The sequence below is a fragment of the Myxococcus sp. MxC21-1 genome (assembly GCF_032612255.1).
GTDB classification, from domain to species: domain Bacteria; phylum Myxococcota; class Myxococcia; order Myxococcales; family Myxococcaceae; genus Myxococcus; species Myxococcus virescens.
Genome location: NZ_CP123278.1, coordinates 8970001 through 9024864, shown reverse-complemented (window position 1 = coordinate 9024864; position 54864 = coordinate 8970001). Strand labels below are relative to the sequence as shown.

Annotated in this window: 56 protein-coding genes and 3 pseudogenes (2 of these 59 cut by a window edge); 37 read left to right on the top strand and 22 right to left on the bottom strand. The window is 70.1% G+C overall.

Annotated elements, in window-relative coordinates; all coding sequences use genetic code 11:
* The 12 genes and pseudogenes from QEG98_RS40745 to QEG98_RS40690 form a co-directional block, all read left to right on the top strand.
* Nucleotides 1-647, top strand: the 3' portion of a protein-coding gene (locus QEG98_RS40745) for a hypothetical protein (RefSeq protein WP_090491222.1). Its footprint begins 475 nt before the window's first position; 647 of the gene's 1122 nt are visible here — the last part of the coding sequence; its start codon lies beyond the left edge, outside the window; the stop codon is at nt 645-647.
* A 122-nt stretch (nt 648-769) separates the two neighbouring features.
* Entirely contained in the window at nt 770-2626 is a 1857-nt protein-coding gene (locus tag QEG98_RS40740; protein WP_316565191.1) for a GAF domain-containing protein, read from the top strand.
* Nucleotides 2527-3006, top strand: coding sequence for a GAF domain-containing protein (locus QEG98_RS40735; RefSeq protein WP_316565190.1), 480 nt, complete (start codon nt 2527-2529; stop codon nt 3004-3006). Before QEG98_RS40740 ends, QEG98_RS40735 begins: the two co-directional genes overlap by 100 nt.
* The gene (locus tag QEG98_RS40730; RefSeq protein WP_316565189.1) at nt 2958-3683 is read left to right on the top strand and encodes a HAMP domain-containing sensor histidine kinase; all 726 of its coding nucleotides are present in this window, start codon (nt 2958-2960) and stop codon (nt 3681-3683) included. The genes QEG98_RS40735 and QEG98_RS40730 overlap by 49 nt, the downstream gene beginning before the upstream one ends.
* Nucleotides 3684-3724: 41 nt before the next feature.
* Nucleotides 3725-4735 (top strand): OmpA family protein, encoded by a 1011-nt coding sequence (locus QEG98_RS40725; protein WP_316565188.1) that lies wholly within the window; start codon nt 3725-3727, stop codon nt 4733-4735.
* Nucleotides 4736-4782: 47 nt separating this feature from the next.
* A pseudogene (locus QEG98_RS40720) lies at nt 4783-6240 on the top strand (adenylate/guanylate cyclase domain-containing protein).
* Nucleotides 6241-6293: 53 nt separating this feature from the next.
* Nucleotides 6294-6716: a type II secretion system protein GspG gene (locus QEG98_RS40715; protein WP_316565187.1), complete on the top strand. Its 423-nt coding sequence runs from the start codon at nt 6294-6296 to the stop codon at nt 6714-6716.
* Between the two features lie 168 nt (nt 6717-6884).
* Nucleotides 6885-7715 (top strand): annotated as a pseudogene (locus QEG98_RS40710) (universal stress protein); the annotation flags it as partial.
* Between the two features lies 1 nt (nt 7716).
* Nucleotides 7717-8244, top strand: a complete 528-nt coding sequence (locus QEG98_RS40705; protein WP_316568046.1) for a universal stress protein — start codon at nt 7717-7719, stop codon at nt 8242-8244.
* Nucleotides 8245-8380: 136 nt separating this feature from the next.
* Nucleotides 8381-8968 (top strand): Fis family transcriptional regulator, encoded by a 588-nt coding sequence (locus QEG98_RS40700; RefSeq protein ID WP_090491227.1) that lies wholly within the window; start codon nt 8381-8383, stop codon nt 8966-8968.
* Nucleotides 8969-9573: 605 nt separating this feature from the next.
* Nucleotides 9574-10041: a hypothetical protein gene (locus QEG98_RS40695; protein WP_316565186.1), complete on the top strand. Its 468-nt coding sequence runs from the start codon at nt 9574-9576 to the stop codon at nt 10039-10041.
* A gap of 150 nt (nt 10042-10191) precedes the next feature.
* Nucleotides 10192-10620, top strand: a complete 429-nt coding sequence (locus QEG98_RS40690) for a hypothetical protein (protein ID WP_090491230.1) — start codon at nt 10192-10194, stop codon at nt 10618-10620.
* Between the two features lie 111 nt (nt 10621-10731).
* On the opposite strand, the gene QEG98_RS40685 is transcribed toward QEG98_RS40690, so the two are convergent.
* Nucleotides 10732-11394 (bottom strand): SCO family protein, encoded by a 663-nt coding sequence (locus QEG98_RS40685; protein ID WP_316565185.1) that lies wholly within the window; start codon nt 11392-11394, stop codon nt 10732-10734.
* Between the two features lie 241 nt (nt 11395-11635).
* On the opposite strand from QEG98_RS40685, the pseudogene QEG98_RS40680 reads away from it, so the two are divergent.
* The 3 genes and pseudogenes from QEG98_RS40680 to QEG98_RS40670 all read left to right on the top strand — a co-directional run bounded on the left by QEG98_RS40680 (nt 11636) and on the right by QEG98_RS40670 (nt 14386).
* Nucleotides 11636-12727, top strand: a pseudogene (locus QEG98_RS40680) (LysM peptidoglycan-binding domain-containing protein).
* Nucleotides 12728-12923: 196 nt separating this feature from the next.
* A complete protein-coding gene (locus tag QEG98_RS40675; RefSeq protein WP_316565183.1) occupies nt 12924-13544 on the top strand; it encodes a hypothetical protein in 621 nt (206 codons plus the stop codon).
* The gene (locus tag QEG98_RS40670; RefSeq protein WP_316565182.1) at nt 13487-14386 is read left to right on the top strand and encodes a hypothetical protein; all 900 of its coding nucleotides are present in this window, start codon (nt 13487-13489) and stop codon (nt 14384-14386) included. Before QEG98_RS40675 ends, QEG98_RS40670 begins: the two co-directional genes overlap by 58 nt.
* Before the next feature lie 30 nt (nt 14387-14416).
* Here the strand turns inward: QEG98_RS40670 and QEG98_RS40665 are convergent, their stop codons facing one another.
* Nucleotides 14417-14740, bottom strand: coding sequence for a hypothetical protein (locus tag QEG98_RS40665; RefSeq protein WP_316565181.1), 324 nt, complete (start codon nt 14738-14740; stop codon nt 14417-14419).
* Nucleotides 14722-15060: a hypothetical protein gene (locus QEG98_RS40660; RefSeq protein ID WP_316565180.1), complete on the bottom strand. Its 339-nt coding sequence runs from the start codon at nt 15058-15060 to the stop codon at nt 14722-14724. Before QEG98_RS40660 ends, QEG98_RS40665 begins: the two co-directional genes overlap by 19 nt.
* Nucleotides 15061-15341: 281 nt before the next feature.
* Here QEG98_RS40660 and QEG98_RS40655 point away from each other — a divergent pair, with 281 nt between their 5' ends.
* From QEG98_RS40655 to QEG98_RS40640, 4 genes are all read left to right on the top strand, one after another.
* On the top strand, nt 15342-15767 hold the full coding sequence (locus tag QEG98_RS40655; RefSeq protein WP_316565179.1) for a nuclear transport factor 2 family protein: 426 nt from the start codon (nt 15342-15344) through the stop codon (nt 15765-15767).
* A gap of 398 nt (nt 15768-16165) precedes the next feature.
* On the top strand, nt 16166-17032 hold the full coding sequence (locus tag QEG98_RS40650) for a hypothetical protein (protein WP_090491235.1): 867 nt from the start codon (nt 16166-16168) through the stop codon (nt 17030-17032).
* 37 nt (nt 17033-17069) lie between these two features.
* Nucleotides 17070-17648: a YceI family protein gene (locus tag QEG98_RS40645; protein WP_090491236.1), complete on the top strand. Its 579-nt coding sequence runs from the start codon at nt 17070-17072 to the stop codon at nt 17646-17648.
* Nucleotides 17645-18463, top strand: a complete 819-nt coding sequence (locus tag QEG98_RS40640) for a Rieske (2Fe-2S) protein (protein WP_316565178.1) — start codon at nt 17645-17647, stop codon at nt 18461-18463. Before QEG98_RS40645 ends, QEG98_RS40640 begins: the two co-directional genes overlap by 4 nt.
* Before the next feature lie 67 nt (nt 18464-18530).
* Here QEG98_RS40640 and QEG98_RS40635 read toward each other — a convergent pair whose 3' ends face one another.
* From QEG98_RS40635 to QEG98_RS40605, 7 genes are all read right to left on the bottom strand, one after another.
* Nucleotides 18531-18944, bottom strand: a complete 414-nt coding sequence (locus QEG98_RS40635; RefSeq protein ID WP_316565177.1) for a CBS domain-containing protein — start codon at nt 18942-18944, stop codon at nt 18531-18533.
* A gap of 333 nt (nt 18945-19277) precedes the next feature.
* Entirely contained in the window at nt 19278-19727 is a 450-nt protein-coding gene (locus QEG98_RS40630; protein ID WP_316565176.1) for a hypothetical protein, read from the bottom strand.
* A gap of 110 nt (nt 19728-19837) precedes the next feature.
* Nucleotides 19838-21379 carry an ArsA family ATPase gene (locus QEG98_RS40625; RefSeq protein ID WP_316565175.1) on the bottom strand — a complete coding sequence of 514 codons (1542 nt, stop codon included), beginning with the start codon at nt 21377-21379 and terminating at the stop codon, nt 19838-19840.
* A gap of 373 nt (nt 21380-21752) precedes the next feature.
* Nucleotides 21753-21953 (bottom strand): ArsA-related P-loop ATPase, encoded by a 201-nt coding sequence (locus tag QEG98_RS40620; RefSeq protein WP_316565174.1) that lies wholly within the window; start codon nt 21951-21953, stop codon nt 21753-21755.
* 138 nt (nt 21954-22091) lie between these two features.
* On the bottom strand, nt 22092-23312 hold the full coding sequence (gene rocD / locus QEG98_RS40615; RefSeq protein WP_316565173.1) for an ornithine--oxo-acid transaminase: 1221 nt from the start codon (nt 23310-23312) through the stop codon (nt 22092-22094).
* A gap of 133 nt (nt 23313-23445) precedes the next feature.
* On the bottom strand, nt 23446-24129 hold the full coding sequence (locus QEG98_RS40610; protein WP_090491242.1) for a hypothetical protein: 684 nt from the start codon (nt 24127-24129) through the stop codon (nt 23446-23448).
* Nucleotides 24130-24207: 78 nt separating this feature from the next.
* Nucleotides 24208-24516 (bottom strand): hypothetical protein, encoded by a 309-nt coding sequence (locus QEG98_RS40605; RefSeq protein ID WP_316565172.1) that lies wholly within the window; start codon nt 24514-24516, stop codon nt 24208-24210.
* Between the two features lie 147 nt (nt 24517-24663).
* Between QEG98_RS40605 and QEG98_RS40600 the strand changes: the two genes are divergently transcribed.
* Complete coding sequence (locus tag QEG98_RS40600; RefSeq protein WP_316565171.1) at nt 24664-25614, top strand: hypothetical protein; 951 nt, start codon at nt 24664-24666, stop codon at nt 25612-25614.
* On the top strand, nt 25611-26582 hold the full coding sequence (locus QEG98_RS40595; protein WP_316565170.1) for a zinc ribbon domain-containing protein: 972 nt from the start codon (nt 25611-25613) through the stop codon (nt 26580-26582). Before QEG98_RS40600 ends, QEG98_RS40595 begins: the two co-directional genes overlap by 4 nt.
* A gap of 68 nt (nt 26583-26650) precedes the next feature.
* On the opposite strand, the gene QEG98_RS40590 is transcribed toward QEG98_RS40595, so the two are convergent.
* The 3 genes from QEG98_RS40590 to QEG98_RS40580 all read right to left on the bottom strand — a co-directional run bounded on the left by QEG98_RS40590 (nt 26651) and on the right by QEG98_RS40580 (nt 29238).
* The gene (locus tag QEG98_RS40590) at nt 26651-26944 is read right to left on the bottom strand and encodes a hypothetical protein (protein WP_316565169.1); all 294 of its coding nucleotides are present in this window, start codon (nt 26942-26944) and stop codon (nt 26651-26653) included.
* Nucleotides 26878-27978 carry a protein kinase domain-containing protein gene (locus QEG98_RS40585; RefSeq protein WP_316565168.1) on the bottom strand — a complete coding sequence of 367 codons (1101 nt, stop codon included), beginning with the start codon at nt 27976-27978 and terminating at the stop codon, nt 26878-26880. The genes QEG98_RS40590 and QEG98_RS40585 overlap by 67 nt, the downstream gene beginning before the upstream one ends.
* 90 nt (nt 27979-28068) lie before the next feature.
* Nucleotides 28069-29238 carry a serine/threonine-protein kinase gene (locus tag QEG98_RS40580; RefSeq protein ID WP_316568045.1) on the bottom strand — a complete coding sequence of 390 codons (1170 nt, stop codon included), beginning with the start codon at nt 29236-29238 and terminating at the stop codon, nt 28069-28071.
* A gap of 220 nt (nt 29239-29458) precedes the next feature.
* On the opposite strand from QEG98_RS40580, the gene QEG98_RS40575 reads away from it, so the two are divergent.
* The gene (locus tag QEG98_RS40575; protein ID WP_316565167.1) at nt 29459-29911 is read left to right on the top strand and encodes a helix-turn-helix transcriptional regulator; all 453 of its coding nucleotides are present in this window, start codon (nt 29459-29461) and stop codon (nt 29909-29911) included.
* Between the two features lie 72 nt (nt 29912-29983).
* Here QEG98_RS40575 and QEG98_RS40570 read toward each other — a convergent pair whose 3' ends face one another.
* Nucleotides 29984-31588, bottom strand: coding sequence for a PAS domain-containing sensor histidine kinase (locus QEG98_RS40570; protein ID WP_316565166.1), 1605 nt, complete (start codon nt 31586-31588; stop codon nt 29984-29986).
* A 292-nt stretch (nt 31589-31880) separates the two neighbouring features.
* Here QEG98_RS40570 and QEG98_RS40565 point away from each other — a divergent pair, with 292 nt between their 5' ends.
* The 6 genes from QEG98_RS40565 (at nt 31881) to QEG98_RS40540 (ending at nt 37080) form a co-directional block, all read left to right on the top strand.
* Nucleotides 31881-32426: a hypothetical protein gene (locus tag QEG98_RS40565; RefSeq protein WP_316565165.1), complete on the top strand. Its 546-nt coding sequence runs from the start codon at nt 31881-31883 to the stop codon at nt 32424-32426.
* A 166-nt stretch (nt 32427-32592) separates the two neighbouring features.
* On the top strand, nt 32593-34242 hold the full coding sequence (locus QEG98_RS40560; RefSeq protein WP_316565164.1) for a PQQ-binding-like beta-propeller repeat protein: 1650 nt from the start codon (nt 32593-32595) through the stop codon (nt 34240-34242).
* 153 nt (nt 34243-34395) lie between these two features.
* A complete protein-coding gene (locus QEG98_RS40555) occupies nt 34396-34773 on the top strand; it encodes a response regulator (RefSeq protein WP_316565163.1) in 378 nt (125 codons plus the stop codon).
* Entirely contained in the window at nt 34770-35336 is a 567-nt protein-coding gene (locus QEG98_RS40550) for a hypothetical protein (RefSeq protein ID WP_316565162.1), read from the top strand. The genes QEG98_RS40555 and QEG98_RS40550 overlap by 4 nt, the downstream gene beginning before the upstream one ends.
* Complete coding sequence (locus QEG98_RS40545) at nt 35336-36733, top strand: ATP-binding protein (protein ID WP_316568044.1); 1398 nt, start codon at nt 35336-35338, stop codon at nt 36731-36733. Before QEG98_RS40550 ends, QEG98_RS40545 begins: the two co-directional genes overlap by 1 nt.
* Nucleotides 36730-37080, top strand: coding sequence for a hypothetical protein (locus tag QEG98_RS40540; protein ID WP_316565161.1), 351 nt, complete (start codon nt 36730-36732; stop codon nt 37078-37080). The genes QEG98_RS40545 and QEG98_RS40540 overlap by 4 nt, the downstream gene beginning before the upstream one ends.
* A gap of 9 nt (nt 37081-37089) precedes the next feature.
* Here the strand turns inward: QEG98_RS40540 and QEG98_RS40535 are convergent, their stop codons facing one another.
* On the bottom strand, nt 37090-38727 hold the full coding sequence (locus QEG98_RS40535) for a hypothetical protein (RefSeq protein ID WP_316565160.1): 1638 nt from the start codon (nt 38725-38727) through the stop codon (nt 37090-37092).
* Between the two features lie 71 nt (nt 38728-38798).
* Nucleotides 38799-40508, bottom strand: a complete 1710-nt coding sequence (locus QEG98_RS40530) for a hypothetical protein (RefSeq protein ID WP_316565159.1) — start codon at nt 40506-40508, stop codon at nt 38799-38801.
* A 292-nt stretch (nt 40509-40800) separates the two neighbouring features.
* Here QEG98_RS40530 and truB point away from each other — a divergent pair, with 292 nt between their 5' ends.
* The gene (truB, locus tag QEG98_RS40525) at nt 40801-41709 is read left to right on the top strand and encodes a tRNA pseudouridine(55) synthase TruB (protein WP_316565158.1); all 909 of its coding nucleotides are present in this window, start codon (nt 40801-40803) and stop codon (nt 41707-41709) included.
* A 621-nt stretch (nt 41710-42330) separates the two neighbouring features.
* Here truB and tkt read toward each other — a convergent pair.
* From tkt to QEG98_RS40510, 3 genes are all read right to left on the bottom strand, one after another.
* On the bottom strand, nt 42331-44394 hold the full coding sequence (gene tkt, locus QEG98_RS40520; protein ID WP_186817878.1) for a transketolase: 2064 nt from the start codon (nt 44392-44394) through the stop codon (nt 42331-42333).
* Between the two features lie 171 nt (nt 44395-44565).
* Nucleotides 44566-45774: a vWA domain-containing protein gene (locus QEG98_RS40515; RefSeq protein WP_090491252.1), complete on the bottom strand. Its 1209-nt coding sequence runs from the start codon at nt 45772-45774 to the stop codon at nt 44566-44568.
* 12 nt (nt 45775-45786) lie between these two features.
* The gene (locus QEG98_RS40510; RefSeq protein WP_141588497.1) at nt 45787-46635 is read right to left on the bottom strand and encodes an AAA family ATPase; all 849 of its coding nucleotides are present in this window, start codon (nt 46633-46635) and stop codon (nt 45787-45789) included.
* A gap of 186 nt (nt 46636-46821) precedes the next feature.
* Here QEG98_RS40510 and QEG98_RS40505 point away from each other — a divergent pair, with 186 nt between their 5' ends.
* The 3 genes from QEG98_RS40505 (at nt 46822) to QEG98_RS40495 (ending at nt 48626) form a co-directional block, all read left to right on the top strand.
* The gene (locus QEG98_RS40505; protein WP_167371122.1) at nt 46822-46989 is read left to right on the top strand and encodes a hypothetical protein; all 168 of its coding nucleotides are present in this window, start codon (nt 46822-46824) and stop codon (nt 46987-46989) included.
* Nucleotides 46990-47651: 662 nt separating this feature from the next.
* Nucleotides 47652-47909 carry a hypothetical protein gene (locus QEG98_RS40500; protein ID WP_316565157.1) on the top strand — a complete coding sequence of 86 codons (258 nt, stop codon included), beginning with the start codon at nt 47652-47654 and terminating at the stop codon, nt 47907-47909.
* A 162-nt stretch (nt 47910-48071) separates the two neighbouring features.
* A complete protein-coding gene (locus QEG98_RS40495; protein WP_316565156.1) occupies nt 48072-48626 on the top strand; it encodes a hypothetical protein in 555 nt (184 codons plus the stop codon).
* 171 nt (nt 48627-48797) lie between these two features.
* Here the strand turns inward: QEG98_RS40495 and QEG98_RS40490 are convergent, their stop codons facing one another.
* On the bottom strand, nt 48798-49097 hold the full coding sequence (locus QEG98_RS40490) for a hypothetical protein (RefSeq protein ID WP_316565155.1): 300 nt from the start codon (nt 49095-49097) through the stop codon (nt 48798-48800).
* Nucleotides 49098-49100: 3 nt separating this feature from the next.
* Between QEG98_RS40490 and QEG98_RS40485 the strand changes: the two genes are divergently transcribed.
* The 4 genes from QEG98_RS40485 to QEG98_RS40470 all read left to right on the top strand — a co-directional run bounded on the left by QEG98_RS40485 (nt 49101) and on the right by QEG98_RS40470 (nt 53163).
* Nucleotides 49101-50213 carry a 3-oxoacyl-ACP synthase III family protein gene (locus QEG98_RS40485; RefSeq protein WP_141588495.1) on the top strand — a complete coding sequence of 371 codons (1113 nt, stop codon included), beginning with the start codon at nt 49101-49103 and terminating at the stop codon, nt 50211-50213.
* Nucleotides 50213-50809, top strand: coding sequence for a DUF2378 family protein (locus tag QEG98_RS40480; RefSeq protein WP_011557265.1), 597 nt, complete (start codon nt 50213-50215; stop codon nt 50807-50809). Before QEG98_RS40485 ends, QEG98_RS40480 begins: the two co-directional genes overlap by 1 nt.
* Before the next feature lie 74 nt (nt 50810-50883).
* On the top strand, nt 50884-51492 hold the full coding sequence (locus QEG98_RS40475) for a hypothetical protein (protein WP_316565154.1): 609 nt from the start codon (nt 50884-50886) through the stop codon (nt 51490-51492).
* Nucleotides 51493-51711: 219 nt separating this feature from the next.
* Nucleotides 51712-53163 carry a hypothetical protein gene (locus tag QEG98_RS40470; RefSeq protein ID WP_316565153.1) on the top strand — a complete coding sequence of 484 codons (1452 nt, stop codon included), beginning with the start codon at nt 51712-51714 and terminating at the stop codon, nt 53161-53163.
* 16 nt (nt 53164-53179) lie between these two features.
* Here QEG98_RS40470 and QEG98_RS40465 read toward each other — a convergent pair whose 3' ends face one another.
* Together QEG98_RS40465 and QEG98_RS40460 are read right to left on the bottom strand one after the other, a co-directional pair.
* Nucleotides 53180-53839: a hypothetical protein gene (locus QEG98_RS40465; RefSeq protein ID WP_316565152.1), complete on the bottom strand. Its 660-nt coding sequence runs from the start codon at nt 53837-53839 to the stop codon at nt 53180-53182.
* Between the two features lie 9 nt (nt 53840-53848).
* Complete coding sequence (locus tag QEG98_RS40460) at nt 53849-54331, bottom strand: nuclear transport factor 2 family protein (RefSeq protein ID WP_090491260.1); 483 nt, start codon at nt 54329-54331, stop codon at nt 53849-53851.
* Nucleotides 54332-54643: 312 nt separating this feature from the next.
* Between QEG98_RS40460 and def the strand changes: the two genes are divergently transcribed.
* Nucleotides 54644-54864, top strand: the 5' portion of a protein-coding gene (gene def, locus QEG98_RS40455; RefSeq protein ID WP_090491261.1) for a peptide deformylase. The gene runs 286 nt beyond the window's last position; 221 of the gene's 507 nt are visible here — the first part of the coding sequence; it begins with the start codon at nt 54644-54646; the stop codon falls past the right edge of the window.

Here is a 54864-nt window from a genome sequence, read left to right as displayed (position 1 = left end):
GTGGCAATCCCACCGCGGATGAGCTGGTGACGCGCGCGGACCTGGCCCGGCTGCTCCTGGGCGAAAGCGGCACGGTGCCGCTGTCTCCACGTGAGAGCGAATCCGTGCTCCAGTCGCGCTTCAGCTACACCATCCAAGACCTGGTCGTCATCGACTGGAACAGCGCCTTCGTCTACGAGCCGTCCGGCTCGCGAGACATCCCCGACCTGCTGGAAATCGCCAACGCGCAGTTGTTGGAGTTCCGCTACTACGACGAGCGGTTGGACGCGCACATCACCCGCATCCACGAGAAGGTGCAGGCCGCGCGGCATGGGTGGGCCACGTTGTTCCGCAGCCCCTACCGCAGCCTGGCCCGGCAGACGCTCTCCACGCTGGTGGACCTCAACGAGTTCATCGAGCGCGTGGAGAACAGTCTCAAAATCATCGGCGACTTCTACCTGGCCAAGGTCTACGAGAGCGCCGTGCGCCGCATGCGCATCCCGGCGTGGCAGGCCGCCGTCACCCGCAAGCAGCAGTTGCTGGCCCAGACGTATGGCCTGCTCAAGGGCGACGTGGACATCGACCGCTCCCACACGTTGGAGGCCGTCATCGTCCTGCTCATCGTGCTGGAAATCTTCTTCGCCTTCTTCCGCGTCTTCGAGCACTGAGGCACCCGAGGGGAATCCCGTACTTCAGGGCAACGCGCTGTGCGGTATCCACGCTTCGTCTGGCATGGGAGAATGAGGTTTCGAGGCAGGGAGCCATGCGTCCGTGCCGGGGGGAGTGGGGCATGAATGTGCCCGGAAAAAACGTGGGAGCCGCGGTGGACCGCATGTCGCGGGCCCTGGAGCGGCTGTCCGCAGCACCGCCGGTGGTGGCGGTGCTGGAGGAATTGCTTTGCCAGGCGTCCGCCACGCTGGGGGCTTCAGGTGCCTTCCTGTGCTGGTGGGGCGGGACGGGCGACTTGAGCACGCTCACCACGCACGGCGTGGACGCGGAGGCGGCCACCCTCTGCGCGCAGCGGCTGCTGGCCCAGGCGCCGGGGCCGGGTGAGCCGCGCCTGCCCCGGGTGGTGGAGGACGTGTCGCGAGACGCGCTGCTGGCCTCCGAGCCGGATGCCCTGCTGCGCCTGGGGGCCACGGCCTTGCTGTCCCAGCCGCTCTTCTTCGCCTCCGGCCTGGGCGCCGCCGGTGTGCTGGGCGTGCTCTTCCGCGAGGCGTGGCGGCCACGGGAGGAGGACCTGCGGCGCTTCGGCCTCTCGGTGAAGCTGGCGGCGCTGGCGCTGGAGCGCGAGCGCATGGCGGAGACGCTGCGCCAGTCCGTGCTGTCCGCGCGAGCGGAGGTGGAGGAGTCGGAGGTGCTGCGGCTGCGCCGCTTCCAGGCGGTGACGGAGGCCTTGGGTGGCGCGCTGTCCTCGGACGAGGTGGCGCGCGTGGTGCTGGAGCAGGGGCTTCCCGCGGTGGGCGCGGGCGTGGGTCTGGTGCACCTGGTGGAGCCGGACGGGACGCTGGCGTTGAAGGCCGGGCTGGGGGTGTCCAACGCGCAGCGGGACGCGCTCCGGGTGCCGCCCTGGCGAAGCGGTGGTGTGCCGGGGCACGGCGCGGGGGGACCGGTGCGGCTGGAGACGCCCGCCGCGGCGCGAGACGGGGTGTCCGTGCAGGGGGCGCCGGTGTGGCTGGAGACGCCCGCCGAGGTGCGGGACGTGGTGCCCACGTTGGGGGCACTGCGCGCGTTGGTGCTGCTGCCCTTGCAGGTGGAAGGGCATGCCTTTGGCACGTTGTGCCTCGGCTTCTCGGAGGCGCGGCGCTTCTCGGTGCTGGAGCGGGCGTCCATCACCGGCCTGGGGCACGCGTGTGGCCAGGCGCTGGAGCGCGCGCGGCTGTACGCGCGGGAGCGCACCGCGCGGCTTCAGGCGGAGGCGGCGGGACAGCGCCTGCGGCTCCTGGCGGACGCGAGCGCGCTCGTGTCGGCTTCGCTGGACTGGGAGGAGACGGTGGCGGGCGTGGCGCGGCTGGCGCTGGGGCACTTCGCGGATGGCTGCGCGGTGGATTCGTACGAGGACGGCGTGGTGCGGCGGCTGGCCGTGCTCTATGAGAATCCACAATCGGCGCCGCGCGGGTTGGAGCTCCTGCGCTTCGCTCCGCAGGAAGGCAGCCCCACGTTGCTGGCGGAGGTGCTCGCCTCGGGGCGTCCGTGGATGATGGCGCGCCCCACCGCGGAGCCCGGGGACACCCGTACGGCGGCGGCGCGGCTGTATGCGGCCGCGCGCGAGCTGGGCGTGGGTTCGCTCATCCTGACGCCGCTGGTGGCGCGGCAGCGCACGCTGGGGGTGCTCACCTTCATGCGGAGCGAGACATCCGCGCCCTTCGACATCCCGGACCTGTCCCTGGCCGAGGAGCTGGCGGGCGCGCGGCGCTGGCCATCGACAACGCGGACCTGTTCCGCAAGGCGCGCGCGGCGGAGGAGGAGAGCCGGCGCGGGGCGGCGCGGCTCCACGTCCTGGTGCAGGTCAGCCACCTCATCGCGGAGGCGGGGTTGGACCTGTCCATGGTGCTGGAGGTGCTGGTGCGCAAGGTGTCGGAGGCGCTCGGTGACGCGTGCGTGCTCCAACTGCTCTCCGAGGACACGACGCGCTTGGAGCTGGTGACGGTGCACCATCCCAACGCGGAGGCCCGCGCGGTGCTGGACGCGTCCATGCGGCGCTGCCCGGGGCGGGTGGGAGAAGGGCTGTCGGGCCGGGTGGCGGCGACGGGGAAGCCGCTCTTCGTCCCGCGCCTTCAGGCCGAGGACCTGCGCGATGAGCGCGTGCCGGAGGGCATGCCCTTCCTCCAGCACTACGGGCCCCACAGCGTCATCGTCGTCCCGCTGGGCGTGCGCGGCCGGGTGCTGGGCACGCTGGGGGTGATGCGCGAGGCGCAGGGCCGCGAGTATTCGGTGGAGGAGCGCGCGCTGCTGGAGAGCCGGCGGCGCGCGCGGCGTTGGCCATTGAAGATGCGCGGCGATACGGCGCGGCCACGCAGGCGGTGAAGGCGCGGGACGAGCTGCTGTCGGTGGCGGGGCACGAGCTGAAGTCGCCGCTGAACGCGCTCCAGCTCCAGATTCACCTGCTGGCGCGCATGGCCCGCGAGGCCATGGCCGTGAACGGGCTGGCGGAGCGCGCGGAGCGGGCGGCGAAGGCGGGCCAGCGGCTGGGGCTGCTCATCGATGACCTGCTGGATGTCTCGCGCCTCAGCTCGGGGCGGCTGGGGCTGAAGCGTGAAGAGGTGGACCTGGCGGCGCTGACGCGCGAGCTGGTGGGCCGCATGTCCGAGGAGCTGGCGCTGGCGGGCAACGAGGTGCGGCTGCTGCTGGACAGGCCGGTGTCGGGGCACTGGGACCGGCTGCGGCTGGAGCAGGTGCTGGTGAACCTGCTCACCAACGCGGCGAAGTACGGCGCGGGCCGGCCGGTGACGGTGGAGGTGGAGGCCGTGGGCCCGGTGGCGCGGCTGTCCGTGCGCGACGAGGGCATCGGCGTGTCGCCGGAGGAGCAGGAGCGCATCTTCGAGCAGTTCGAGCGCTCCGCGTCGGTGCAGCACTTCAAGGGACTGGGCCTGGGCCTGTGGATTACCAAGCGCATCGTCGAGGCCCACGGCGGCAGCATCCGTCTGGCGAGCGAGCCGGGCAAGGGCTCCACCTTCACCGTGGAGCTGCCCTTGCCGGCTTGAGCGCCTGGACAGCTCGCACTCGCTGCGCTCTGGTGACGCGGATGATGAAGACGCGCGCACTCCACCGCCTGGCCTTGCTCGCCGCCGCCGTGCTGGCCGTGGCCCCGGGCTGCCGGCACGCGCCCCTGCTCGACCCGGGCCTGGACGCGGATGGCGACGGCGTCCTCAATGGGGAGGATGCCTGCCCCACCGTGCGCGGGCTCGCGCGGCTCCAGGGCTGCCCCGCGAAGGACACGGACGGCGACGGCGTGGAGGACGCGCTGGACAAGTGCCCGCGTCACGCCGGGCCCGCGTCGAGGGACGGCTGCCCCATCCGCGACTCGGACGAGGACGGCGTGGAGGACGCGAAGGACGCCTGCCCGCGGGTGTTCGGCCCGCTGGAGCGGCAGGGCTGCCCCGTCGACGACCCGGACCGCGACGGGGTGGAGGGCGCGGCGGACAAGTGCCCGGACGAGCCCGGGCCCGCCTCGCGCGAGGGGTGCCCCATCCGTGACGCGGATGGGGATGGCGTGCCGGATGAAGAGGACGCCTGTCCCGACGAGGAGGGCCTGCCCTCGCTGCGCGGCTGCCCGGAGCGGGACGTGGATGGCGACGGCGTGGCGGACCACCGGGACAATTGCCCGCGTGAGCGGGGCGCGGTGGACAACCAGGGGTGCCCGGCGGCGCGCAAGCAGCGCGTCGTCATCCGCCTGGACCGGCTGGAGCTGTTGGAGCGCATCACCTTCGCGCCCGGCACCGCCGCCCTCCAGCCGCGCGTCCAGCCGGTGCTCGACAACGTGGCCGAAGTCCTGCTGGTGCACCCGCGGCTGGGTGTCATCGCCATCGAAGGCCACACGGACAACCGCGGGGACCCGGACTCGCAGCGGGAGGTGACGCTGGCGCGCGCGGAGGCGGTGCGGGACTACCTGGTGGAGCGAGGTGTCCCGCTGGAGCGGCTGGAGGCGTGGGGATTCGGCCCGGACAAGCCCGTCGAGTCGAATGAGACTGCCCAGGGACGCGAGGCCAACCGCCGTCTGGACCTGCGGGTGGTGGCGCCGCGCGGGCGGCCGTAGGTCCCGGACTCCCCGTGGGTGGGGGGTGTGAGGTACACTCACCCACCATGAGTGCTTCCAGCCCCCTGTTTGGTGATTTGCTGCTCAAGCTGGGGATTGTCTCGCCCGGCCAGGTGCAAGAGGCGCTCGCCCTCCAGGCCCTCACCGGGCAGCGCGTGGGGAAGCCCTCATCTCCCTGGGCTACGTCACGCGGGAGCAGATTCAGGACGCGCTGGGAGAGGCGCTCGGGCTGCACCAGGACAAGAGCCCCTGCAGCCCGCGCTGGGCGAACTGCTGGTGGGGCTCAAGTACGTGACGCTGGCGCAGCTCGACGAGGCGCTCGCGCGCCAGCGCCGCGACGGCCGCAAGCTGGGCGAAATCCTGGTGGAGCTGGGCCACTGCACCTACAAGCAAATCTACGAGGCGCTGGGGCTGCAGAACCGCATCGCCGGGCGGCAGGATTTGCCGCGCCCCTCCTCTGATGGCCGTCGCCGCGTGGTGGTGGTGGACGACAGCCCGCTGGCCTGCGCCTTCGTGCAGGAGGGCCTGGTGGCGCTGGGCTACGAAGTCCTCTGCTTCCAGGACCCGTTCGAGGCCCTGGAGAGCATGGGCCGTCTCCAGCCCGTCATCGTCCTCAGTGATTTGGAGATGCCCGGCCTGGACGGCGTGGAGCTGTGCCGCCGCCTGAAGGAAGGCCCCAGCCACGCGGTGCCCGCCATCATCCTCACCGCCAACGACGTGGAGGCCGAGCGCGTGCGCGGCCTGCGCGCCGGCGCGGATGACTACGTCAACAAGTCCGCGTCCATGGATGAGCTGGCCGCGCGCATCGAAAGCGTGGTGCGCCGCACCGGCGAAACGGAGCGCATGCGCAAGCTGTTCGCGCGCTACACGTCCGACGCGGTGGTGGAGGAAATCCTCAAGAGCGCGGACGCGGTGGTGCTCACCGGCGAGAAGCGCGAGGTGACGTTGCTGTTCGCGGACATCCGCAACTTCACCGGCCTGGCGGAGAGCCTGCCTCCAGAGCAGGTGGTGGGGGTGCTCAACCAGGTGCTCGGGCGGATGTCGGACGCGGTGCTCACTTGCGGCGGCACGCTGGACAAGTTCCTGGGTGACGGGCTGATGGCCGTCTTCGGCGCGCCGGTGGCCCGTCCGGATGACGCGCTGCGTGCGCTCCAGTCCGCGAAGATGATGATGGATGCGCTGACGGACCTGCGCATCGAGGCGGAGGCGGAGTGGGCGGCGGGCGGGCGCGAGGGCCAGCCGCTGGTGCTGGAGCTGGGCATCGGCATCAACTCGGGCGTGGTGGTGGCGGGCAACATCGGCAGCACGGTGCGCGCCGAGTACACCTGCATCGGTGACGCGGTGAACGTGGCCGCGCGGCTGTGCGCGCTGGCGGGCCCGGGGAAATCCTGGTGGGGGAGCGCACCCGCGAGCTGGTGGACGCCAACGAGACGGCCTTCGAGGACCTGCCTCCCGTGCGGCTGAAGGGCAAGCAGCAGCCCGTTCCACTGTTCCGCGCCCTGTAAGAGGTGAAGTCCACGCGCGCCTCGCGACCGGAAAGCGGCTATAGGAAGGGGTCATGAACGCCTCGTCTGACGAGCCCCCTCCGTCCCGCCGCTCCCCCGTGTTGTTCGTGGGGCTCGTCTTCGGACTCGGGTTGGTGGTCGCCGTCCTGGTGGGCGCGCTGAGCGGCTCCAAGGCCGTGCACGCCGACCGCATCCATCAGGACCTCGCCCTGCTGGAGGAGGCCCTGGGCCGCTACCGCGCGGACAAGGGCACCCTGCCGGAAGACGCGGACGTGGAGGAGCTGCTGGTGCCCGCGTACCTGCCCTCCGTGCCGTTGGACCCGTGGGGCCGGCCGTACCGCTACACGAGCAACGGCGAGGAGGTGTTCCTGTCCACCTTCGGCAAGAGCGGAGACCGGGGTGGCTCGGGCGAGGAGCAGGACCACACCAACCACGACGGGCACGCCGTGCCCAAGGTTGCGCCCGATCGCACGTGACGTGCGGGCGGGCAGGCGCTGGGGCGTGCCCAGGCCCCGCGAGCCCGCGAGTGCGGTGTGCGCCGGGCCCTGGAGCGAGCCAGCGTAGGGCGGGGGCCCGCTTCCTGGCGTCGCCATGGCCACTGTTTCCTTCACGGGGAAGGGTCTTCCCGAACCTGGAGGGCAGCCATGGCCATCGTGTGCGTCACCAACCTGTCCCCTGAGTCCCTCGCGGCTGCCCACGTGGCGGCGGCCGTGGCGGGGCGGCTGCAAGAGCCGCTGCTGCTCCTGGGCGTCGCGGAGGGCGACGCATTCCTCGACGACGGCACCGGCGCGCTGGCCCTCACCCAGCAGCGGTTGGAGGCGGAGGCCGCGCGGCTCGAAACGCTCGCGAGGGCGGTGCGCTACCGGCTGCAGGCGGGCACCTCCGCGGATGAAGTGCTCAGTGACGAGGAGTGCCGGCACGCGCGGTGGATTGTGGTGGCCGCGTCCGGCTGGCGCACCCCGGCGTGGCGGCGGGCCACGGTGCCCGAACGCCTGTCCCGCTACGGCTGCGCGCCGGTGCTGGCCGTGCGCAGCGACACCGCGCTGACCGACTGGGCGCGGGGCCGCAGGCGGCTGTTGGTGCTGGTGGGCGTGGACCCCGGCTCCTCCACGACGGGCGCCGCGGTGTCCTTCCTGCGCGAGCTGCGCCGGGTGGGGCCGTGTGACGTGCTGGCCACCTACGTGTGCTCGCCCATGGACGAACGGGAACGGCTGGGCATCCACAGCCCCGTGCACGTGGAGCTGCTGGAGCCGGCGCTGCAGGGCATGGAGGCGCTGGACCCCATCGTGGAGCGCGTGCTGCAACGCGAGGTGCGCGAGCAGGTGGGGGACCTGGTGGGCGAGGGCCGCGTGGAGGTGGTGCTGGAGCCCGGCTTCGGCCGTCCGGCGGACCACCTGATGCACGTGGCGCACACGCGCGGCGCGGACCTGATGGTGGTGGGCACGCACCAGCGCAGCGGGGTGAAGCGGCTGTGGCATGGCTCGGTGTCCGCGGGGGTGCTGCGGCACGCGGCGCAGTCCGTGGTGTGTGTGCCCCCCTGGTGCAGGCCCGGCGCGCGGACCGCCCACCGCGAAGCGTGCTGGTGCCCGTGGACTTCTCCGAGGCCTGCACCAAGGCCATCTCCCATGCGCGCACGCTGGTGGGGCCCGGGGCCGGGTGCACCTGCTGCACGTCCACCGCCGCAAGCTGGAGGACCGCGGCTTCGCGGACCACTACGGCGTGCTGCCCGAGCCCGCCAGGGACAGGGACCAGGTGCTCCAGCGGCTGTGGGAGCTGGTGCCGCGCGACGAAACCGCCCAGACGGTGCGCTGGAGCGTGGAGGGGGTGACGGGCGAGGACGTGACGCTGGCCATCTGCCAGGCCACGGAGCGCGAAGGGGTGGACCTGGTGTGCGTGGGGACGTCCCTGGAGCCCTCGCGCCTGCGGGACGCCCTGGAGGGCGAGGTGGCCCATGAGCTGGTGACGCGTTGCCGCCGGCCCGTCATGGTGGTGCCCTCCGCCTGAGGCAGGTGTTTCAGACGGGGGCTACCTGTCATCACATGAAAGGACTGTCAGGTGGTGCCGGCTCCGACGTGCCCGGTAGGGCACGTCTGCATTAGAATCTAGAAATCACGCATTTCCAGACGCAGGGGGGCCGCCGGTGACACCGCAGGGTTATCGTGAAGTGGAGCTCGTCTGTAACCGTTCCTCGCTGCTCCTCCATGGCGGTACGGAAGAGGAGCGGCGCTGCTGGGCGCAGGAAGCCGCGCGCAACTTCAACGTGGAGCTGGTGGAGGTGCGGCAGGCGGCCGAGCTGCCGCAAGCGCTCCGGCATCCCAACGGGGTGGTGTTCATCCCGGACGTGGCGAAGCTGGGGCGGGACGCGCAGTTCGTCCTGCTGCAGTGCCTGCGGACGCAAGAGGAGCGGCCGAAGCTGGTGCTGGGCGTCTCCGGCTCGGCGGACGCGGCGCTGGCGCGCGGCACGCTGCGCGAGGACCTGCACTACCGTCTGCACAAGGCCCAGGTGGACCTGCAGAAGGACGGGCTGCGGGACGTGTTGAAGCGCCGCTGGGCGCAGCAGGCCGAACAGCTCGCGCTGAAGGCCGCCGCGGCCCGCGCCGCCGAGGAAGCGGCCCGCGAGGCGGCCATGGCCCGGCGCCCGGGCACGGTGACGCGCATCGCTCCCAAGCAGAAGAAGGTGAGCGGAGGCGCTCGAGCGAAGGCCGTGTCCAGGAACGCCGCCCGCTGAAGCCGTGCCTCAGTGCCGGTGCTTCTGCCCGCGCTTCGCCTTGGTGGCGGGGCGCGGTGTCTTCGCGGTGCCGCGCCGGCGGCTGCCGCCTGGCCGGGCACGGACTTGCGGCCCACCTGATTGTTCGCCCCCGCCGCGGAGGCCGTCTTGATGGACGGTGACTTGCGGCGCGCCGGGGCCTTCGCGGGCTTGCCACTCTCGATGACGCCGCGGGCCGCCTTGGCCGTGCGCCGCGTCCCCTCCGCCGCCGCCTTCACGCGGCCGCGGGCCGGGGCGCCCCGAATCTTGGACTGGAGGTTTGCCACTCCCCGGGCCGTCACCACCGCGGTGCCCAGGAGGACCCGTGCGCCGCGCGTGCCGGCCTGGACGGCCACCTCCTTCACCCTGTCCACCAGCCCCCGCTTGGAAATCGCCATGGCGCGCCTCGTCTCCGTGACTGTCCTTCGCTGGCGCCAAAGGTAGTCACGGGCACACGGGCGTGAAGCCGTCCCCCTCCCTCTCCCGCATGCGGGTTCCGGCCATTCCAAGGTGGGCGGGAATGTGTGAAGTGGGGAAACTGGGCTAGAGTCCGGCGCACTGTCCCATTTCCTTCTCGGAGCAAGAGCATGTCCCAGGAAAACACCGGAAAGCCGAAGCGCGGCCTGAAGCGACCCATCGAGGTCGTTCGCGCGGAGCTGCTCAAGGATCCGGAGACGAAGAAGATCGCCGAGGCCGTGAGCATGAAGCTCGAGGACTACGTGGAACTGGTCCTCAAGTACGCTCAGGACAAGGACAAGGAGGCCGAGGTCGCCGTCATCTCCGACGAGGAGCTGCGCCGCAACGGCTTCAACCCCCTCTCGACCGAAGAGGCCGCCAACATCCTCATCAAGGGCATGAAGGGCGAGCTTCCCGGCTCACCCCCGGACTTCGAGGCCTCCAAGTTCACCCAGGACAAGGCCTCCACCGCCGGCAAGCCGTCCCTCACCTCGCCTCCCGTGGGCGGCGCTGCCCCCACCGGTCCGCAAGATCCTGCCGCCCGCCAGGAGCTGATGGATCAGCTCAAGAAGGGCAGCAGCGGCGGTAACCGCCCGTAATCCCTGAGACCACGGGCGGGGGCCGGTGGGGAAAATTCGACGAAAAAGGTGAGAGGAAACAATTCCCCACACGCACCGAGAATCCTCTCGAGTTTTCCTTCCGGTACAAATCTCCGCCTTCCAGGCATCTAGAATCCAAGGGGTACGATCATGGGCGCACTCAAGTCCGTTACGAACGTCATCAGCAAGGTCGCCAGCACGGTCAGCAAGATTGCCGGTGGCATTGCGAACATCGGCGGCAAGGCCATGGAGTTCCTCCAGAAGCCCCTGAGCTCGCTGGTGGACCCCATCGCCAAGTTCATCGGTGAGAAGGTCGGCAAGCTGCCCCTGGTCGGCAAGTTCCTGGGCCCCACGGCGGAGAACCTGGTGAAGCAGGGCGCCGCGTCCTTCCTGGGTGAGGGCACGCTGGGCAGCCTGGGCTTCCTGTCCAAGATCGCCCCCAAGGTGCAGGACATCACCAACATCGCGCAGGCGGTCAAGGGCGCGGCGGACAAGGTCGGCGCCTTCGCGGAGAACCCGCTGGGTCTGCAGAACTTCCAGAACATCATCGCGCAGAACCACGCCCGCTTCGTGGAGTGATGATCCGCGCCTCTGGCGCGAACTGGTAGCAAGTCCCAGGGCCGGTCTCCCGCGAAACTGCGGGGCCGGCCCTTCGGCTTTGCGGGCGACGCGGCCCCCGCGCGGCGGCGCTCAGTGCCCGGTCTGGGCCAGGCGCCGGGTGTCGCGGATGAGGCGCTCCGTGGAGTCGCTGTCCGCGCTGTCGTAGTAGCCGCGAATCTGCCCGGCGTCGTCCACGAGCACGAAGTGCGTCCCGTGGAAGATGGAGAGCAGGTCGTCCTCGGGCGCGCCGGGCTCTCGGCCCATGCTGACCTTGAAGCCCTGGACGATGGTCTCCTTCAGCTGCTCGTAGTCGCCGGTGAGGAAGCTCCAGCGGGAGAAGTCCGCGCCGTGGCGCTCGCCATACTCGGTGAGCCGCTCCGGGGTGTCGTACTTCGGATCCACGGAGAACGACACCAACTGGAGCCCGGCGCCATGGGACGCGGTGGCGTCCTGCACGCCCACCATCTTCCGCGTGAAGGCCGGGCAGACGGTGGGGCAGCGCGTGAAGATGAAGTTGGCCACGAAGGGCTTGCCCCGGAGCTGCGTGCTCCCGAAGGGCTGGCCGTCATGCCGGGTGAAGGTGAAGTCTGGCAGCGCGCCCAGCTGGGGCAGGGGCCCACCGCTCTGGCCGCGGATCAGCATGGCCCCCATGGTGGCGGTGACGCCAAGCGCGGCCACGGCGACACCCGCCCAGAAGCCCGGGCGCTGCGTGAGACGGGCCCGAGGGGCCGGAAGGACGGAGTCAGCGGACATGGCCCCGGAGGTAACGGAACCCTGGGAGTCACACAAGCGTGGCCGCTGGGGTGCGACATCCTGGCTACTTGGGGGGATGATGTCACGAGTCTGTGACGACCCACCCGTGTGTCACAATTTCGTGATTTCAGTGGTTTTGCATAAGTTTGTGCATAAATAACTGATCTTCCGGGGAAACATCCTCTCAGTCGTTACGAAAATGTGGGTACGTCGCCTCTCTGTTTCCAGGAGTCTGCCCCCCGTGACGATCTACTCCGTTCGCCGTGGCGATAGCCTCAGCGCGCTGGCCCAGCGCTTCAACACCACGGTGTCGTCGCTCGCGAAGAGCAACGGCATCTCCAACCCGGACCTCATCTACGCGGGGCAGAAGCTCCGCATCCCGGACGGCTTCGACGCGCCTCGTGCTTCGGGTGGCGGTTCGTACACCGTGAAGTCGGGCGACACGCTCAGCGGCATCGCGGGCCGGCACGGCACGTCGGTGGGCGCGCTGGCCCAGGCCAACAACATCTCCAACCCGGACCTCATCTACGCGGGCCAGCGGCTCACGATTCCGGGTGGGGGCGGTGCGTCGCCTTCCTCGGGCGGCGGTTCATACACCGTGAAGTCGGGCGACACGCTCAGCGGCATCGCGGGCCGGTACGGCACGTCGGTGGGCGCGCTGGCCCAGGCCAACAACATCTCCAACCCCAACCTCATCTACGCGGGCCAGCGGCTCACGATTCCGGGTGGTGGCGGTGCGTCGCCCACCCGGCCGGCGCCGAACCAGCCGCCGGTGGGGGCGTGGGGGCCCGAAGCCGCCGACCGGTGGATCCGCCGGTGTGACGGTGCAGCAGCTCCGGGCGGTGATGCCCAACCTGTCCCAGGCGAAGGCGGAGCAGTACCTGCCCCACCTGAACCGGGCCATGGCGGAGGCGAACATCACCACGCCCATGCGCAAGGCGGCCTTCCTGGCGCAGCTCGCGCACGAGAGCGGCCAGCTCCGCTACATGGAGGAGATTGCCTCCGGCGCCGCCTACGAGGGCCGCAGGGACCTGGGCAACACCCAGCCGGGCGACGGCGTCCGCTACAAGGGTCGTGGCCCCATCCAGCTGACGGGCCGCGCCAACTACCGCGCCGCGGGCCGGCGCTGGGCATCGACCTGGAGGGCAACCCCCAGCGCGCCAAGGACCCGGACGTCGCGTTCCGCATCGCCGGCTGGTACTGGTCGTCGCGCAACCTCAACACCTACGCGGACGCGGGCAACTTCCGCGAGGTCACCCGCCGCATCAACGGTGGCTACAACGGCATGGCGGACCGCGAGATGTACTACCGCCGCGCGCAGAACGTCTTCTGAGCCCGCGCTCCCAACGCGCGGTGCGGTGAAGCGGGGACCGTGGCCATGGTGGCCCCGGTCCCCGTCGCGTTTCGGGCGAGTCCCATTGGGGAGATGCCGCGTCCAGCCGGGGCGACCGCCGAACGCGCGTGGCCCTGGGAGGCGCCCTGGTGTGCCGGCTGCATCGGACAGGCCGTTCCCACCCGGAGCGCGTCCCATGCCTCGTATCGATTCGTCCGGCAGTTCCTCGTTGTCCACCATCGACACCCCCACGGAGGCCGGAGCGGCGCCCCCGTCTCCGTCACGCGCCGCGGAGCCCCGCGCGCAGGCATCGCCTCAGCGTAACGAGGTGCGCGCCTTCGACGGATCCGCGGCGAAGACGCCGGAGCCCTCGTCTCACGGATCCACGCCTGCTGGGGCGGGCCCCGCCCGGTCCGCGGGGGAGATGGCCGTGCTGGGAGGCTGGTCGCGCCCGGAGGGCTCGAAGGAGGCGCCCGCGGACGTGCTCGAAGGCATCCGCGCGCGCCTGACGCGGAGCCTGGAGAACTGGACCGTCGGTGCCGATGACGTGCGGGCGGTGCACACCGCGCTGGGACGTCTCCCGGCGGGCACGTACCGGGTCGCGCTGGAGCGCTTGCAGCAAGAGGGGCTGCTGGGCGCATACGTGAAGGCGCAGGACGCGGGCTCGCGGCTCGCGTTCCTGGAGCAGGCGGAGTCGAAGGGCGTGCTCCATCGGCGCAACGGGGAGTCGGGCCCGGTGGGCCCCTGGGCTATCCGGCGGTGCCGGACGTCTTCGTCAATGACCGGCGGCTGCCGGGGGCGATGCGTGACGCGGTGAACGCACACGCCATCGACGTGGGCGCGGGCTTCTACCGGGCGCACACCGAATACCTCGGCCGGTATGCGCGCGCGGTGGATGGGGCCCAGAGCCTCCATGAACTGGGAGCGCTGGGACCGCCACGCGCCGCGCACCTGCCCGAATCCCTCCTGGGCCTCGAGTGGAAGGACCCGTCGCGGCGGGACTACGAGGCGGCCTGGAAGGCGGGCATCGGCCAGCCGAAGACGCTCAACCTGACGCTGCAACACGTCAGCGCCCGGCAGCGGGAGCTCTCTGGGGAGCGCGCCGGGGGCACGGTGCAGCTTCACGGCAAGGTGGGTGTCAGCAACGAGAGCGCCCAGTGGAGCGCGAAGGCGGCGCTCGACACCCGGGGGCACGGGGAACTGAAGGGGGACGTGGGCGTCTCCGCGCGCGCGGGTCCCGTGGGTGTCGAGCTGTCACACGACAGCTCGGGCGAGACGGAGCGGAAGGTCAAGGTGAACCTGGGACTCGTGGAGCTCAGCCTGGCATCGGACGGCGAGCAGCGCGTCGCGGTGGGGGTCGGCTCGCTGTTCCAGGTGCACGCGACACTCAACGCGAGGAAAGCGGAGCTCGGGGGCGGCGTGTCAGCGAAGCTCAAGGCGGATGGGAGCCAGGCCAGCGCCGAGGCGGGCTTCTCCATGAAGGGCCTGACGGCGGAGCGAGCCCAGCAAGCCTTCGCCCCCGGGCATCGGAACGTCTTCCAGCCGCCCGCCGAGCTGGCATCCCGCACGGCCTGGGACGCGCTGCCTGAGTCCACGCGAGCGGCCTATGCGAAGGAGGGGTGGAATCGGGAGGCGTGGACCCGGGCCTTGCCGCGCTGAGGACCCGGACCTGGGCCACGAGCCCAACCCTCAGGAATCCGCCTCGGGGGGCGGCAGGGGGCGAGGCCACACCAGGTAGCAGGCGATGAAGTGGAGGTACCAGGGCGCGGCCACCCACAGCCACGGCACTTTCGACGCCATCCGTGTCAGCATGAAGACGCCGCCGAACCAGACCAGGCCCTGGATCCCCAGGCCCAGGCTTCCGAGGTACTGGAGCGGGCGCGTCTTCGTCCAGGTTCCGAGGATGGCCAGCAGCGCGGGCGCGACGACGGGCAGCAGGTAGGGCGTCAGCAACGCCCCCATATCGTCGAGCGAGCGGACGTCCGGGAGGGCCATCAGGACGAGTTGCAACACCAGGCAGAGGAGCGTGGCGGTTGTCGCCAGGGCGGGCGAGCGGAGGATGCGCGACGGGGGAGCCTCCGTCGTCGGCAGCCTCCGCTCACGCCGGGCCCGCTCCAGGGCGTCCGGGGGACCTCCAGCGCATACGGGTAGCCCAGCTCCAGCAGGGCCTCCACCGCCGCGGTGCGCACCGTGATGCCGGCGCTCCCCGTCAGGACACTGGCATCCCCTGGCAGCGTCATCAGGGACAGCAGGTAGTCCGTTCGCTCGCGCAGGGCCTCCGGGTCCTCTGCGGGACGCTGGGCAATCGCCGCGATGAGCGCGTCCACCTCCAAGGGGATGACGCCGGGCGAGCTCAGGGCGTCCCGCAGCGCGGCCAGCGAAGGGGGGCAGGCAGCGGCGCCAGGGACTCCACAGGGGAATCGCTCGTCGGCTCGGCGGGGCGGGTATGCGTGGAGGTCATGGCCGCGGAGACGTGAGTCTACCACCGGGCCCCGCGGCGAGTCCCCCGCGCGGCCGTCCGGAGGGCGAGGGGCCGGGCCCTTCGGAGGGACATGTCCTCGAGGCGTGCGCACCCTTCCCCTGGGTGACTCTTTCACGAGGAGCGAGGCAGCGCATGGCGACGGAGCGAGCGCAGCGGTTCGTGGATGCACTGGCGAAGCTGGAGAAGGAGGGGGACCTGGAGCCCCTCGTCTCCCTCTTCAGTGACGACGCACAGGTGAGCAACGTGGCCTCGCCGCAGGTCTTCTCTGGCCAGGAGGGCGCCCGACGGTTCTGGCGTGAGTACAAGGGCACCCTCCAGCGCGTGGAGTCCACCTTCCGCAACATGATTGAGGCGGGCTCTCGCGTCGCGCTCGAATGGGAGACGCAGGGCACCGCCCACAACGGCGCGGCGGTGGCCTATGAAGGCGTGTCCATCATCGAGTGGGATGGCGACCGGATCCGCCGCTTCTACGCGTACTTTGATCCGCACGCGCTCGGCCTGGAGCTGACCTCCGGCAGCGCGCCGCGCTCGGAAGTCCCCGCCACCACCCCCGCGTGAGGCGTGAGGCCGCCCCACGTTGGGGCGTCAGGTTGTTCCCTGTGAAGTGAGCCGCCGGGCTCGCCAGCCCGGACGCGCCCTTCACCCCTGGCCGGTGCTCGACACTGAGCCGTGACCTTCAGACACCTCCCGATTCCCAAGTGCGGACGCTACCGTCAGCCGCCGCGTCCCCGGATTGCCGACGACGCTGTCTGGACAGGGGGCCGCGGAAAATGATGCCGGTCCGCCGAGTTTTGGGCGGTACCGTTCGACGCGGTGCGTTTTCCGGAAAGCCCGGACGCGATAGCGTTTGCTCCGTCCTCGGAGAAGGTGGGTTGGTGATGGTGTGGCGGAGGACACGAGCTCGGATGACCGGTCCTGACCCGGCAGTTTGCTTTGCGTCTACACGGAAAAGCCTGATGACCCGCTTTGCTGCCTTCTTCGTCGTCCTGTCGTTGATTGCCGCCCCCCACACCGCCTGGGCCCAGCAGCGCCAGACCGAGTCCGCGAAAAAGACCCGGGCGGTGAAGTCCTCCTCGAAGACGAAGGCCACGAAGACGAAGGCCGCGAAGCCGGTCAAGGCCACGTCGAAGCGCAAGCCCGCGAAGAAGGGCAAGAAGGCCACGCCGGCCGTGGATTCGCGGGGCGTGAATGCCCCGGAGCTTCAGGCCCAACCCATGATGCAGGTGGAGCCCGCCAAGCCCCTGTCTCCGACGGACGACGCGCCCACCGCCCAGAAGAAGTCCGGGGAGGCCCCGGCGGAAGGGGGGGACTCGCTGGACTTCGACCTGCTGGAGCCCGCCGAAGCCGCGGCCGCCGCGCAGGTGGACCCCGACCTGGAGAAGCGCATTGGCCGGCGCCGCACCATGCTCAAGCTGCACCAGGGCCTGGGCTTCGCGATGGCCGCCGGTCTGGTTGGCACCACGGTGGTGGGCCAGCTCCAGTTCAACGACTCGTTCCGCGGCGGTGGGGATGACCGCAACCTGCTGGGCCTGCACCGGGGGCTCGCCATCGGCACGTCGGCGCTGTTCGCCACCGTGGGCATGCTGGGGGTGCTGGCGCCGGAGCCCTTCGAGAAGGAGAAGCTCCAGTGGGACACCATCACCGTCCACAAGATGTTCATGGCGCTCGCCACCGTCGGCATGGTGGCGCAGATCGTCCTCGGCATCATGGCCACGGACCGTTTTGGCCGGCTATCCGAGACGGACTTGGCCACCGCGCACCAGATCTCCGGCTACGTGACGTTGGGCGCGGTGTCGGCCGGCGTCTTCACACTGTTCTTCTGAAGCGCATGCCTTTCGTAGTGGTTCCCTGGAGGTTGACGTGATTGCTCGACGAATCGCCCTGATCGCCACCCTGGTGCTCGCGCTGCCCGCAGTCGCGCAGTCGCAGGCCCGCACGTATAGCGTCAAGAAGGACGCCAGTTCGCTCACCTACAAGCTCAAGCACAAGCTGCATGAGGTGGTGGGCAAGGCGCCGCCCAGCGACGGCAAGGCCCGCCTGCTGCCGGACGGCACGCTCCAGGTGGCGGTGCGCGCCAACGTGAAGGACTTCGATTCGGGCAACGCCAACCGCGACGCGCACATGCTGGAGACGACGGACGCGGCCAGGTTTCCCATCATCGACTTCAAGGGCGTGGCCACCGGCGTGAAGCCGCCCACCAGCTTCCCGGCGAAGGTGCCGGTGAAGGTGAAGGGCCAGCTGACGTTCCACGGCGTGAAGAAGACCGTGGAGATTCCGATGACGGTGCTGTTCAAGTCGGAGAAGGAGGCGGTGGCCGAGGGCAGCTTCGACATCAGCCTGGATGCCTACAACGTCAACCGCCCGTCGCTGTTGATGGTGAAGGTGGACGACGTCCTGGTGCTGGAGCCCAAGCTGGTATTCGAGGTGGAGGGTACGTGAGTTCGACGCGACGAGGATTCCTCAAGGGCATTCTGGGAACAGGCGCGGCGAGCGCGGCGGCGACGACGCTGCCGGGCTGCGCGCCGGACATCAACCCCGCTCCGGTGACGGACGTCACGGCCAGCGAGCAGGGGACCGTGGACATCCTGGTGTCGCGCTATCCGGATTTGGAGCCCGTGGGCGGCGCGTTGACGGTGCGCGTCCCGGGTGAGCAGGTGCCGCTGCTGGTGGTGCACTCCAAGGACGACGGCGCGCCGAACGACTTCTCCGTGCTGTCGTCGCTGTGCACCCACGTGGGGTGCCCGCTGGGCTTCGACGGCAAGGACGTCATCTGCCCCTGCCACCTGTCGCGCTTCAGCGCCACGGATGGCGCGGTGCTCCAGCGGCCGGCCACCGTGCCGCTGCAGACGTTCGCGGCGGCGTACAACCCGAACACGGGCGTGCTGCGCATCAACCTGCGCGCGGGCCAGAGCGACTTCCCGGCCGCGGTGAACGGGCAGGTGGTGTTCCCGCTCAGCCAGTTTCCCCAGCTGCGTGACGTGGGCGGCTCGGTGACGGGGGTGCCGTCCGGGTACGGCAAGCGCATCTTCGTGTTCCGCTTGCAGGACGGTTCGCTGTCGGCGGTGGACTCCGTGTGCACCCACGCCTTCTGCGAGGTGAACTACCGGGAGCAGGAGGCGGACCTGTTCTGCGCCTGCCACGCGTCCATCTTCACGCGCGAAGGCGCGGTGACGCAGGGCCCGGCCACCCTTCCCCTCAAGAAGTTCACGGTGTCTGAGACGGGCGACTCCGTGGTGCTGACCGGCGTGGCGTGAGCCATGCGCCGGGCGCGGGTGGGCCAGACACAGGGCCCGCCCGCCCCCGAAGGGAACGCGGCATCGCTCAGCCGAGCCGGCTCCAGAAGGAGCGCTTGGAGGAGATGCGCTCCAGGGCTTGTTGCAGCTCCTCGTCGTGGTCGGCGCGCAGGGCGATGTCTCCCAGGGAGATGATGCCCACGATGTTGTCGTCGCGCTCCACCACGGGGATGCGGCGCAGCTGACGGCGGCCCATCAGCCCGATGACGTCATGGAGCGTGTCGTCTGGCGTGACGGCCTCCACGTCATCCGTCATCACGTCGGACGCGCGGAGTTGCTCCGGCGAGCGGCCCCCGGTGAAGGCGCGGACCACCAGGTCCCGGTCCGTGACGATGCCCACCAGCCGGCTCCGCTCGTCGACGATGGGGACGACGCCGCAGGACTCGTCCTTCATGATTCGTGCGATGTCCCGCAGCGGACTCTCCGGGCGCGCCGTGCGCACGTTGCGCGTCATCACCTCGCGGGCCAGCAGGGGCTCGTGACGCCAGCGGCCGTTGCGGGCGCGGCCGTCCCGGCGGGAGGTGCTCGCCTCGGAGCGGCCCGCGACGGCGGTGTAGACCTGGGTGCTCGCTCCGTCACGCCGTGCGCCGGTGGGCGAAGGCGTGCCTGTTCCTGCCCAGCGGTGGGTGCTCGCCTCGTCACGGGCCGAAGCGGACGCCGCGCCTTCTCCCCGGTGGGTGCTCGCCTCGTCACGGCCCGCGCCGGGGAGGTGCTCCGGTCCATCCGGTAGCGGGGGCGCGCGTCGCCATGGCGCTCTTCGCCATGCGCGCCGCGTTCACGGCCGTGGAAGCGCACGTCGCGGTAGGCCTCCCCTGGGGCGGCTGGGGGCGGGAGGGCTCGCCGCCGCCGCCGTAGCCGGTGCGGTCCCAGGACCGGTAGTCAGCGCGTTGGCGGGAGAACTCGACGTCCTGTTCCCCGGTGTCGTGCCGGGGCCCCAGCCGGCGGCATAGTGGCTGTCCCGGTCATCCCGGCCGTAGGGGCCGCTGTCCTCCGGGGGCGTGCCGTACGCGTCCTCGCGAGGCCCGTCGTCCACCTGGGTGCGCGGCAGGGCCATGCGCATCGTCGCCGCGCGGTAGTAGCGGCCCTGCCGGGTGGAGGACTCCTCGTCGCGGGCGGGGTTCCAGCCGGTGAGGTCGGACTCGGCGCGCTCACGCGAGCCCGGAGGCGCCACGTCCGCCTCGCGGTGGGTTTCGTCCCTGCCGTTGTCCATGCTTCTGTGGGCCATGACGCTCCTCGGGCGAAGTCGGGTTCAAACTGCAACGTTGGGGGTGAGGCCGCGAGCCTCCAAGGTGCGGGCGTCCAGGCGAGCGGGTGCCCGTCCCTCCCTGGCGTTCCTCACCCCGCGGCCAGCGCGTCACCCAGGCGCACCAGTCCGCTGAATTCCTCCAGCTCCGCGCCCGCGTCCGGCGCGGCCACCGCGAGCGTCCCCGAGGGCAGGTGCCGGGTGAGGCGGTCGAGCACGTCGCGGTGGGCCTGGGCCCGCTCCTGCTCCACCGCGGCCAGACGGGCCAGCGCCGCCACCGCGTGCTCCGCGTGACGGTCGCCTCCCGTGTGCTCCAGCAGCGCCTCCGGCGCCGCGAGCACGTCGTCATGGGCCCAGCTCCGGTTCAGCACGTAGCCCGCGAAGGGCAGGCCCCGCGCGGCCAGCGTCTCGCGGAACCAGGTGGCCTCGCGCAGGGAGGCGGGTTCGGGGGACGTCACCAGCAGGAAGGCCGCGTCCGGCGACGCCAACCGCTGGTGCAGCCGCTCCGTGTGCAGCCGCATGCCGGAGAAGAGGCCGCCGAAGGCGCCGATGAAGCCGCGCATCTCCTGGGTGAAGCCCGCGCCGAAGATGCCCGCCAGGACGCGGTCCACCACCGCCTGCGCGCCGTGCCACAGCCGCCCGCCGCGCGCCCTTCTTCGGGCCGAACAGCGACACGATGCGTTCGTCCAGGAAGCGCGCCAGCCGGCCGGGCGCGTCCAGGAAGTCCAGCGCGTGCCGGCTGGGGGCGTGTCTAGCAGGATGAGCTCGTAACGGCCGTCCGTGAGGAAGGCGTCCAGGGCCTCGGCGGCGGCGTACTCCTGCACGCCCGCCACCAGCTCCGACAGGAAGCGGTAGAGGCGGTGGTCGACAATCGCTCGCGCCGCCTCGGGTGTGGGCGCCAGTTGGTGCACCATGCGCTCGAAGATGGCGCGCGGGTCCAGCATCCACACGTCGAGGAGGCCCGTGCCCCGGGGGCCGTCGGCGAAGAGGCGCTCGGGAGGAATCGACGTGGGCTCGGGGCCGCTCTCTTGGAGCCCCATGGTCTCCGCGAGCCTGCGCGCCGGGTCGATGGTGAGCACCAGCACCCGCCGTCCCGCGCGCGCGGCGGCCACGCCCAGGGCCGCCGCCGTCGTCGTCTTGCCCACGCCGCCCGCGCCGCACAGGACGACGATGCGCTTGTCACGCAGCAGCCGGCGCAGGTCGCCCGCGCTCACGGCGTGCGCCCATGTGACACGCGCCGGAGCCCACCGCCATGCGGCCCGTGGCTCACGGCAGGGCCTCCTGCCAGGGCGCGTGCTCCGGGGAGGGGCGAAGCCCTCCGCCAGCGCCTCGACCAGCGCGGGGCCCGTGGCGTGGAGTTCCGGCAGGGTGAGCAGCGGCGCGCGCAGCGTGCGTGACAGCCGGACGGAGGCGGCCCGGGCCCGCTCCAGCCGCTCCAGCTCACGCCACCCCTGGTGCGGCCCGTGCGCGGCGAGCATCCGGCGCAGGGCGGCGCGGGACTCGGGCGTGAAGGGGTCCTCCGGCATCCGGTTGAGGACGGCCGTGGACAGCGGCAGCTCCAGCCGGCGCAGCTCGGCGGCCACGGTGAGCGCCTCGCTGACGGGCAGCGGCTCCGGCAGGCTGGTGAGGACCACCGCGGTGCGCGTCGCATCCTGGAGGAAGTCGAGCCCTCCCGCACGTCGCGTCCGATGGGGCCCCCGGGCATCAGGGACAGCACGCGCTGGGGAAGGGCGGCCAGCGCCAGCGCGTGTCCCGTGGCGGGCAGGTCGACGACGGTCAGCGGGTGGACGAAGCGACCATCCGGCCGGGTGCGCCGGAGCAGGGCCAGCAACTGGTACATCAGCCCCATCTCCCGGAGCGCGGGCCCTGCTTCCAGGAAGCGGCGCAGGGCGCGGGTGCGCAGCGCGGCGTCGGCCAGCCAGCGCGCGGGCAGGGCGCGCTCCAGGAAGTGCCGGTGCCCTTCCGATGCGGACAGCCGCACGAAGTGGAGCCCGGGACGCACCCGCGTCACCTGAGGCCCCGCCTGCGCACCCCTACGCGCGCCGCCAGGGGCGAAGGCCCGTCCTCCTCTGGCGCCAGCTCCGCCAGCAGCACGGTGCGGCCCGCGCGCGCGGCGGCCACGGCCAGCGCCGCCGCCAGCGTCGTCTTCCCCACGCCGCCCTTGCCCGATACGAGCAGCGCACGCCTGTCCCAGAGGGCTTCGAGCACCGGCCACCGTCCTGTCGCAGCGCCCCAGGCCGCGCGCTGTTCCCAACACGGTGTGGAAGGCGATACGCCAGGGCAACCGAGGCCCCGGTGCGGCCGTCCCAGGCACGCGGTCGCTCGCGTGCCCGGGTGGCGCTGGGACTACAGCGCCTCGATGACCTTCTTGATGCGCTCGAAGGCCCAGTCCAGCTCGGCCTGGGTGACGATGAGCGGCGGCGTGAGGCGGATGACGGAGTCGTGCGTCTCCTTGCAGAGCACGCCTTCCTTCATCAACGCCTCGCAGGCGGGCCGCGCGGAGATGTCCAGCGCCACGCCAATCATCAGCCCCCGTCCGCGCACCTCCACGATGTGGCGGTTCTTCAGCGTCTTCAGCATGGCCAGGAACGACGTGCCCAGCTCGGCGGAGCGCTCCACCAGGCGCTCGTCGCGCAGCACGTCCAGGGCGGTGCGCGCCACGGCGCAGCCCAGCGGATTGCCGCCGTAGGTGCTGCCGTGCTCGCCGGGACGGAGCACGCCCATGACCTCGTCATCCGCCATGACGGCGGACACCGGGTAGAAGCCGCCCGACAGCGCCTTGCCCACCACGATGACGTCCGGCCGCACGTCCTCGTGCTGGAAGGCGAACGTCTTCCCGGTGCGCCCCAGGCCCGTCTGGATTTCATCCACCATGAACAGCACGCGGTGCTGCTTGCAGAGCTCGGCCACCTGCTTCAGGTAGCCGTCGCGCGGAATCAGCACGCCGGCCTCCGCCTGGATGGGCTCCATCAGGATGGCGCAGGTGTTGGGGGTGATGGCGCGCCGCACCGCCTCCACGTCGTCGTAGGGCACCACGGTGAAGCCGGGCGTGAAGGGGCCGAAGCCCTGCCGGTAGCTCCGCACGGTGGAGAAGCTGATGAGGCTGATGGTGCGCCCGTGGAAGTTGTTCGCGAAGACGATGACCTCCGCCTTGTCCTCGGGGATGCCCTTGACGGTGTAGCCCCACTTGCGCGCCAGCTTGATGGCCGTCTCGCACGCCTCCGCGCCGGAGTTCATCGGCAGCGCGCGGCTCAATCCAGACAGCTCGCGCAGCGCCTTGTAGAGGTGGGGAAGCTGGTCGTTGCGGAAGGCCCGTGACGTCAGCGTCACCTTCGCGGCCTGCTCGCGCAGCGTCTCCAGGATGCGCGGGTGACAGTGCCCCTGGTTCACCGCGGAGTACGCGCTCAGGCAGTCCAGGTACTTGCGGCCCTCCACGTCATGAACCCAGCAGCCCTCAGCCCGCTCGATGACGAGGTCCAGCGGGTGGTAGTTGTGCGCGCCATACCGCTCCTCCAGGTCGATGAAGTCTCGCGTGGAGAGGGCGGGGGCGGCGTGCTCGGTGCTCATGGAACTCCCTGGGGAATCGGGTGGCGCGAAGCAGGACCATCGATTTCGATGAAGTCCTTCGACGTGTCCACCCTCGCGTTTTCCCAGGCGGTTGCTTCGTTGAGCACTGCACCCGAGCCCATGGCTCGCCGCGTCAGTGGACGGACCAGCGCTCCGCGATTTCCTCGCAGGCGAGCACCACGTCGCTCAGCCGCCGGATGTGGGCCCGCGGCGCGGTGAAGACCGTCCCCGCGAAGACGTCCACCACCTGGATGAGGCGGTGGTCACACGGGCCCAGCGGGCACAGGTGCTGCTCGGTGAAGCGCTGGAGCAGCGTGCCGATGTACTGCCCTGAGCGCTCATCCAGCGGCTGGTGCTTGGAGAAGTACAGCTTCATCAGGCCCACGCGCGCGTTGCCATGTCTGTCCATGCGCTGGAGCACGACCTCCGGCCGCACGCTGATGGTGACGCCCGCCACCTCCAGCACGGGAGGCTCCGCGCCCACCGCGCTGATGAGCGTCTCCTCCAAATCCAACCAGGGCACCAGGTCCGCGAAGCGCTCGAGCGCTTCCGAGCACAGTTGCAGCCGCTGCGCCTCGAACTCCGTCTGGGGCACGCTGCACGCGAAGCGGCGCTGGTGCTCACGGAGGATGGACAGGTCCATGCCCCGGCAGAGGAAGTCCGTAATCGCATGCGACGCCTCCGGGTAGCGCAGGTACTGCTGCTCCGGCGGGTGCTTCTGGTCGTGGATGATGCGCTTGCGACGCGCGGGCGTGGCGACGAGGTACTCGCCCAACTTGTTCACGGACACACGCGGCAGTTCACGGATTTCCGCCATGGAATCGCTCCCCCTGGGTGCTGGCGAATGAGCACACAGTACAGAGGGGGGCTGACATGCATTGGACGGCGTGAGGGCTCACTCCCTCTGGGGTTCGCCGTCGGGGTAGGCGCTCCAGTAGGTGTCGGGCAATGGGTTGGTGCCGGCGTCGCTGCGCGGACCATCCCCGTCCCCAATCTCATCCAGGATGGCGCCGGGCGTGCGCTCCGTCGGGTCGATGGTGCGCATGCGATGCGTGACTTCCGACGACTCGGCGGCGTCCGCCAGGTCGCGCTTCTCTTCGCTCTCTTCTATCTCCGGAGCGTGTTGCCGCGGTTCCTCCGTACGGCCGTAGTAATCCTCGGGTGGCTGGATGCCCGGCTGTTGCTGCTTGTCGCGCTGAGCCATGATGGATTCCCTCCGCCACACTATGTTCGTGACGGCGCGGGCTCGCGGCAACGGGCCAACGGGCATGCACGCCGGGAGGGTGCACGCCAGGAGGGCAGGCCGGCGGACGGAATGGACGTCCCGGGTCAGGTGCGCCAAGACTGGCGGATGGCCGAGCAATCCCAACAGACACCGTCCGCTGTTGCCGGACCGTTGCTCCACCTGGGGTGTCAGTCCTGCGGCGCGCGTCTGGTGCTGGAGCCCGCGCTGCGGACCACGCGCTGTCCCTACTGCGCCGCGCCCGCCGTGGTGGAGCGTCCTCCGGTGCCCGGTGTGCCCGAGCCCGTCTTCGCGCTGGGCTTCGCGCTCACGCACATGGCGGCGAAGGCGCATGTGGCGCGGTGGTTGCGTTCGCGCAGCCGCTTCACGCGCTCCGGCATCCGCTCCGCCGCGCCGGGCGAGGTGCGAGGTGTGTACGTGCCCGCGTACCTCTACAGCGTGCTGGCGCAGGCGCGCTACCGCGCCTCCATTGGGGAGAACTACCAGGAGACGGAGACGTACACGACGACGGAGAACGGGAAGCGGGTGACGCGCACGCGCACCGTGACGCGCACGGAGTGGCGTTCGCTGGAAGGCGAGCTGACCAGCTACGTAGCGGACGTGCTCGTCACCGCGTCCAAGGGGCTGGACAACGCGGAGCTGGAGGCGTTGGAGCCCTTCGACCTGCGCGGCCTGGCTCGCTACACCCCGGCGCTCATCTCCGGCTGGGTGGCGGAGGAGCCCTCGCTCACGCTGGCGCAGTGCCAGGAGCTGGCCCGGAAGGAAGCGGTGGAGCGCGTGGGCGGGCTGTTGTCGCGCTTCATGCCGGGGGACTCGCACCGGGACCTGGAGCATCAGTCCCGGCTGGACTGGGAGGCGCTCGACGTGTGCCTGCTGCCCGTCTGGGTGCTGGCGGTGAAGTACGCGGAGGACGCGCCGCCGCTGCGGGTGCTCGTCAACGGCCAGACGGGGGCCGTCCATGGCAAGGCGCCCATCTCTTCCTGGAAGGTGCTGTCCGCCTTGGTGGCGCTGCTGGCGGTGCTGGCCTTGGGCTGGCTGCTCACGGGAGGTGGGCGATGAGCGCCGAAGTGGTGAGGGTGGCGCCCTGCCAGCGCTGTGACTCCGCGCTGGAGGCGGAGGACCTGCGGTGCCCCATTTGCGGGCTGACGGCGCCGCCTCCGCCGCGTGCCGCGGTGGAGCGCGCGCGGGCCCGCGTGGTGCGGTGTGACAGCTGCGGCGCGGCGGTGGAGTACTCCGTGGAGGCGAAGGCGCCCCGGTGTGACTACTGCGGCTCCGTCACCCATGTGGAGACGACGGCGGACCCGGTGGAGCAGGCGCAGCACTGGCTCCCCTTCGCCGTGGACACCGAGGCCGCGCGCGGCGCGCTGATGGGCTTCCTGGGGCGGGGCGGCTTCTTCCGGCCGTCCGGGCTGGCACAGGAGGCCTCGCTGGAGTCGCTGCGTCCGGTGTGGTGGCCGGCGTGGATGTTCGACGCGGGCGTGGACGTGAGCTGGACGGCGGACTCGAACGCGGGCTCGCGGCGGTCGGACTGGGCGCCGCACGCGGGCCGGACGCGCTTCGACTTCGAGGGCATCCCGGTGCCGGCCTCGCGCGGGTTGACGGTGCGGGAGTGCGAGGCGTTGGCGCCCCACTACCAGCGAGGCTCCGGTCAGGACACGCCCCAGGGGCCGGAGGGCGCGCACGTCGAGCGCTTCGAGGCCACGCGCTCGGGCGCCCGGCGGAGCGTGCTGGAGGCGGTGGAGCGCCTGGCCATCGAGCGACTCCAGCAGGGCGTCATTCCGGGCAGCCGCTTCCGGAACATCCACGTCGCCGTGGCGCTGTTCAGCCTGCGCACCCAGCGGCTGGCCCTGCCCGTGTACGTGCTGGCCTACCGCTACCGCGACAAGCCGTACCGGGTGCTGGTGCACGGGCAGGACGCGCAGGTGGTGTTGGGCGAGGCGCCCATCTCCCCGTTGCGCGTGGCGGCGGTCATCCTGGCGACGCTGCTGGTGCTGGCGGCCGTGTTGTACGGCATGGGCGTGCTGTGAGCCCGCCGTGACGCCACGCGCGTCACGGTGTGTCGGGCTCCTCGGGCTTCGTGGCCTCTGGGGCCGTGTCAGAGGGCTCCGGTGGGGGGCGGCTGGGATGAGGAGGCCTCGGGACGTGCCTCGTCCGGTGCCTCGGTGGCGGCGTGCCGCGGGTCCGCCGCGGGCTCCGCCGCCTGGGTGATGCGCGCCTCCAGCGTCAGCTCGGCCACCTGTGACAATCGGACCGCGGACCCCGCGGCTTCGCCCAGGGGCGTCTCGGACGAGGGCTCTCCGGCCAGGGCGGCTTCCTCCACGGTCAGCCCTTCCGGATGCAGCCCGCCCTCGAGCAGCTCCGCCTGGTTGCGCCGGACCGTCGCCTCCACCGCGGCCTGCTCCACCTCCTGCGCGATGGCCTGACGACCCCGGTGGCCTCCCTGCGAATCCAGCCACGCGCGCAGTGCCTCCGCCATCTCCGCGCCCGTCTGGAACCGCTCCGAGGGCTCCTGCCGCAGCGCCCGCAGCAGGATGAGCCGAAGGGCTCGGCGACCCCCGCCGCCAATCGCTCCACCTGCTCCGGGCCCACCTGGGCCATCCGCGCCGCCACCTCCTTCACGGGCATCCACGTAGGCCCTTGCGCGTGAAGCTCCAGCGGCTCCGGCTCCAGTACGGGCGCCAGGTCATCCACCAGCAACGGGTGCCGGCCCGTCAGCAGCTCCAGCAGCACCAGCCCCAGTGAGAACAGGTCCGACCGGGCATCCACCTTCCGTCGCCGCAGTGCCTCGGGCGAGGCGTAGGCGATGTCACCTTTCACCAGTTCCTGGCTCGTCACCTCGCGCCCGGAGAGCGACGAGGCCGCCACCGTGAAGTGGGTCAGCTTCACCTCGCCATGGACGCCCACGCGGATGTTCCGAGGGCTCACGTCCCGGTGGACGATGTTCAGCGGCCGGCTCCACTCGTCCGTGAGGCCGTGCGCGTAGCTCAGCGCCTCCGCCACCTCCGCCGTCACGTGCGCCGCGAACTCCGCGGACAGGGGCCGCCGCCGCATGGCCGCCAGGTTCAGCACCGTGTCCAGCGAACGCCCTTCCACGTACTCCATCACCACGTGAGGCGCGCCGCGGTAGAGCTTCAGCAGCATCACCTTGGCGATGGCGGGATGGTTGAGCCGGAACGTGAGGTCCACCTCCTCCACCAGCCGTCGCCGCTCCACGAACGTGGCGGGGTTGCGCAGCCGCTTCACCACCACCGGGCCGCTCAGGCCATTGCGGTAGCGGCGCTGCGCCAGCATCAGCAGTTCCCCCGTGGAGCGCATCTCCAGCTTGCGGACGAACTCGAACACCGTGCCGGCCACGGTGAACAGCACGCGTGGCCTGTGTGGACCTCCAGGAAGCTCCTCTGTCGTCGTGTCAGGCGTCATCATGGGCTCATGGACCTCTGAGGTTGAGTGAAAGTGAGTGGATTTCCCGGAGGGCCAGGCGCGCAGGCTCCTCCCGATGAATGGCGGGTCGGCTCAGCGCCACGAGCGCAGCGTGACCCAGAGCCGCTTCAGCGCGTCCCGCCACCGCCGCCACCCGGTGCTCGCGCGGACCTCCGTCCAAGCCCAGGGTGAGGTGGGCTCGGTGGGAGGCGCGAAGGACGCTGGCGGGCGCGCTCGCTCCGGGACGCGCATCCAGTGGCGCAGCTCGCGCGCTTCCTCGTCCCCGTCGAAGAACTCCAGCGCCTCCTCGGTGATGGCCTCCTCGGGAGCGAGGGGAGGAAACAGGGGCTCATCCCAGGCCGAGTCCGCGCCCGCCAGCGCCGCGTCCAGCGCATCGAACAGGGCCGCTCCCGAAGGAGGCCGCCCCGCCGCGGAGGGCGACAGCAAGCGCGCCACGATGGCGTCCAACGCCTTCGGGACGCGCGGGTTGCGGACAGAGGGCAGGGGAAAGCCACCGGACTCGATGCTGGCCAGCAGCCCGGCGGGCGGCAGCTGGGTCGGATAGGGAAAGCTCCCGGTGAGCACCTCGTAGAGCACCAGCCCCAGCGAGTAGAGATCATCCGTGGGCGCGAACGCGTAACGCGAGCCCGCGGGCCGAGGCTGCGCCCAGAAGCGCAGGGCCTCCGGGCTGCGATAGCTGGGGGTGCCCGGCGGCAGGGTGTCCTCGGTCAGCACGGGCGAGCACGCATGGTCCCCCGAGCCGAAGTCCACCAGCACCGGCTGCCCGTCCGACGCGCGGATGATGATGTTGTTGCCCTTGATGTCGCGGTGGAGCACGCCCGCGCGGTGGATGGCATCCAGCGTGAGCGCCAGCTGCTGGAACACCTGCACCGCGCGCCGGGGCGTGGGCTGCGCGGCCAGGGCCCACTCGGACAGGGTGGGGCCCTCCACGTACCCCATGATGAGGACCAGGTAGCCATCGCGCGCATCCGGCCACCGCCGGTAGCCCAGCAGCTCCACGACGTTGGGGTGCTCCAGGCGCATGAGGACGTGGACCTCCTTCCAGGTCCGCGCGTCCGCCGCGGGCGAGTCCCCCTCCGAGGGGCCCTGGAGCGCGAACTTCAGCGCCACCTGCCGGCGCGTCTCGGACTCGGCCAGGAAGATGGCGCCAAAGCCCCCGGTGGCCAGCCGCCGGACGATGCGGAAGGCCCCCACCTCCTCCGACTCCTGGAGCATCAGCGGGTGCAGGTCCTCTCCCGGCATCACGGATGAACTCCCATGGGACCTTGGAGGTCCAATTCAGACGTGGTTCCAGCGGCTGTCATTGTGAGCGGCGTCATGATTCAACCTTGGAGGTCCATAGCATGACGTTTGCCCTTTGAGGTAGTGTCATGACTTGGTAGGTAGGTTTCGGGGGAGGGGATGCACCAGGGTGGCGGATGGAAACTTGCAGGACCCGGCGGGCGTGCCACCCTCGGCCGTCATGCGTGAGCCCGTCGACCACAAGCTGGCAGCCGTGCTGGGACGCGCCGCGCGCGACGCCCGCCTGCGTCTGGGCCTCACCCAGAGCGACGTCGCCGAACGCATGGGCATGGCCATGGAGGTCTACAGCCGCCTGGAGCGCGGGAAGATGCTGCCCCGGACCCAGACGCTGCGCCGGCTCTGCGACGTGCTCCAGGTCTCCGCGGACACGCTGCTGGGCGTGGGCCGTCCCGACGGTGCGCCCGTCACGCCCCGCAAGACGGTGAAGGAAGACCCGGTGGAGCTGCGCCGCATGACGCGCAAGCTGCGGGAGCTCGAACCCGGTCAGCTCCGCGCGGTGTCCCGGGTGGTGAACGCCGTCGTCACCGTGCTGCCTCAGCCGGCGGCTCCGGCGCCCGCCGCCCCAGCGAAGCCCGCCGCGCGTGCGGCGCGTAAGCGCCGGGCAACGGGCTAGCGCTCAGCGCCGCCGCGTAGCACGTCCTCCGCGGCCTGGGAGCGCGTCATGACGCCTTTTCCCGCGCCGCGTTCACGCGGGACACCGGCAGGGCAGGCGCACCGTGAAGGTGGCGCCCTGGCCCAGCGTGCTCCGCGCGGCGATGGTTCCACCCATGGCCTGCACGTTCTGCCGCGCGACGTACAGCCCCAGTCCCAGTCCGCCGTAGTGCCGCTCGGAGACGGCGCGCTCGAACTTCTCGAAGATGCGGCCCACCGCCTCAGGGGGAATGCCAATGCCTTCGTCACGGACGCTGAACCAGGCGTGCTCCGCCGTCCTGCCGACCTGGAGGTAGACGGGGTGACCCACGCCGTACTTGAGCGCGTTGGAGAGGAGGTTCGACACCGCCTGCTCCAGCCGTACCCGGTCCCACTGGCCCACCACCACCTCGTCCAGCTCCGCCTGGATGGGCGTCCCGGTGCGCTGTGACTCACTCTCGAAGCGCGCGGCCACCTCTTGGACCAGCGCTCCCAGGTCCACCGGCTCCAGCTCCAGGCGCAGCTGACCGCTGCTGATGAGCGTCACGTCCAGCAGCTCACCCACCAGCGTCGACAGCCGCTTCACCTGCCGCTGCATGACCTCCAGGTCCGCGGGCAGCCGCTCCAGCAGTTCCGGTCCGCGCCGCTCCTGGGTGGCCCGCGCCAGCGTCTGCAGCTTCAAGCTGAGCGGCGTCAGCGGCGTCTTGAGCTCGTGGCTGGCCACGGCGAGGAACTCGTCGCGCAGCCGGATGGCCTCGTCCATGGCGGCCAGCAGCCGCTCGCGCTCCTGTTCGGCCTGCTTCCGCTCGGAGATGTCGATGACGGAGCCGATGTAGCCCAGGAACTCGCCGTCCAGCCCGAAGCGGGGGCTGGCCGAGTCGATGGCCCACCGGTACTCACCATCCTTGCGCCGCAGCCGGTAGTCGAGCCGGAAGGGGCTGCGCCGCGCGTTGGCGTCGAGGAACATCGCCCCTGAACGCTCGGAGTCGTCGGGATGCACGGCCTGGAGCCAGCCGAAGCCCAGGCCTTCTGCCTCCGTCTGTCCGGTGAACTCGTACCAGGTCCGGTTGAGATAGATGCAGCGGCCGGTGACGTCCGTCACCCACAGCATCACCGGCGCGTGGTCCGCCATGTTCCGGAAGCGGGCCTCGCTCTCCTGGCGGGCCCATTGGGACGCCTTCTGCGCGGTGACCTCCCGCAGGGTGACGAAGACTCGGTCGCTCCGCTCCCTCGAAGGCCGGGTCAGGGTGAGCATCACCTCGATGCGGCGGCCCCCCAGGGTCTGGAGCTCGGTCTCCAGCTCCAGCCGCGTGCCGCCTTCCCAGAACAGGAGGAGCTCGGCGGTGAAGGCCTTCGACGTCTCCGGAACGAAGACGCGGGACCGGGACAGGGACAAGGTGCGAAGCACCTCATCCCGGGTGCGCGCTTCGAGCAGGCGTACCGTGGCCTCGTTCACATCCACGACCTTCACCCACTCCGCGGCCTCCATCACGAACCCGGGATGCGCCGCGAGCCACGCACGCAGGTCCTGGACGCCGGAGGCACGCAGGTCGTCGAGCGCGGCCGAAACGGCGGTGAAGTCCTCTTCCCAGAGGGAGACATCCGCTCCGTTGAACAGCTCCTGGTAGCGCGCGTCTTCGGCTGTCTCAGCCCCACCCAAATGTGTCTCCTCCGTACCCCGGCCCGGGTGGATTGAGTCGACAGCGCGGATGCGTCCACCGCGTCACAAGGATTCTGGAGCCGCCAGGAGTCAACGAACAGGCGTCTTTCTGGCGGCTCACGGTCGGACGCCTTCCTGGGGGGCCGTTACGTCCACCCGTCCGCCCGTCCGCCCGCTCGCCTTCCGCGCTGGACCCGCCAAGGTGCGCAGGGGTGCTCCCGTTCGTCCTCTTGGCTGTTCCGCGGGGGCCGCTACGGGTTGAGCGCCTTTGAACAACTGTTCAGGATGGGGCGTGGCAATCCAACGCACCCGGCAACCTTCGATTGGAAACGCGGCATCTTCTGGTGAGGATGTGGGGCCGGGGCCGACGACACAGATGGGGATGCGGATGCGCAAGCTGGCGTTGCTGTTGTTCGTGGGGTTGTGGCTGGGCTGCCGTGCGGATGGGACTGACTCCACGGAAGGCACACTGTCCCTGCATCCCCAGGAGACGTACACGTATCCCGGGTGCGCCAACGAGGACTACAACTGCCCGCGCCTGAAGACGGTGCACTGCGCGCTGGAGAGCCTGCGCACGGAGCGCGACAGCTGCCAGCAGGACAGTGACTGCGTGGCCGTCACCGTCAACGGCCGGTGCACGGGCTATGGGGAGTGCCCCCCGGCGATGGTGAACACCGCCAGCCGCGCGGAGTTCGCGACGCGGGCCGCCGAGGAGGTGCTGCGCTACTGCACTGAGTCTCCCATCTGCGTCAGCACCGGCCAGTGTGCCTACCCATCCTTCGTGCCCCGCTGCAAGCAGGGCCACTGCGTGGCGGAGCCAGGCGACGCCGGTTCCTAGGCGCTTCGTCCCCGGCTCCCACGGAGCCCGGGGGGCGGGGGCAGGCTGCATCCCTGCTCACCGGGTAATGACAGACGCATGCGCGCCGTCGGTGCGGGCTCCACGGATGGTGGGTCGAGGGGGAGTCACTTGTCACGCGGACAGGGGCTCACCTAGAAGGCCGCCCATGCTTCGCAAGCCTTTGCTCTCCTTGCTGCTCAGCGCGTCTGTCCTTTCCGCCGCGTGCTCCGACTCCGACGATGAACAGAAGCGGGCCCCGGCCGTGCTCATCATCGACCGGGAGGCGGTCGACTTCGGTGAGCTGGAGGTGGGCCAGACCTCCCCCGAGCACCTCTTCACCGTGCGCAATGCGTCTCCGTCGGCGGTGGAGTCCGTGTCCGTCAAGGTGGAGGGCAGCGGGTTCACCATCGTCGCCAACACCTGCGAGCGCTTCCTCGACGCGGGCATGGAGTGCGAGGTGCGGGTGCGGTTCTCGCCCCGGCTGGCGGGGCCGAGCGAGGCCCGCCTCAAGGTGGAGGGCGCTCCGGACGTGGACAGTGCGCTCCTCAAGGGCCTGGGCGTCGGCTATGTGGAGGTGCGGAGCCTGCCCGGTGCCGGAGTGCACGTGGTGGCCGAGGGGGATGGCTGGTCCTGCGGCGAGCCGTGCAGGGTGGCGGTCCGTAAGGCGCAGGTGACCCTCCGGACCGCGCCGGCGGGGTTTCCGACCTGGGGCGGGGACTGCACCGTGGTGGCGGGCGGCGGCTGCTCGCTCGTCATCGACGGGACGAAGGTCGTCTCCCTGGAGGAGCTCGAGTCCTTCCTGCGGTGGGAGGTGCGGCGGAGCTCCCATCCCCTGAGTGTGGCGGTCTCGGCCGGCGGCGACATCCACGTCCTGGAGGTCGGGCAGTTGCTGCGGTTCAGCAGCACCGGGCAGCTGCGCTGGTCGGTCCCCCTGAGCGGCGGGGTGAAGATGGCCCAGGATGGCGCGGGCAACGCCTACGTGGTGGACTCCTTCGGGCGGGTGACCCGGTACAGCGCGAGCGGGCAGGCGCCGTGGACGTCTTCAGAGGCCGTCGAGAATCCCAGTTGGCACCATCTCGCGGTGAGCGCCAACGGGCACGTCTACGTGCTGTTGAACCTGGGCAATCATGAACTCGCGAGTCAGCTCAAGCTCATCGCCCTCTCGCCGCAGGGTGTCGAGCGCTGGAGCCTGCTCTTCGACGAGGGCCAGTTCAACTACGCCTCCGGCCTGGCGGTGAATGCCCAGGGTGAGGTCTATCTGTCCGGCAGCGTGCACAACCGGGACGCGACGTCCGGGGAGTCGGTGTTCGTGAAGTCCTACGTCCGGAAGTACAGCGCCGAGGGCGCCATCGTGTGGGAGACGGAGGACAGCTGGAACCTCTTCGCCGTCAACGCCGAGGGCGCGACGAGTATTCTCTTCCCCAACCACCAGTCCACCGGGGGCTTCACCCAGCGGTGGATGGGCGCGGACGGGGTGACGCGGTGGACCGCGACAGTCCCTTCTGGGCCGGGCTTGGTCACCCTGCAGACCTTCTCGCCCTCTGGCGCGCTGCTCATCGGCGGGCACGAGTTCTCTGCGGTCGGAACGGAGATTGGCCGGGGCTGGTTCTCTGCGATGAACCTCACGACCCGCGCTCCCGGCCCGGTGACCTACGTCGAGGGGAGCACGGGGTTGGGAGGCCCGACCCGTATCAGTGACCTCGCGCTCACCCCGACGGGCCATGTCGTGGTGACCGGTGGCTTCAGCGCCATCAGGGACCAGGACGGGGGCTTCATCCGGGTGTACGACGGGCGCGTGCTCACGGGCGTGCCGTAGCGCCCTCACGGCGCGAGGGGCCACGTCTCCATCCGCCGCTCCCGCGGTGCTCAGCCAGGGGCTGTATCGGACTGTTCCACAAGACGGGCCAATCCCTGGCGTTGTCGTGGCCGCTTCCGGGCATTGCCGCCCTGGTAGAGTTCCGCCGCGGCCATGACGACCCTTCGCAAGGCGATGCTCGTTGACGATGAAGATGACATCCGCACCATCGGCAATCTCAGCCTCAGCCGTGTGGGGGGATGGCAAACGGTGCTCGCCGCGTCTGGCGCGGAGGCCCTGGAGAAGGCCCGCACGGAGAAGCCTGACCTCATCTTGCTGGACGTGATGATGCCGGGCATGGACGGGCCCACCACCTTCGGCCGGCTGCGCGCCGAGGCGTCCACGGCGCACACGCCCATCATCTTCATGACGGCGAAAATCCAGAAGCAGGAGGTCGCCCGCTACCTGGAGCTGGGCGCGCTGGGCGTCATCGGGAAGCCCTTCGACCCGATGACGTTGCCCCAGGAGATTCGCAAGCGGGTGCCAGGGTGAGTCAGGGGCTTCGCCTCTCCCGTCGCTCGGGCGTGTTGGCGGCGGGCGCGCTGCTGCTCTTGTGCGGCCTGTTCGCCATGGGCCGTCCGTGGGCCACCTCCGACAATGACCGCTACCGCAGCGCGCTGCGGCACCTGCGCGTGGCCAGCGGTGATTTGGAGATGGACGTGCTGCGCGAACGCATGGGCCTGCGCACGCTCCATGGCGCGGACCCGGAGGACTTCGCCGCGCTGAGGGCCCGCGCGGACGCGCTGCGACAGTTCCCCTCCTTCCTGTCCGCCATGGACCGGCGCACGATGAACGCGGCGCTGGACCTGTTCGTCAGCGCGCTGGAGGAGAGCGCCGCGCTGCTGGAGCGAGCCCGCGCCGCGGACGCGCGGGGGAGAAGGAAGCGGCGGACGCGGCCGTCCAGGCCCTGTTGGAGGGCACCGTCAGCACGCGGGCGGAGCGCCTCATCAACACCTACCTGGAGCTCTACGAGCGCACGCAGGTGCGCAACGAGCGCTCGCGCATCCTCTTCTTCATCGTCTCCCTGGCGCTGGTGGCCTACGTGCTGGTGGTGATGGTGCGGCTGTCGCGGGCCACCGCCGACCTGGCCGCGCTCAACACGGATTTGGAGCGGCGGGTGGAGGAGCGCACCCGTGCCCTGTCCGCCGCCAACGACGGGCTGCGCGCCAGCGAGGCACGCAAGGCCGCGATTCTGGAGGCCTCTCCGGACGGCATCCTGCTGCTGGACGGCGGCGGGGACTTGTTGGAGCTGAACCCCTCGGCGCAGAAGACCTTCCAGGTCCACGCCGAGGTGACGGGCACGCCGCAGGTGAAGGCGGACCGGGACCGGCTGGTGCAGGTGCTCACCAACCTGGTGTCCAACGCGGTGAAGTTCTCCCCGCAGGGCGCGGGGGTGACGGTGCGCGTGGGGGAAGAGGCGGACGGGCGGGTGCGTTTCAGTGTGGTGGACCAGGGCCCCGGCATCTCCCTGGAGCAGCGTGCGCGCCTCTTCGGCCGCTTCCAGCAACTGGACAGCTCGGACACGCGCTCCAAGGGAGGCACGGGGCTGGGGCTGGCCATCTCGCAGGCCATCGTGGAGCAGCACGGCAGCCGCATCACCGTGGAGAGCGAGGAGGGCCGGGGCTCCACCTTCACCTTCACGCTGGAGTCGGCCCGGCCCGCGTCTGTCACGCCGCCGCCCGTCTTCCCCGAGGACGCATCCCGCCATGAGGTGCTGGTGACCACCGCGGACGCGGAGCTGGCGTCGCTGCTGGGCGGGCTCCTCGCGCACGAAGGCTACCGTGTGGTGCGCGCCACCAGCCTCATCGAGGCGGCGAAGCATCTGGACACGGCCCTGCCGGACGCGCTGGTGGTGGACATGCGGCTTCCGGAAGGGCACGCGCTGGACTGGGTGCGGCGCCTGCGCGAACAGCCGCGCACGCACGAGTTGCCCGTGCTGGCGCTGTCCGGCCGCTCGGAGGACGCGGAGGGCGTCCCGCACTGGGTGGACTGGATGCCCCGGCCGTTGGAGGAGTCACGGCTGCTCAAGTCGCTGCGCTACGCCACACGGCAGCCGGGCCAGGCGCGCGTGCTGGTGGTGGATGACGACGCCAGCACCCGGCGCACGCTGTGCGCGCAGATGGAGCGGCTGGGCGTGCAAGTCTTCGAGGCGGCGGACGGCGAGAGCGCGGTGGAGCTCGCGCGCGAGACGACACCGGACCTCATCGTCCTGGACGTCGGCCTGCCGCGCCTGGACGGCTTCGAGGTCGTCGACATCCTCCGTCAGGGCAAGGGCCGCGCCACGCCGCTCATCGTCTTCACGGGCCGGGATTTGACGCGCATGGATGAGCGGCAGCTCACCCTGGGCATCACCCGGCACTTCACCAAGTCGCGCGCGTCGGAAGAGGAGCTGGTCTCCTCCGTGCGTGACCTCCTCAACGGCCTGCTGGCGAGAGAGGCACACCCCTCATGAACAGCAGGACGCTCCTGTTCCTGGAGGACGACAAGGATTTGCAGTCCCTGGTGGGTACCTTCCTGCGTGAGAAGGGCTACCCGGAGGCGCTGCTCGTCTGGGTGAACCAGCTCTTCCCCGCGCCCGCCCTGCCGCCCACGCCACCGCCCGAGGCGCTGGAGGAGGCGGAGGAAGTGAACGTGGAGGTGGACGACCTGGCCGCCAGCCTCGCGGCGCTCAACGCGGAGGACGGCGCCCGGCTGAAGGAGAAGGTGGCGGCGCTGGAGGCGTTGCTCGTCCGCGGGCGCGGTGGTGATGCGCGGCTCTTGCGCGCGAAGGAGAACGGCCGCAACCGCATCGAGGCGTGAGCCTCAGGGCTACGGCTCGTTGAAGATGAGCAGCCCGCGCGACGTGTCCACCACGTAGATGCGTCCGTCCCCGGGCACGCGGATGCCGATGGCGCCGTCGGTCAGCTTGTCTGTCCGGTTCGGGTCTGACTCGCGGAAGGTGTTGTAGTGCGCGATTTCGCGAGGCTGTGAGGGATTGGACACGTCCAGGACGCGCACACCCTCATGGTAGTACGCGACGTACAGCCGCGTGCCCACCAGCAGCATGTTGTGGACGGAGGTGAGGCCCCGCAGGCGGTATTCACCAATCTTCACGATGTTCGCCGGGTCGGTGACGTCCAGCACGCGGATATGGGAGCCCATCGTCTCGCCGCCCTCGAAGGCCACGGTGCGGCCATTGAAGGTCCCCACCGCGTTGGCGTGGCTGAAGGCATGGGGATAGGTGTAGCGGCCGAGCAACTCCGGTGTCTCGCCGTCCAGTCCTGCGATGAGGAAGCCATCGTCGAGGTGGTTGATGTAGAGGCGCCCCTCATACGCGAAGGCGTCATGCGGATAGCCCGCACTTCTGGGATACGTGAAGCGGGTGAGGAGCTGGGGCTCCAGCGGTTGGGTGATGTCGAAGATGATCGTCTGCTTGTGGGATGGCGACATGGCATAGAGCCGGTTTCCATCCACGAAGAGGGTGTGCACGTCGACGGGGCCGCCACCGCTGGGGTGGTTGCGCACGAAGGCGGGCAACCGCGGGTCGGCCAGGTCGAACACGAGCAGGCCGGAGCGAGCGCTGCCGACGTAGAGCGCATTGTCTCGAGCCCACACGGCATTCCAGTAGTCGCTATGGCCGAATCGGATGACCGTCTGCTGGACGGGAATGGAGGGATTGCTCACGTTGAAGACGGCGAGGCCGCCGCCGAAGCCTCGTCGGTCGATGGCCACGACATAGGCGTGGCCATGGGTGACATAAACGTCCACAGGCGTGTCCAGGCCCACGGGCATTTCGGACAGGAGCTGAAGGTTGGCGGACTCGGGCTCGCCCTCTCGCCACGTCATGCGCTCGGCGCGGAAGCTACCGCTACGACGCAGGGTGCTGCCTCGGCACCAGAGAACGCAGCCGGTGAGGCTCCGTGGCCCCTGGGCGTGACAGCCGATGAACGTGTAGCGGTCCTGGAGACTGGTTTGGCTCGTGGGTTCGGAGGAGATGAAGAACCGCTCGCCATTCATGGTGGCTGTATGGGGCTTGCGCCCCATGACGGACGTGGGCTGGCCCGAGGCATCGAACTGGAAACCCCCGTTCGCCGGGAGGACTTGTACGGTGCCGGGCTGCACCTGGGTCTCGTACCGGATTTCCGCGCGGTAGATGGCGCCCTGCCGCTCCAGGCCCGCGAGCGAGCCGAAGTCACAGTCAGGCATCACCAGTGTCTCCGGCGCGTTGCACGCCGCCTGGGACGTCTGCGCGGGACAAGACTCGAAGGCCCCGGGGTCCACCCATTCCCCCAGCTCCGGAAGCACCGCCCAGGGGCCGTTATAGGTCGGTGGCGTGGGCGCCGGTGGCGTGGGCTCCGGTGAAGAGCAGGCGGACAACGAAACGGCGCAAACGATCGCCAGCAGCGGGCGCGCGGCACGAACAGACATGAGGTGCAGCCTCTGGAGGAGGAAGATGGGCGCCCGCATCGTTTCGCGGGCGCCCTGTGTTCAGCATAGAAGCCATCGCGAGCGCCGCAAAGTGACGCCCCCCTGCTGGCTCATGGCTCGTTGAAGATGAGCAGCCCGCGCGACGTGTCCACCACGTAGACGTACCCATCCCCGGGCAGGCGGATGCCAATGGCGCCCTCGAAGGCGCCGCCCATCCGGTGCGGGTCTGTCTCCCTGAAGGTGTTGAAGTGCGCCACCTGCCGGGGCTGGGTGGGGTTGGCCACGTCCAGTACGCGCACGCCCTCGTGATACCAGGCGACGTACAGCCGCTCGCCCTTGAGAATCATGTTGTGGATGGAGGTGGAGTACCGCATGCGGTGCTCGCCAATCTTCACGATGTTCGCCGGGTCGGTGACGTCCAGCACGCGCAGATGCGAACCTGGAAACTCGCCGCCCTCGAAGGCGATGGTGCGGCCCGCGAAGGTGCCCACCGCGCTGTGGTGCGCGAAGCCACCGAATCCCGGGTAGGTGTATTGGCCCAGGTGGCGCACGTTCTCCAGGTCGGTGACGTCCACGACGGAGTAACCGCCATACGCATTGCTGAGATAGAGGCGGCCCTCGTACGCGAAGAAGTCATGGGGCCCGCCGAGCGACGAGCTCTCGGGCAGGGTGATGACCTGCCGCAGGACGGGCGCCAGCGGCGTGCTGATGTCGTAGACGCGGGTGCTGCCCACGAAGTCGGTGACGTCGGACGCATACAGACGGTCCCCATCCACCAGGACGGTGTGCACGTTGGTGTTGCCGTTGCCCGGCAGGCTGAGGATGAACTCCGGTGACCCCGGGTTGGAGATGTCGAAAACGGAGACGCCGGTGTCGGCGCTGGCGACATACAGCGCGTCGCCCTTCGCCCACACGCCGTTCCAATACGAGTCGCCCGGCAGGCTGATGGAGGTCTTGAAGAAGGGATGCGCCGGGTCGCTCACGTCGAAGACGGTGAGCCCGCCGAAGCGGCCGGCCTGGTTGGTGGACACCACATAGGCGTGGCCGTGGGTGACGTAGACATCCACCGGTACGCCCAGGTCCACGAAGGACTCGGCGACGAGCCGCATCCCGCCGGACGACTCGGCTTCGCCGCGCCGCTCCGCCCGCTCGGCCTCGAAGGTGCCCATGCTCCGGGTGGAGGACCGGGGCGTCTCCGTGCAACGGACATAGCAGCCGGTGATGACGTCGGGCCTGGGCGTCTCACAGCCCGCCAGCGAGACGACGCGCTCTCCGGTGTAGGGATTCGACTGTCTGCCGGAGAGGAAGAAGGTGCCGCCGGTCGTCTTCCGCGTGGTGACGGGAATGCCCAACACCTTGTCGGTTCCCCCATCCGCGAAGAGCTGGAAGGCGGCGCTGCCCGGCGTGACGGACGTGCCCCCATCCGCGAGCCGCCTCTCCGACCGCCCGTCGCCCACATAGATGCCGTGTTGCTCCACCGCGGCGAGCTGGTCCGCGTTGCAGGACGACATGTCGAAGTTCGCCGGATCCGCGCAGGCCTCGAGGCTGGGGTTCTCCACGGTGAACCGGCACGCGGAGAACGCTCCCCGGTCAATCCAGTCACCCGGGTCGTCCAGCACGGTGTAGCCCCCATCCCAGGGCGCCTCGGGCCCCGCGTCCGTCCCGGCGTCCTCGGAACCCGCGTCCGTGCCGGAGTCCGTGGGCTGCTGCCCCGCGTCGGGAACGGGCGGAGGCGGGTCGTCATCACAGCCGGTGGTGGCGGACAGCAGCAGGGTCAGGGCGGACAGCAGGACCCAGCCTGGGCGAAGCGGTGACGTCATGGAGACACCTCTTGGGGAAATGCGAGGCACTGCGGGGATGGCCGTCTTGCACCTGCACGCAGGCATACGCCTGTCATGGCGTTCCCGATTCGAGATGGTTGCCAGATGAATGCCAAAGGACGGGCAATGCATCGGTTGCTTGTTTTTTGGGCGGGAAATGGTCCTGGCCTTGCGGGCGCGCGGCGCCCCGGCGCACGACATGAATTGTCTTTCATTGCGGACGCGGCGGGAGTTCCACCTTCCGCCACCGCACTCCCGGCCGGGGTAGGGTGGGAGGCCACAGGAGGTCGCGGTGGGAGGGAAACTGAGTCCGGGCATCTACCGGGTCCACAAGCCGGTGGGCGCCACGAGCTTCTCGGTGGTGCAGCGGTTCATGGAGGAGGCGAAGGCCGCGCAGCCGGGCAAGCGGATACCGGTGTGCCACGGCGGGACGTTGGACCCCTTCGCGGAAGGGCTGCTGCTGGTGCTGGTGGGGCAGGCGCCGCGCCTGTTCGAGCTGCTGCACGCCGTGCCCAAGGTCTACGAGGCGGAGGTCGTCTGGGGCACGGAGACGGACACGGGAGACCTGCACGGCCGGCCCGTCCTCCAGGGAGACACGGCGGCGCTGACGCCCGGGGCCCTGGACGCGGCGCTGGCGTCCTTCGTGGGCTGGCGGGAGCAGGTGCCTCCGGCCACCAGCGCGAAGAAGGTGGGGGGCGAGCCCGCCTACCGGAAGGCGCATCGGGGAGAAGCCGTGGAGCTGCCGCCCTCGCGCGTGTACCTGCACGCCGCGCGCTGGCTGTCCCATGACCTGCCGCGCGCCAGCCGCCTGTGGCTGAGCTGTCGTGGGGGCTACTACGTGCGCTCGCTGGCCCGCGACGTGGGGCGCGCGCTGGGCTGCGGGGCGCACCTGTCCACCCTGCGGCGCACGGCGATTGGTCCGTGGGAGGACCCGGGGCTGGGGCAACGGGTGTGGCTGCACGGACGCGACCTGTTGCCCTGGGCCCGCGTGCGGACGCTCACGGACGCGGAGGTGGGCGAGCTGCGCCGCGAGCGCCCCGTCCCAGCGAGCGGCCTCCAGCCGGCGGATTGGACGCTGCCCCCTGGCTTCCCGGATCCGGAGGCCCCCATTCGGGGCTTCCACCAGGGGCGCTTCGCCTTCCTGCTACGGGAGCGCGACGGCGCGCTGTGGAGCGAGCTGGAGCTGCGGGGAGGGCTGTAGGCCCGCGCGCGGGAAGCCCGCCCCGCCGTTGCCAAGGTGTCACGTGCCCCGCCTGGGATGGGCCACCGGTGACAAGAGTCACCACCTGGGAGCCATCCCGGTGATGACGGTTGTCACCGGTGATGACAGTTGTCACCACCCCGCACAGCCCCCTGAACAGGGCCCCCGAATCCATAACCCACTGAAAAGACTTGGGACGCTCAGGTGCGCCCACCGGGACCGGTGTGTGGCACGCCACGCGCAATAGGACAGGACATCACGCTCCAGCACGGAGCGGGGCTCGAAGCACGGGGGCCGGCCGGGGGCGGCGCTGGGGGCGAACCTCCCGAGCGAACGAGTCAGTCGGACCTGGAGGACTTGAAGGTGCGAGCGGAAGCCGGTTCGGGGGAACCGGGATGCGACCGGGGGGACGCGACGCTCACGCCCACGAGGCAGCCGGGAACGACGGTGAAGTGACCTGAAGGGCTCATGGCGTGGGGGGAACCCCAGCCGGGGGGCTGGGATGCGACGGGGGTCGCACCCTTCCGCGCCATGAGTCCGCCAGGACGAGCACCTGGATGCCGAAAAGGCCCGAGGGCCTCGGACCGTTGGGGGACGGTCCGAGGCTCCTTCTTTTGCGGGCTACGGCCGCGTCTTCGTCTTCTTCAGCGAGTCCTTCGCCTGCTGAGCCACGTGGTCCGCGGTGAAGCCGAACTTCTGCTGCAGCGCCTTGATGGGCGCGGAGGCGCCGAAGCTGCGCATGGCGACGATGTTGCCGTCATGCCCCACGAAGCGCTCCCAGCCGAAGGCGGCGCCCTTCTCCACCGCGACGCGGGCGCGCACGGACGGAGGCAGCACGCTGTCCCGGTACTCCTGGGACTGCGCCTCGAACAGCTCCCACGACGGCAGGCTGACCACGCGCGAAGGGATGCCGTCCGCCTTGAGCTTCTCCTGGGCGTCCAGGCACAGCGACACCTCGCTGCCGGTGCCGATGAGGATGACCTCCGGCTTGCCGCCCTCCGCCTCGGACAGCACGTAGCCGCCGCGAGCCACGCCGGACGCCGCGCCGAACTTGCTGCGGTCCAGCGTGGGCACGGGCTGGCGCGTGAGCACCAGCACCACCGGGTGCTTGCGCTGCTGGGCAATCACCCGCCACGACTCGACCACCTCGTTGGCGTCACCGGGGCGCAGCACGATGATGCCGGGAATCGCGCGCAGCGACGCCAGCTGCTCCACCGGCTGGTGCGTGGGGCCGTCCTCGCCCACGCCAATGGAGTCGTGGGTGAAGATGTGGATGGCGGGCAGCTCCATCAGCGCGGACAGGCGGATGGCGGGGCGCTCGTAGTCACTGAAGATGAGGAACGTGGCGCCGTAGCCGCGCAGCTTGCTCAGGCACAGGCCGTTGACGATGGAGCCCATCGCGTGCTCGCGCACGCCGAAGTGGATGTTGCGCCCCGCGTACTCGCCCGGCTTCATCGCCTCCCCACCGGTGATGTACGTCTTCGTGGACGGGTTGAGGTCCGCCGAGCCGCCCACCAGCCACGGGTAGTGCTTGGCGATGGCGTTGAGCACCTTGCCGCTGGAGTCGCGCGTGGCCAGTCCCTTGGCGTCGGCGGGGAACGTCGGCAGCTCCGCGTCCCAGCCCTGGGGCGCGTCGCGGCGCTGCATGCGCTCCAGCTGGTCGGCCAGCTCGGGGAACTGCTTGCGGTACTCGGCGAACTTCTGCTCCCACGCCGTGCGCAGCTGCTTGCCGCGTGCGCCCATGCGCTCCTGGAAGCGCTCGCGCACGCCGTCGGGGACCAGGAACTTCTCGTCCTCGGGCCAGCCGTAGAAGCGCTTGGTGCCCTTGATTTCCTCGTCGCCCAGCGGCTCGCCGTGGGCCTTGGAGGAGCCCTGGAGCTTGGGCGCGCCGTAGGCAATCTGGGTGGTGACGATGATGAGCGTGGGCTTGCCACGCGCCGTCTTGAAGGTGCGCAGCGCCTCACCCATGGCGTTCAAGTCGTTGGCGTCCGGCACGCGCAGCACGCGCCAGCCGTAGGCCTCGAAGCGCCGGCCCACGTCCTCGGTGAAGGCCAGGTCGGTGCTGCCGTCGATGGAGATGTGGTTGCTGTCGTAGATCCAGCACAGGTTGGGCAGCTGGAGGTGGCCGGCGATGGACGCCGCCTCGGACGCCACGCCCTCCATCAGGTCGCCGTCGCCGCAGATGGCGTAGACGTCGTAGCCGAACATCTCGAAGCCGGGGCGGTTGTAGTAGCTCGCGAGCCAGCGGCTGGCCATGGCCATGCCCACGCTGTTGGACACGCCCTGGCCCAGGGGGCCGGTGGTCGTCTCCACGCCGCTGGTCCACCGGTACTCGGGGTGGCCCGGGGTGGACGAGTCGAGCTGCCGGAACTTCTTGATGTCCTCGAGCGACACGGTGGGCGCGTCCTCGACGGTGTACTCCCGCGTGACGCGCTTCACCCCGGCCAGGTGGAGCAGCGCGTACAGCAGCATGGAGGCGTGGCCGTTGGACAGGATGAACCTGTCCCGGTCCGGCCAGATGGGGTGGGACGGGTCATACCGGAGCTCCTGCTGCCAGAGCTGGTACGCCACGGGGGCCAGGGACATGGGTGCCCCCGGGTGGCCCGAGTGGGCCTGCTGTACCGCATCCATGGCGAGGGTGCGGATGGTGTTGATGGCCAGCACGTCCTGCTTGTCGGTTGTCATGGTGTCCTCGCGGTCCCGCTCGCGTGCGCGCGCACCATGCCGCAAGTGACGCTCCAGGTGCTGCACCAAATGCGCTGGGGCTCGCCCGGCCGTCCGCCAGTCCACGGGCGCACCCGGAATTCCTGCCCTGGGGGGCACGGGAATGAATCCCGCGCGCCCTACGGACCCGCCTCAGCGCCGCGCCGCCGCGCCCCTCACGGTCCGTCCGCGCGTCAGGTGCGTGACGGCTTCACCCAGGCCCTCCACCGTCAGGGCGAACATGGGGAACACGCGGGCAATCACGGAGATGGTCCCCGAGCGCCACGTGCCCATGGGCTCTGGGTTGAGCCACACGTTGCGCTCGAAGTGTTGCGCCAGCTGCATCAGCCACGTCAGCCCTTCCAGCCCGTCCGTCTTGTAGTGCCCCTGCGCGTCGGTGCGGATGGACAGCTCGTAGGGCGCCATGGAGGCGTCCCCCACCATCACCAGCTTGTGGTGCCGTCCCACCTGGGCCACCAGCTCCGGCACCGTGATTCCGCCCGTGAGCTGCGGCGTGGCGTAGAGCTTTCCGTAGACGCAGTTGTGGAAGTAGTAGGTGCGCAGCTCCTTGAAGTGCGTCGCCTGGCTGGCCACGCTGAACAGCCGGCTCACCAGCGCCGCGTACGGGTCCATGGAGCCGCCCACGTCCATGGCCAGCACCACGCGCGTGTTGGGGCGTCGCGGCGGCCGTGTCACCACCTCCAGCTCACCGGCGTTGCGCGCGGTCGCGGCGATGGACTCGTCCACGTCCAGCTCGTCCGGCGCGCCGTCCCGGGCGAAGGCGCGCAGCTTGCGCAGCGCCACCGCCATCTGCCGCGTGTCCAGCACCACGTCGTCGCGATAGCCGGCGTACTTCCGGGCCCCGGCCTGCATCAGCGCGCGTCCCTGGCGGTTGCCCGCGCCGCCGCCCACGCGGATGCCCTCGCGGCCAAAGCCGTTGTTGCCGAAGGGCGACGTGCCGCCAGTGCCCACCCAGCGGTTGCCACCGTCGTGGCGTTCCTTCTGCTCCTTCAGGCGCTCCTCGAAGAGCCGGCGAATCTCCTCCGGGTCCAGCTGCTCCAGCAGCGCGACCTCCTCGGGGCTCAGGTCGGGCCGCTCGCGGGCCTCCTCCAGCCAGTGGAGCAGCTCCTGCGTCAGCTCCAGGCTCGCCGACTCCACGCCCTGGAAGTGGGCGAGGAAGGCCTGGTCGAACGCATCCAGCTGCGTCTCCGAGTGCACGAGCAGCGCCCGGGCCACATGGTAGAAGCCGTCCAGGTGGCTGTCGTGCAGGCCCGCTCGCAGCGCGCCAGCCAGCGCCAGCGCCTCCTGGGCGCCGACCTTCAGCCCGCGCCGGCGCAGCTCGTAGAAGAAGGGCAGGAACATGGCAGCGCCTCATCAGGCCCGGGGACGGCGCCCGCGCCCGAAGGCCTCCGCCACGGAGACCAGGTCCTGCTCCTTCTTCAGCAGCGCGCCCAGGAAGGGGAGCTGTTCATCCAGCTTGAGGTCGTTGACGCCCTGGGCCTTGAGCACGGCAATCCAGTCGATGAGCTCACTGGTGGAGGGCTTCTTGCGCAGGCGGGTGAAGCTGCGCAGCTCGTAGAAGACCTTCAGCGCCTGCTCGGACAGCGCGCTGTCCAGGCCCGGGTGGTGCACGTCGACGATACGGCGCATCAGCTCCGCGTCCGGGAAGTCGATGAAGTGGAACACGCACCGGCGCAGGAAGGCGTCGGGCAGCTCCTTCTCGTTGTTGGATGTAATCACCACCACGGGGCGGTGTTTCGCCACCACCTCGTCACCCGTCTCGGTGACGCGGAAGCGCATCCGGTCCAGCTCGTGGAGCAGGTCGTTGGGGAACTCCAGGTCCGCCTTGTCCACCTCGTCGATGAGCAGCACCACGCGCTCGGGGGAGGAGAAGGCCTCGCCCAGCGGCCCCTGGCGGATGTACTTGCGGATGTCTCGCACGTCCCCGTCGTTGAAGCGCGAGTCATACAGGCGCTGCACGGTGTCGTAGACGTAGAGGCCGTCCTGCGCGCGGGTGGTGCTCTTCACGTGCCAGGTGATGAGCCGGTGCCCCAGGGCCTCGGCGATGGCCTCCGCCAGCAGCGTCTTGCCGGTGCCGGGCTCGCCCTTCACCAGCAGGGGGCGCTGGAGGGTGAGCGCGCAGTTGACCGCGGCCTGGAGGCTCTCGTGGGTCAGGTAGGTGTCGGTGCCTTTGAAGCGGACGGGAGTGGGCGCCTGGCTCATGCCCCATCCCTTTAACATCCGCCGCGGTGTCTGGGGGGCTCACGTACCCGGGGCTCCGGGAACGTCAGACCCGAACGGCAAGCTCGTTCGTATGTCTCGGGCAGAAGCAGCCGGGCGGACTCGCGGAGAGGAGACCCGCGGGGTTGGCCGGCATTCACGTCCGTCACTTGCTTCGAGGGAGGCGCCATGGGTCACCTGTTTGTTCCAGCACTGTTGCTCGTGGGGGCCTGCTCCCTGGCGGCGCGCACCTGCGGGACGGCCGCCGTCAGCCGGCCGCCCGAGCTCCAGCGGGAGGCCCCGGAGCGCGCCCTCCCTCGGGCCGAGCCGCCAGCCACCGTCAGCGTCCGGGGGTAGGCGCTGCGCTGGCGGGAGGGGCCGACCTCACGGGATGTATGGCTTCGCCCGCCGGTCAACGATTGGTGCGAGCCAAGCACAGGTTTTCACACCGGTTTCCCGGGGCCCGGTGTATTCTCCCGAGCAATGTCCATTGCGAATGCTCTTGGCGAAGTCTTCCGGCGCGAACTCGATGCGCAGTTGGTCCCGTTGCAGCAGGCGGTCCGGCGCATGGAGGAAGGCCTGGAGGCCCTGGAGTTGCTGCGTGAGGTGACGCACCGGTTGGCGCCGCTGACCAGCCGTCTCGGCGCCATGGCGGGAGTGCGGACGCCCACGGAGCTGCCCGCGTCCACGCGCGGAGGCCGCAAGCAGGTGGTCGCGGCGCCAAGGGGGCGCGCAGCCGTGGGCCGGCCCGTGGCCGCGAAGCCGGTCGTCAGTCAGGCGCGCGCGGAGGAGGGCACCCGGGCGTGCGCCGTCATCGGCTGTGAGCGCCCCAGCCGTTCCAAGGGGTACTGCTCGGCGCACTACCAGAAGCTGCGGTTGCTGATGCGGACCAACCGTCGCCCGTCGGCGTGGAAGGACGACGCGCTTCCGCAATCGGTGGAGGACGTGACGCTGCCGCGTGGCCGCGCCGCCAGCAAGGCGCTGCGTGAGGGGGCGCCAGGAAGAAGGCCCCGGCTCCCGTGGCGCCGCCGCCGCTCGCCGAGGAGAAGGCGCCGGCCGCCGCGAAGAAGTCAGCGGGTCGGAAGGCCGCGGGCGCGAAGAAGGCCGCACGGGCGAAGAAGGCCCCGGCCGCCGCGAAGAAGTCGGTGGCCAAGAAGGCGCCGGCCGCGAAGAAGGCCGCGGCCAAGGGTGGGCGCCAGGTCAAGACCACCAAGGCGAAGGCTGGAGCCGGCAAGCGCAAGAAGGGCCGCTCTTCCTCCCAGGGCTCGCTGTTCTGATTCGAGCGCCGCGCTCCGCGGATTCCCTCGGGCCTCCGGGCCCGAGCCGCTCAAGTGGAATCCAGGAAGCGCGGTGAGCAGGCCGGACGAGCGACCGGTTCCCGGACATCCCCTTCGAGTCTCCGTTGACAGTGGCGGGGCGGGGATGGGATTCGGCCCGGCATGAGCGAGCAAGGTTATCCGGTCACCGTGGCGGTGCGTCGTCCCGACGGGCGGGTGGAGCAGGTGCGTGTGGGCACGGCGTTCAAGAGCGGCGAGGGCTTCACGCTGACGCTGGGAGAGATGTCCATCGGCGGCACGCCGGACGCGGCGGCCCCGGCGGCGCGGCGTTCAGCGCCCGCGAGCAGCGGTGGCGGTGGTGGTGGTGATGGAATGGTCTTCCCCAACTACGGCCGCAGCAAGGGCGGACCCATTGTCGGCGCCAGCATGGGCGACCTGGAGTTCTACGCCAACGGCGCGCGCCGCACGCTGAATGACGCGAGCAAGTCGCGCTGGCACGACAAGGAGCGCCAGCTGCTCGCCGCCATCGAGGCGGAAATCGCGCGGCAGCGGGGCGGCGACGCGGGTGGTGGCGGCGACGGTGGCTATGGCAGCCAGGGCGGCTATGGCAACCAGGGCGGCTACGGTGGTGGCCGGGGCGGTGGCGGCTTCGGAGGCGGAAGCTACGGCGGCGACGACATCCCTCCACCGAACGACGACGACAACATCCCGTTCTGAGCCGCGCCAGGTCGGTGAGTGGCCGCCCCTAATGGGTGGGCGGCCTTCCCGATGTGTTGATTTCAGCACAGCTGTCTCATCTGCCCTTCAATCCAGATACTCTCAGTGAGAGGCTCGGCGCCCGGCTTCGTCGCATGGGTCATCAATCACTCATGCGCGCAGCAGCCCTTTTCACAGTGCAGTGAAGTCATTGGCGACACCCGGGGTGACATGCTCAGTCACTGAGAGGAAATTCTCATGACGGAGTGCTTCATCCGCAACGGTTGCTGCTTCATTTGTGAAGCACTGGAAATCTCCAGTAATCCCGGTGGTTTCGTCGCGCCGGTGGCTGGAAGATGATTCACGGATGAATCGGTCCTGTTCGCCAGTGGCAGTTGTTTCAATGACTTCGTATATGGCCTGAATCCTGCTCAATCCCCCGTTGCCAGGGAATCCCTCCCATATGGCGAGGCTGTGAAAAAACGGGGCCATTAAATGACACCCAATGTCTGTGTCGTCGGAGCCGGTGCCTTCGTTCCTTCACGCGTGGTGAGCAACGAGCGGATCGCCAGGGCCATCCCAGGGTGGCCGGCGGAGCGCATCGAGGAGAAGGTCGGCATCCGGGAGCGCCGCTTCCTCTGGGACATCGACGAGGCCACGGGCCGGGCGATTCCGCCGCCCGAGAATGACGGGCACGTCTACCCGGCCAACAACACGGACATGTGCGAGGTGGCGCTCCAGAAGGCGCTCGCCCAGGCGGGTGTGGATGCCAAGGAGTTGGACGCGCTCTTCGTGGTGACGTGTACGCCGGACGCGCCGCATTTCAACCACGACGCCATGGAGCTGCACCGGCGGCTGGAGCTGCGCGAGGACGCGTTCGGGCTCGTGGTGGACGACGGCTGCGGTGGCACGCCGTACGTGTTGGACATGGTGAAGAAGATGATGGACGGAGGGCGCTTCCGCACGGTGGCGGTGGTGGCCTCTGCCTTCACGTCTCCGCTGGTGAACCGGGAGGTCTACACGGACGAGCTGCCGCCCGGGCCGGGCCGCTCGAAGACGCTGCAGGGCTACCTCTCCATGTATGTCTTCGGCGACGGCGCGGGCGCGGTGGTGCTCCAGTCGAAGCCAGGAGAGTCGGGGGCGGAGGGTATCCTGGCGTCCTTCTCCGGCAACGCGTACGGAGACCTGGTCATCCGCAAGGGTGGCGGCTTGTTGAAGCTGCCGTATCAGCCGGGGCGGATGCGCCCGGCGGACATGGCCTTCGTGGTGGATGGCTTCCGCGTGGCGCGCAGCTATCCGGAGTACATGCAGAAGTGCCTCGACGCCGTCCTCGGGCCGCGTCCGGAGCTGCGTTCGAAGGTGGAGCGGTACTACTTCCACCAGCCGAACAAGCGGGTGATGGACGCCTTCGTGGAACGGGCGGGACTGCCGCGTGAGGCGGTGGCGTGCAACGTGGACCGCTACGGCAACACGTCGGCGGCGGGGATGCTCATCCTTCTGGCTGAGGACTTGGAAGCAGGACGCGTGCGTCTGGGAAGTGGTGACCTGGTGGTGGTGGCAGCGGTAGGCGCGAACGTCCATTACGGCGCGCAACTCGTGAGGTTGTAATGAACAAGATGGATCCAAATATCGCCAAGGAGTTGGACGCGCGATTGGCGCTGGCGACGAAAGACGACACGGCCCGTGGGCTCTTCTTCAATGGCGTGGTGTCCGCCGTTCGCACGATGGGAGGGGACGCGGCGGTGGAGCGCTGTCTGGCGGCCAGTGGCGAGACGCGCTTCATCGACTTCTTCAACTACCCGGTGGCTGCCTTCCTGCGGATGTCCTTCACGGCGGCGCAGGTGATGGGCCCGGAGCACGGCGGCTTCGACGGAGCGCTGCGGCGCATGGGCGTGGTGGCCACGACGGACTTCCTGTCTTCGGCGGCGGGCAAGACGCTGTTGCTGCTGGCGTCGGACAGTCCGAAGCGGCTTGTGGGCAACCTGCACTCGGGTTACCGCGCGGCGGTCAGCTACGGCGAGCGCGCGGTGAAGTGGACGGGCGACACCAGCGGCATCTTCACGATGAAGCGGGACTTCATGCCGCCCGCCTACCACGAGGGCACGCTCCAGGCCGTCATCGAGGCAGTCGGCGGCAAGCAGGTCCAGGTGCACGGCCGGCAGACGGGGCCGCTCGACACCGAATACACGCTGTCGTGGCAGTAGCCCTGGCGCGGGGCGCGTCGAAGGGTGCAAGCGGAGGGCTGAAAAGCCCCTCACGGTCTGGAGGGAGATACGCCATGTCGCGAAAGCTCGGCGGTACGGTGGGGATGTTGGGTGTCCTGTTGCTGTCGGCGCAGGCGGGGGCCAATGAGGTGGTGATGCAGTTCCGCACGCAGGAGGACCCGGCGAGCCCCGCGGACCCGGCGGTGTGCGCGGCGGCGCCCTTCGAGGTGAACGTGAAGCTGGGCGGGAGTGTGTATGTGCCAGAGCACAATCCCAAGGACGGCAAGGTGGTGGACGGGGGAGGCCGGCGCGTGGGCTCGGCGACGGCGTGCGTCCAGGTGACGGACAGCGCCTTTCCCGCCGGGCAGCAGCTGAATGTCTACATGCGCTACAACCTGCCGGAGGGGCGCTTCACGGCGCGGGGGACGTGCACGCTGGTGAGCAACGACGTGCCAGTGGCGGGGCTGGTCCTGGCTGGCTGCGCGATGCGACTGGTGGACGTGCCCAAGGGCTTCGTGGGTGGCTCGGTGTCGAGCACCAGCGTCTTCAATCCCCGAAAGCTGCCGGGCTACGCCACGGGTTCGTATTACACGCTCTACGCCTACCGTGATGGCCACCAGCGTGACGCGAGCAAGGTGACGAAAGCGCAGGAGACCGAGGCCGCAGCGAAAGCGCGGCAGTAGCCGCCCCTCGGCCGCACGGGAATCACGGGACTGGGCAGGGGCAAGCGCTGGACAGCGGTTTGCCCAGACACAGGAGGGTGCTGTAGACGGCGCCACCCTGTGTTCATTGCTCAGGCCCGATGAGCAAACGTGGCGGTCCTGCGGCAGGCTCGGCCATCCCCACGTCGGCCTGTCGGGCATGGCATTCCCCGCGTCGGGCCAACGGGCGATGATGCGCTCATGGACCGCAAGCGGATGGAGTTCTACACGGCACTCGGGTACCGGGCTCCTTCAGCCGTGGCAACGGCCCAGACGACGTCCGGAGTCGCGAGCGCCGACGTATCGGAGTTGCCGCCGCTCGGTCCAGACGACCTGGGCGCGCTGCGCGAGCGCTTCCTGCGCGAGCCGGAAGAGGTCCTGAGCCTCATCCGCCAGGACTTGGACGCGCCCGTTTCAGAGGGAGCCCTGGTGCACGTGCTCCAGGAACTGGAGCAATCCTTGCGCGAGCCCGAAGCCGCGCTCCAAGCCCTGCGGCAACCGGCATTCCAGGCACGGGCTTCGGCGTCACTGCCGCCGGACTTCACCTTCCCGCTGATGACGAATGAAATCCCCATCGACTCCTCGCGAACCCGCTTTGAGCCAGTGGCGGACCTGCGCGGATGGCTCCTGTTCAGCGGTCGCGCCTGGCTTCACGGCGGCTGGCACCGGGCGGAGTTCCGTCGGCACGACGATGCGCATCACGTCACCCGTTTCCGCTACGAACTCCGCGAGCCCGCGCCGGGACGGCCGGTGGAGGTCGCGTTGTTCGGAGGCTTCGGCACGGGCGAGTACCCGGCGCGCTATGTGGCCCGTCAGCTCATCATGCGAGGCGAGCGGCTGGAGTACGCGGTGCACCTCGGAGGCGTGTACTACGCGGGCCGTCGGGGCGAATTCGACGCGCACGTGGCCGAGCCACTCGAACCGCTGCTGCCAGTCACAACGCTGATGACGTTGAACGCGGGCCCGGAGATGCGTTCCGGAGGCACACCCTTCTACCGCTACCTGGACGAGCGGCGGGGTGCCTCACGAGCGAAGCAAGTCCAGGAGGGAAGCTACTTCTGCCTGGCCTCGGAGCGCTTCCAACTCATCGGTCTGGACACCGCGTACTTCGAGCCAGGACGGCACCAGGAGCCCGCGCTCCTGAGTTGGCTGGAGTCCGTGCTGAAGGAGGGCCGCCAGCGAGGCGCAACGAACATCCTCCTGAGCCACGATGCGCCCTACCGGTACGGAGAAGCAAGGCACGCCGGTTTGCTGGAAGACCTCCGGGAACTGGCGATCGAGCGCGCACAGGTCGACCTGTGGTTCTGGGGCGCCACGCCCTACGGAGCACTGTTCGACCGGAGCGCTGCGCTCCCGTTCCTGGGAGGAAGCCTGGGGCACGCGGGTCTCCCGGTGCGAGCGGTGACGCCGGGCCTGAAGTCTCCAGCACCCGTGCGTTTCCTGGAGTCGCACCCACGCTTCCCCGAGTGGACGGACCTGAGGCCCGAGCTGGGTAACAACGGCTATGGCTCGCTGCTGCTGCACGAGGACGGCACGTTGGGCCTCCAGCTCCTGGACTGGCGGGGCAACGTTCGCTGCACGGCCCAACTGGCCCGCGAGGGGGACGGCCCGCTGACGTACCAGCACCTCGATACGTCCGAATCGGAGCCGTGAGCGCGCGGGCGCGGCGTCACAGCCAGACGCGCGTGTACCAAGGCGGTCGGGAAGGCACGCTCCTGCTCCGAGCCGGGTCGGCAGGGCGCGGCACGGTGACGTATCGGAGCCGGTATCCGTGAGGCAGCGTCTTCCAGTACGTCACCTGCCATGGCGTCAGCACCTCGCCGTGTTTCGACTCGCCCACCGGCTGATGCACATCGCCGAGTGACTCATGGAAGTGGAACTCTGCGTCCGCGGCTTCAAGGCTCGCGGCCTCGATGACCCAGGCGTCCTGGGCCTCGTCGGCGGAGGGCTCCTGCCCCGCGTTGACGAACCGGCTCCAATCGGGCCTGGCGTGGTGCTCCCAGATGGCGCCGCCGGCATCCGTGAGCGAGTAGCCAAAGGGAGTTCTGGACTGCCGGGCCTCAATGGCGCTTGAAATCTCCTCGGGGGAGAACAGCTCCTGCAGTCCGTCTGGAAGCGCGTGGACGCGAATGAGTCCGCGCTCGGCGAGCAGCGACAGCCGCTCACACAGCTCCTCCCGGGACAGCCGCGGATCGTCCGCCATGTTGAGCGCGATGTGCGGGTTCGGCTCCACGAGCATGTGCAGGGGCGTGGGCAGCTCCATGGCGGCCTCCAGGAGCCAGAGGTCCAGGGTCTCCACGGACGGGCGCTCACTCGCGGGCGGTGCCATGTGTCCTCCTCACTCCAGGGGAATGCCACGCTCGCGCATGAAGATGTCCAGGGACTTCCGGGCCTTCGACTGGACCTTCTTCTTCAACAGGGGCGTCCACCCGAGCACCAGCCCGGTGGGGCCCAGCGCCTGACGGGACCAGGTCCAGAAGTCGAAGTGGTCGCGGTGCCGGACAATCTTCCCGTCGCGGAACTCGAACTCGGCATCGATGCGGTTGAGCACCTTCCTGCCGGTGCCGCTGAACGTGTAGGTCGCATCCCAGTGGGCGCGGCCCCGGTGGTCATCGGCCTGCACGTCTCGGAAGGTGACCTCCAGGTCCTTGCCGCGCTCGCAGAGCATGAGCCACATGGCACCGGGCTCCCGGCGACGGAGTCCGACGAAGGCGGCGTCGGAGAACTCCACCTCAGGGTGGTAGCAGGCGGCCATGGCCTGGGCGTCCCGGCGTTGGAACGCTGAGTAGAAGTCATTGATGAGTTGGGCGTGCGGGTGCATGGGACAGGTGTAGCAGACCTGTCCGTGAAGACGCGCCAACTGTCCGGATGGCATCGCTCGGAGGGTGAAACTGGAGGGCCGCTCGAGCGAACACTCCGCATGGCCTCCCGGCGGGAAAGGGCGTCCCGCTGGTCTGGACGGATGGCTTCAATGGGGAGCGGAGGTCCTGACGCGCGCCACGGTGGGGCTGGGCGTTGCCTTGGGACCGGCGGAGAACGGGCCCGGTGGGCCAGGGCCGTCGTGTGAACCGGTGGACCGTTGCCATGCGGAATCGGGCGGCGCTGAGGAGGCGTGCATGGCAGATTGCGGCCCATGGCTCGCGACATCGTCATCTGGCCCCATAAGGTCCTCACCTCGTCCACCAAGCCCGTGACTGACTTCGGCCCTCCGCTCGAGAAGCTCTTGGAGGAGATGGCCGAGTCCATGAAGGAAGCCGAAGGCATCGGCATCGCCGCCAACCAGGTCGGCGAATCCCTGCGCGTGGCGCTGGTGGGACGGGAGGACGGCACCTTCTTCGAAATCGTCAATCCGCA

Excerpts from the sequence above, each read along its gene's own strand:
- QEG98_RS40655 (WP_316565179.1), top strand. The coding sequence starts at position 15,342 with ATGGCGACGGAGCGAGCGCAGCGGTTCGTGGATGCACTGGCGAAGCTG.
- QEG98_RS40530 (WP_316565159.1), bottom strand. The coding sequence starts at position 40,508 with ATGACGTCACCGCTTCGCCCAGGCTGGGTCCTGCTGTCCGCCCTGACC.
- QEG98_RS40690 (WP_090491230.1), top strand. The coding sequence starts at position 10,192 with ATGGGCGCACTCAAGTCCGTTACGAACGTCATCAGCAAGGTCGCCAGC.
- QEG98_RS40675 (WP_316565183.1), top strand. The coding sequence starts at position 12,924 with ATGCCTCGTATCGATTCGTCCGGCAGTTCCTCGTTGTCCACCATCGAC.
- QEG98_RS40510 (WP_141588497.1), bottom strand. The coding sequence starts at position 46,635 with ATGAGCCAGGCGCCCACTCCCGTCCGCTTCAAAGGCACCGACACCTAC.
- QEG98_RS40605 (WP_316565172.1), bottom strand. The coding sequence starts at position 24,516 with ATGGCTCAGCGCGACAAGCAGCAACAGCCGGGCATCCAGCCACCCGAG.
- QEG98_RS40470 (WP_316565153.1), top strand. The coding sequence starts at position 51,712 with ATGGACCGCAAGCGGATGGAGTTCTACACGGCACTCGGGTACCGGGCT.
- QEG98_RS40460 (WP_090491260.1), bottom strand. The coding sequence starts at position 54,331 with ATGCACCCGCACGCCCAACTCATCAATGACTTCTACTCAGCGTTCCAA.
- QEG98_RS40580 (WP_316568045.1), bottom strand. The coding sequence starts at position 29,238 with ATGCCGGGAGAGGACCTGCACCCGCTGATGCTCCAGGAGTCGGAGGAG.
- QEG98_RS40505 (WP_167371122.1), top strand. The coding sequence starts at position 46,822 with ATGGGTCACCTGTTTGTTCCAGCACTGTTGCTCGTGGGGGCCTGCTCC.
- QEG98_RS40555 (WP_316565163.1), top strand. The coding sequence starts at position 34,396 with ATGACGACCCTTCGCAAGGCGATGCTCGTTGACGATGAAGATGACATC.
- QEG98_RS40480 (WP_011557265.1), top strand. The coding sequence starts at position 50,213 with ATGAACAAGATGGATCCAAATATCGCCAAGGAGTTGGACGCGCGATTG.
- tkt (WP_186817878.1), bottom strand. The coding sequence starts at position 44,394 with ATGACAACCGACAAGCAGGACGTGCTGGCCATCAACACCATCCGCACC.
- QEG98_RS40705 (WP_316568046.1), top strand. The coding sequence starts at position 7,717 with ATGGCTCGGTGTCCGCGGGGGTGCTGCGGCACGCGGCGCAGTCCGTGG.
- QEG98_RS40685 (WP_316565185.1), bottom strand. The coding sequence starts at position 11,394 with ATGTCCGCTGACTCCGTCCTTCCGGCCCCTCGGGCCCGTCTCACGCAG.
- QEG98_RS40650 (WP_090491235.1), top strand. The coding sequence starts at position 16,166 with ATGACCCGCTTTGCTGCCTTCTTCGTCGTCCTGTCGTTGATTGCCGCC.
- QEG98_RS40585 (WP_316565168.1), bottom strand. The coding sequence starts at position 27,978 with ATGATGACGCCTGACACGACGACAGAGGAGCTTCCTGGAGGTCCACAC.
- QEG98_RS40575 (WP_316565167.1), top strand. The coding sequence starts at position 29,459 with ATGCGTGAGCCCGTCGACCACAAGCTGGCAGCCGTGCTGGGACGCGCC.
- QEG98_RS40715 (WP_316565187.1), top strand. The coding sequence starts at position 6,294 with ATGAACGCCTCGTCTGACGAGCCCCCTCCGTCCCGCCGCTCCCCCGTG.
- QEG98_RS40490 (WP_316565155.1), bottom strand. The coding sequence starts at position 49,097 with ATGGCCCCGTTTTTTCACAGCCTCGCCATATGGGAGGGATTCCCTGGC.
- QEG98_RS40735 (WP_316565190.1), top strand. The coding sequence starts at position 2,527 with ATGGTGCTGGAGGTGCTGGTGCGCAAGGTGTCGGAGGCGCTCGGTGAC.
- QEG98_RS40540 (WP_316565161.1), top strand. The coding sequence starts at position 36,730 with ATGAACAGCAGGACGCTCCTGTTCCTGGAGGACGACAAGGATTTGCAG.
- QEG98_RS40740 (WP_316565191.1), top strand. The coding sequence starts at position 770 with ATGAATGTGCCCGGAAAAAACGTGGGAGCCGCGGTGGACCGCATGTCG.
- QEG98_RS40560 (WP_316565164.1), top strand. The coding sequence starts at position 32,593 with ATGCTTCGCAAGCCTTTGCTCTCCTTGCTGCTCAGCGCGTCTGTCCTT.
- QEG98_RS40485 (WP_141588495.1), top strand. The coding sequence starts at position 49,101 with ATGACACCCAATGTCTGTGTCGTCGGAGCCGGTGCCTTCGTTCCTTCA.
- QEG98_RS40610 (WP_090491242.1), bottom strand. The coding sequence starts at position 24,129 with ATGGCGGAAATCCGTGAACTGCCGCGTGTGTCCGTGAACAAGTTGGGC.
- QEG98_RS40495 (WP_316565156.1), top strand. The coding sequence starts at position 48,072 with ATGAGCGAGCAAGGTTATCCGGTCACCGTGGCGGTGCGTCGTCCCGAC.
- QEG98_RS40465 (WP_316565152.1), bottom strand. The coding sequence starts at position 53,839 with ATGGCACCGCCCGCGAGTGAGCGCCCGTCCGTGGAGACCCTGGACCTC.
- QEG98_RS40695 (WP_316565186.1), top strand. The coding sequence starts at position 9,574 with ATGTCCCAGGAAAACACCGGAAAGCCGAAGCGCGGCCTGAAGCGACCC.
- QEG98_RS40535 (WP_316565160.1), bottom strand. The coding sequence starts at position 38,727 with ATGCGGGCGCCCATCTTCCTCCTCCAGAGGCTGCACCTCATGTCTGTT.
- rocD (WP_316565173.1), bottom strand. The coding sequence starts at position 23,312 with ATGAGCACCGAGCACGCCGCCCCCGCCCTCTCCACGCGAGACTTCATC.
- QEG98_RS40630 (WP_316565176.1), bottom strand. The coding sequence starts at position 19,727 with ATGGCCCACAGAAGCATGGACAACGGCAGGGACGAAACCCACCGCGAG.
- QEG98_RS40725 (WP_316565188.1), top strand. The coding sequence starts at position 3,725 with ATGATGAAGACGCGCGCACTCCACCGCCTGGCCTTGCTCGCCGCCGCC.
- QEG98_RS40515 (WP_090491252.1), bottom strand. The coding sequence starts at position 45,774 with ATGTTCCTGCCCTTCTTCTACGAGCTGCGCCGGCGCGGGCTGAAGGTC.
- QEG98_RS40475 (WP_316565154.1), top strand. The coding sequence starts at position 50,884 with ATGTCGCGAAAGCTCGGCGGTACGGTGGGGATGTTGGGTGTCCTGTTG.
- QEG98_RS40545 (WP_316568044.1), top strand. The coding sequence starts at position 35,336 with ATGGTGCGGCTGTCGCGGGCCACCGCCGACCTGGCCGCGCTCAACACG.
- QEG98_RS40600 (WP_316565171.1), top strand. The coding sequence starts at position 24,664 with ATGGCCGAGCAATCCCAACAGACACCGTCCGCTGTTGCCGGACCGTTG.
- QEG98_RS40595 (WP_316565170.1), top strand. The coding sequence starts at position 25,611 with ATGAGCGCCGAAGTGGTGAGGGTGGCGCCCTGCCAGCGCTGTGACTCC.